The organism is Marinobacter sp. (assembly GCF_033722195.1).
Lineage (GTDB): Bacteria > Pseudomonadota > Gammaproteobacteria > Pseudomonadales > Oleiphilaceae > Marinobacter.
In genome coordinates this window covers 1-57,671 of the sequence record NZ_JAWVZL010000002.1, presented here as the reverse complement: position 1 = coordinate 57,671, position 57,671 = coordinate 1, and the positions used below count along the sequence as shown (strand labels likewise).

Here is a 57,671-nt window from a genome sequence, read left to right as displayed (position 1 = left end):
GGGCGGTCTGTTGGGCACCCGGGAACGTTGGCAGCGCCGGCTGGACGCCGTTCACCGTCTCACCGAGATAACAGTGGCCGGCTCTCATCACTGTCACCTGGATGGCGATACGCGCCCGGTGGCCGACGCGGTAGGGGAGTTTCTCAGTGACAAAGGCTAGGCATCAGCTGACCCGCTATGGGCGGAGCTTTCTTGGGGCCCTTTTTCTGCTGGTTATTGGCACCACGGTAGCCATGGCCGCTCCCATTGAGCCCTATGAGCGTGCTTCTCTCGAGTTGGAGCGGCCGATCCAGTCCTCATCCCACCGCATTCTGCTCAGTCCGGTGCGGGAAGTGAATGATGAAATCCGCTCCGAATCCATCATCCGCCCCGCGGTAGAGGGTGTCGGGCAACTGCTGCAGGTGAACCGTGACGCCAGCCGGTCCGCCGCCCGCAAGTATTACCTGGACCAGCTGGACGAGCGCAATGCGGTCATCCTGTTCCGCTGCACCGGCCGGGACTGTGGCCGCAGTAATGTCTGGGCCAACCAGATCTTCAACGAGGCCCGGCTCTACGGCCGTGACATCAATCAGGATTACCTGGCGGCGGCCTACAAGGACACTGACGGCGTTTTGCATCTGGTGCTGGTGTATACCGTCACCCGCGGCAATCAGCGGGAGTACGTCTGGGTGGAGCAGCTCACCACCGGACCGGATGCAGTGGTGCCCGGCTTCAGCACGGGTTCGGCCCGGATTCGTGGCCCGGTTATCGTGTCCTGGAGTGGCGGCGTGACTTTCCAGTTCGATTACGATGCGGCTGCCCGCCGGCAGCTGCAGGAATGGTCAGCGGAACCCGGCAGCCAGGTGCTGCTGAACAGTTACACGGTGCTGGGCGACGACCAGAGCCTGGCCGATGCCATGGACAGGGCCCGCCAGGCGGCCGACTCCCTGGCCACACTTTTGGGCAAGAGCGGGGTCAGCCGGGAGCAGATCGTACCGGTGATCATCGGCCCGGCGGTGCGATTTGAAGATCCCTCCCGCCAGGGCAACCGGATTGAGGTGAAGGTCGTCAGCCAGCCCTGATCCGCCTTAGAGCCTTACCATCGCAAGGAGCCATCGCATGAGCAAAGACCCGGACAAGAACCGCGAGGGCAGCGGCACGGACGCTCCCAAGGGCGAAAGCAAGACCGAAAACAAGACCGAGAGCAAGACCGAAAGCCAGGGCGAGAACGATAACGAGAGCCAGGCGGCGGACAGCGAGACAGCCGAGGGTACGCCCCTGGAAACCCGCTCCGGCGCTGGCAAGCCTGTGACCACCCGCGCGCCCGAGACCGCCTCGTCACTTCGGAAGACCCCCAAGGACCACAAGACCACCGTCGCTCTGACCCTGGGCAGTGGTGGCGCCCGGGGTTATGCCCACATCGGCGCCATCGAGGTGCTGGTGGAGCGGGGTTACGAGATCACCGCCATTTCCGGATGCTCCATGGGTGCTCTCATTGGCGGTGTGTTTGCCGCCGGCAAGATGAAGGATTACAAGGACTGGGTCACCGGCCTCGGCCAGTTCGACGTGCTCAAACTGCTGGATGTGTCCCTGTCCTCTCCCGGTGCCATCCGCGGTGAGAAGATCTTCTCCGTGGTGCGGGACATGCTCGGGGACACCCGTATCGAGGACCTGCCCCTGTCCTACACAGCCGTGGCGACGGACCTGCTGGCCCACAAGGAAATCTGGTTCCAGGAGGGCCCGCTGCACCAGGCCATCCGGGCCTCGGTGGCCATTCCCGGCGTGGTCACGCCGGTCGTGCTCAACGGCCGGGTGCTGGTGGACGGGGCGCTGCTGAACCCTCTGCCGATCATCCCCACCATTTCCTCCCATGCGGATCTTATCGTGGCGGTCAACCTCAGTGGCGAAGACGAGCGCCGCAGCCGCCTGCCGGACGCTGCCTTTGAAGAGGAGCCGGACTCCGATCTGGAGGAATGGGTGGAAAAGATGCGCGACAAGGCCTCCCGCTGGTTCGACTGGGATATGGTCAGGTCGTTCGTCAGCCGCCGCGACAGCGAGGCTGGAGATACCGACAGCGTCGCGCCCCAGGACAAGATTGCCGCTGCCGCCCGCAAGCAACAGGTCGACAAGGAGGCTGCCAGGGAAGATCAGGAGGAGGGCAGCGACGAGCCGGAAACCATCGCCTGGGACCGGTTGGGCATCGGCAAGTTCGACATCATGAACCTGACCATCGAGACCATGCAGAGTGCCCTGGTGCAGTACAAGATTGCCGGGTATCCGCCGGATCTGTTGGTGAATCTGCCCAAGAACGCCTGCCGCACCTACGACTATCACAAGGCGCCGGAGCTGATTCAGCTCGGGCGGGACCGGATGTCCGCGGCCCTGGACCGCTACGAGCGCGACGAAAGCAGCTCCGGCCCCCTGGCCACCTGAATACCACCGCCGGTATCACGCATTCGCCGCTACGGCTGCAGAATCGCCCCGGTTCGGCGTATAATCCTGCACCCGGACCCGGGCGGCCGCCTGCCACAGGCTTCTGACGGGTCACGAATCCATTTGCAACACCAGAGGAAGCGGCGACGTGAGCCAGCCCATAGACGATCTGTTGAGCATTCGGGACCTGCTGCGATACGCCACCTCGCGGTTCGCCAGCTCCGAGCTCTTTTACGGTCACGGCACCGACAACGTCTGGGACGAGGCGGTACAACTGGTGATGCGCAGCCTGCATCTCCCACTGGAGAACAATACTCTGTTCCTGGATGCCCGGCTCACCCGGGGTGAGCGCAAGATGATCCTGGAGCGGATCGATCGTCGTATCAATGACCGGATTCCAGTGGCTTACCTGCTGGGCGAGGCCTGGTTCATGGGGCTGCCGTTCATGGTGGACGAGCGCGTGCTGGTGCCGCGCTCGCCCTTTGCCGAGATACTCGAGGCCGGCGTCCAGCCCTGGCTCAGCGACCAGCCGGTCAACCGGATTCTGGATCTGTGTACCGGCAGTGGCTGTATCGGTATTGCCGCCGCGACCGTGTTCGAGGATGCCGAGGTGGATCTGGCCGACATCTCCACCGATGCCCTGGCAGTGGCGCAGGCCAACATCGCCATGCACGAGCTGGGTAACCGGGTGAGGGCGGTGGCTTCCGATGTCTTCAACGCCATCGAAGGCCGCTACGACCTCATCCTCAGCAATCCGCCCTATGTGGATGCCGCCGATCTGGCGGCCATGCCGGAAGAGTTCCGCCATGAGCCGGTACTGGGCCTGGCGGCCGGCGACGACGGCCTGGATATCGCCCACCGGATACTGGCCGGTGCCGCCGACCACCTGAACCCGGGTGGCCTGCTGATTGTCGAAGTGGGTAACAGCTGGCCCGCGCTGGAGGCGGCCTACCCGGATCTGCCTTTTATCTGGCTGGAATTTGAACAGGGCGGCGACGGTGTTTTCCTGTTGAGTGCCGAGGACCTGACCCGGTGGCAGGCTTCGAAGAACTGATTATTCACCTTAAATAACCAAAGTAAGATATTGATATGTCTGGAAACAGCTTCGGTAAGCTCTTCACGGTAACCACCTTCGGCGAGAGCCATGGCGCAGCTCTGGGCTGCATCATTGACGGTTGCCCGCCAGGGCTTGAGCTGTCCGAGGCCGATCTGCAGGGGGATCTGGATCGCCGCAAGCCGGGTACCTCCCGCCATACCACCCAGCGCCGGGAAGCGGATGAGGTGCGCATCCTCTCGGGGGTCTTCGAGGGCAAGACCACCGGCACCCCCATCGGCCTGCTGATCGAGAATACCGACCAGCGCTCCAAGGACTACTCCAAGATCGCAGACCAGTTCCGCCCGGCCCACGCCGATTACACCTACATGCACAAGTACGGTTTCCGGGACTATCGCGGCGGCGGCCGTTCCTCGGCCCGGGAGACCGCCATGCGGGTAGCCGCTGGCGCCGTGGCCCGCAAGTTCCTGCGGGAGCGGCTGGGTGTGGAGATTCGCGGGTACCTGGCGCAGCTGGGGCCGGTGGTGGTGGACAAACTGGACTGGTCCCAGGTGCATCAGAACCCCTTCTTCTGCCCGGACGCCGACAAGGTGAGGGAGCTGGAGGACTACATGGACGCCCTGCGCAAGGAGGGCAATTCGGTGGGTGCCCGCATCAATGTGGTGGCGGAGAACGTGCCGCCGGGGCTGGGGGAGCCGGTGTTCGACCGCCTCGACGCCGACCTGGCCCACGCCCTGATGAGCATCAATGCGGTCAAGGGTGTGGAGATAGGCGCGGGCTTTGACTGCGTCGCCCAGAAGGGCACCGAGCACCGGGATGAGCTGACCCCGGAAGGGTTCCTGTCCAATCACGCCGGGGGCGTGCTGGGAGGTATCTCCACCGGTCAGGCGATCCTGGCCAGCATCGCGCTGAAGCCCACCTCCAGCCTGCGGCTGCCGGGCCGGAGCATCAACTCCAAAGGTGAACCGGTGGAGGTGATCACCACCGGCCGCCATGACCCCTGTGTGGGTATCCGGGCCACCCCCATCGCGGAGGCCATGATGGCGCTGGTGCTGATGGATCATTACCTGCGGCACCGGGGCCAGAATGCCGACGTGACTGTGACCACGCCCGACATCGAGAAACGCTCCCGCTAACCGGACCTGCAGGTAACCGCTATCTACTGGCGACTGTCCAACCTCTATTTCTGGTTCTTTGCCCTGCTGGGGGCCTTGCTGCCCTACTGGTCGCTGTACCTGGAGAACCGGGGCTTCAGTTACCTGCAGATCGCCACCCTGATGGCCACCATCCAGCTCACCAAGGTGGTGGCTCCCAATCTCTGGGGCTGGCTGGGGGACCGAACCGGTCGGCGGGTGAGGCTGGTTCGTTTCGGGGCTGTCGCCGGCGCCGTGTGTTTTCTCGGGGTTTTCCTCGACACCGGTTTCTACGGCCTGCTGCTGGTCATGCTGGCGTTCACCTTCTTCTGGAACGCAGTGCTGCCCCTCTACGAGGTCATCACCCTGCAGGGCCTGGGACGGGACCGGACCCGTTACGGCAAGGTCCGCCTCTGGGGCTCGGTGGGCTTTATCGTGTCGGTGGCGGTCATCGGCTGGCTGCTGGATACGCTGCCCATCCACCTGCTGCCCTGGCTGCTGCTGCCGCTGTTTGCCGGCATTGTGGCCTCGTCCATGCTGGTGCCGGCGGAGCGTGCGCCCAAGCGCCAACCCCATATCCGCGGCAGTCTGCAGGCCATCCTGAAGGACCCGGCGGTGCTGTCCTTCTTCGCCATGAACATCCTGCTGCAGGTCTCCCACGGCGCCTACTACACCTTTTTCAGTATTCACCTGGAGAAACTGGGCTACGACAAGCTGGCCATCGGCCTGTTGTGGTCCCTGGGGGTACTGGCGGAGATCCTGCTGTTCCTGGTGATGCACCATGTGTTCCGGCGTTTCAGCATCCGCCAGATTGCCCTCACCGCGGTACTCCTGACGCTGGTGCGCTGGGTGATGATTGCCGAGGTGTCCCATGTCCTGCTGCTGCTGATCATCGCCCAGTGCCTGCACGCCGCCTCTTACGGCGCCCTTCACGCCATCTCCGTGCACTACATCCAGGGCTATTTCGGCGAGCGCCACCACGGCCAGGGTCAGGCGCTCTACAGCGGCCTGACGTTCGGCGCGGGCGGTGCCATCGGGGCCTGGATGTCGGGGTTCATCGTGGATGCATCCGGCACCTCGCCGGCCTTCTGGGCCTCGGCCGGCGCCATGGCCGTGGCTTTCGTGGTGGCCTGGCTGTGGCTGCGACCGCCGCCCCAGCCGGAGGATTAGGGTCTCTCTGTCACGGCCTTTCGTTGACGATGGCCAGCAGCGCCCGTGCCGGCGGCGACAGGGCTCTACCGCGCAATCCCACGGCCCCCAGCACCCGGCTGACCCGTGCGGGTACGGTCAGTTCCGTCAGGGACTGATCCAGCATGCTTCGGGGCAGCACACTCCAGCCCAGCCCGACGCTGGTCATCATCTTGATGGTTTCCAGGTAGTTGGTGGGCATTTCCGGGCGCAGGGCCAGGTCCGCCTCCAGGAACAGCCGGCTGATGGCGCGGTAGGTGGCGGTGCCAGGGTCGGGCAGCAGGGCGCTGAAGCCCGCAAGGTCCGCCAGGGTGGGATGCTCCAGTCGCGCCAGCGGATGATCCCGGCCGGCCACGAAGGCCATGGGGTCATCCCAGCGGGCATGAACCTCGAAACTGTGGTCCATGGCGTCGTTGAGGGTGACGAAGGCCAGCTCGGCGCTGCGTTTGCGCATGCGGTCGAAGGCGCTCTCGGAATCCATGAACTGCAGCCCCAGGTGGATGTCCGGGTAGTCGCGGTTGAGCCGGCGCAGCCAGGCCGGCAGGTGATGGAGGCCGATGTGGTGGCTGGCAATGAGCGACAGCTGGCCCTGGACCTCATCATTGGCCGGCGACAGCGCCAGACGGGCGTTGTGGAACTCGTCCAGGATCCGGCGGGCGTGTGGAAGCAGCCGCTGACCGGCGTCGGTCAGGGCCAGTTTGCGCTGGGAGCGGTCGATGATGGGTGCGTTGAACTGCTGCTCCAGGGTGGCAATGCGCTTGCTGATGGCCGGCTGGGTCAGGTTGAGGGCGTCAGCGGCGGCGGAGAAGGAGCCTTCGTCCACCACGGCGATAAAAGCGGCCAGGGTCTGGGTTTCCATGACGGCACCTGCATGAATGGATAATTGCCAGCATTCTAGTATGGAATGGTATTTATAATAAACATGAATTGAGGTTATGGGTCGGGCCGCGTTACCATAGACTAATGAATTCTTCCTTCGACTCATCGCCGGGGACAGGAACGCTTGAGCGTAAGGGAGCCCTGCGAGAGTGCCTGAGGTAATAACCGAGAGAGTACCTGAGAGAGCGCCACTGGAGGCTGTCATGGCTGGTAAGACCCTGTACGACAAACTGTGGGATGACCATCTGGTCAAGCAACGGGACGACGGTTCCGCCCTGATCTACATCGACCGGCACCTGCTGCACGAGGTCACCTCACCGCAGGCGTTCGAGGGGCTGCGTCTGGCCAACCGTAAACCCTGGCGGCTGGATGCCAACCTGGCCACGCCAGACCATAACGTGCCGACTACCGACCGGGCGCGGGGCATCGAGGGCATCGTGGATCCGGTGTCCCGGATCCAGGTCGAGACCCTTGACAAGAACTGCGACGAGTTCGGCATCCTGGAGTTCAAGATCAAGGACCAGCGCCAGGGCATCGTTCACGTCATCGGGCCGGAGCAGGGCGCCACCCTGCCGGGCATGACCATTGTCTGCGGTGACTCCCATACCTCCACCCACGGCGCCTTTGGAACCCTGGCCCACGGCATCGGCACCTCGGAAGTCGAGCACGTGCTGGCGACCCAGTGCCTGGTGCAAAAGAAAATGAAGAATATGCTGGTGAAGGTGAACGGCACCCTGGCTCCCAGCGTCACCGGCAAGGACGTGGTGCTGGCCATCATCGGCAAGATCGGCACCGCCGGCGGCACCGGCTGCGCCATCGAATTCGGTGGTGAGGCCATCCGCAAGCTGTCCATGGAAGCCCGCATGACCATTTGCAACATGGCCATCGAGGCCGGTGCTCGAGTGGGCATGGTGGCGGTGGACGACACCACCATCGACTACGTCCGCGGCCGCCCGTTTGCCCCTAAGGGCGAGCAATGGGACCAGGCGGTGGCCTACTGGCGTACCCTGCACAGTGACGACGACGCGGTTTTCGACAAGGTGGTGGAACTGGACGCGGCGGAGATCAAGCCGCAGGTGACCTGGGGCACCTCGCCGGAAATGGTGGTGGGTGTGGATGGCAAGGTGCCGGACCCGGAGCAGGAAGCCGACCCCATCAAGCGCGAAGGCATCGTGCGGGCCCTGAAATACATGGGCCTGGCGCCCAATACACCGATTTCCCAGATCCGCCTGGACCGGGTGTTCATCGGCTCCTGTACCAATTCCCGCATCGAGGACCTGCGCCAGGCGGCAGCGGTGGTGAAGGGCAAGAAGGTCTCCCCGACTCTCAAGCAGGCGATGGTGGTCCCGGGCTCCGGTCTTGTGAAGGCCCAGGCCGAGCAGGAGGGCCTGGACAAGATTTTCCTGGAGGCGGGCCTGGAATGGCGCGACCCGGGCTGCTCCATGTGCCTGGCCATGAACGCCGACAAGCTGGGGCAGGGTGAGCACTGCGCCTCCACCTCCAACCGCAACTTCGAGGGTCGGCAGGGCTTTGGTGGCCGTACCCACCTGGTCAGCCCCGCCATGGCCGCGGCCGCCGCCATCGCCGGCCACTTCACCGACATCAGCGAACTGAGCCACTGAGCGGCTTGAGGAGAGCATCATGAGAGCATTGCAGACTCACACCGGGGTGGTGGCACCTCTTGACCGGTCCAATGTGGACACGGACATGATCATCCCCAAGCAGTTTCTGAAATCCATCAAGCGAACCGGGTTTGGCCCCAATCTGTTCGACGAGTTGCGCTACCTGGACGAGGGCAAGCCGGACCAGGACTGCAGCCAGCGTCCGGAGAACCCGGACTTCGTGCTCAACCAGGCCCGCTACCGCAACGCCAGCGTGCTGCTGGCCCGCCGCAACTTCGGCTGTGGTTCTTCCCGGGAGCACGCCCCCTGGGCGCTTGAGGATTTCGGTTTCCGGGTGATCGTAGCCCCCAGTTTTGCCGATATCTTCTACAACAACTGCTTCAAGAATGGCCTGTTACCCGTTGTTCTGCCTGAAGATGTGGTGGATCGCCTGTTTCAGGAATGCGAGGGTGAGGAGGGTTACAAGCTGGCGGTGGACCTGGAAGCCAAAACCGTGACCACGCCCTCCGGCGAGTCCTTCAGTTTCGAGGTGGACGATTTCCGCCGCCACTGTCTGCTGAACGGTCTCGATGATATCGGCGTCACCCTGGAAGACGCCGACGCCATCCAGGACTACGAGGCCAAGCGCCGCCAGGCCGCGCCCTGGCTGTTTAACGCACCCAGCCCATAGCTTTAGGTGCACAAGCAGCTGGGCAGGTCTTTCCAAAACACGCTGTAAATACGTCCATGTACGCTCGGCCTACGCCATCCCTGGCTCCGGACGGTTTTGGAAAGACCTGCCCAGCTGCTTTCTGGATACCCTTACAATGAATCAAGCATTTGATAGGAAAATACGATGAGTCGATCAGTATTGCTGTTGCCGGGCGATGGAATTGGCCCGGAAATCGTCACCGAGGCCGAAAAGGTCCTATGCAAGGTCAATGAGGATTTCAAACTGGATCTGAGCTTCGAGCACGGTCTGGTGGGTGGTGCCGCCATCGACACCACCGGCGTACCACTGCCGGAGGAGACCATGGAGCTGGCCCAGAAAGCCGACGCCATCCTGCTGGGTGCGGTGGGCGGTCCGAAATGGGACGGTCTGGAAATGGCGCTGCGCCCGGAAAAGGGCCTGCTGGGCCTGCGCTCCGGCCTGCAGCTGTTCGCCAACCTGCGCCCCGCGATTCTCTATCCGCAACTGGCCTCGGCTTCTTCGCTCAAGCCCGAGGTGGTGTCCGGCCTGGATATCCTCATCGTCCGTGAGCTGACCGGCGGCATCTACTTCGGTCAGCCTCGCGGTGTCCGGACCCTGGACAGTGGTGAGCGCCAGGGCTTCAACACCTATGTCTACAGCGAGTCGGAGATCCGCCGAATCGGCCGTGTGGCCTTCGAGGCCGCCCAGCAGCGCAATGGCAAACTCTGTTCCGTGGACAAGGCCAACGTGCTGGAAGTGACAGTGCTGTGGCGGGAAATCATGAGCGACCTGGCCAAGGAGTACCCGGACGTCCAGCTCAGCCACATGTACGTGGACAATGCCGCCATGCAGCTGGTGCGGGCGCCGAAACAGTTCGACGTCATTGTGACCGGCAACATGTTTGGTGATATTCTATCCGACGAAGCGGCGATGCTGACCGGCTCCATTGGCATGCTGCCTTCCGCGTCCATGAACGCGGAAAAGCAGGGAATGTATGAGCCCTGCCATGGCTCCGCACCGGATATAGCGGGCCAGGGCATCGCCAATCCGCTGGCGACCATCCTGTCGGTCGCCATGATGCTGCGCTACAGCCTGAACGCGGAAGCCGCCGCCCAGGCCATCGAAGCGGCAGTCAGCAAGGTGCTGGACCAGGGCCTGCGTACCGCCGACATCCTGTCGGCCGATGGCCGCAAGGTTGGCACCGAGGAGATGGGTAACGCGGTGCTGGCGGCGCTCTGAGCCGTAGCGCGACACGCAAGGCAATCCGCTTTTTTCGACCCGACGGTGGCACGATGCCGCCACCGCGGGATCACTCATCCTGTCCGGAACCGGCGACATAGGTTCAGGGCGGGCATAAAACGAGGTTCAAAGGTCGCACATGAAGCGAGTTGGACTAATTGGATGGCGCGGCATGGTGGGCTCGGTCCTCATGCAGCGCATGCAGGAAGAGAACGATTTCGCCGACATCAATCCGGTGTTTTTCTCCACGTCACAGGCCGGCCAGGCCGCACCGGACGTAGGCAAGGCGGACGTACCTCCATTGAAGGACGCCTTCGACCTGGAAGCACTCCAGGAAATGGACGTGATCGTCACCTGTCAGGGCGGCGACTACACCGGTGAGGTCTACGGCAAACTGCGGGAAGCCGGCTGGCAGGGTTACTGGATTGACGCCGCATCCACGCTGCGTATGGCGGATCACTCGGTGATCGTGCTGGATCCGGTCAACCGCAAGGTTATCGACAAGGCCCTGGATGAAGGCATCAAGGACTACATCGGTGGCAATTGCACCGTCAGCCTGATGATGCTGGCCCTCGGTGGCCTGCTGGAGCAGGACCTGATCGAGTGGGTGTCGCCGATGACCTACCAGGCGGCGTCCGGTTCCGGCGCGCAGAATATGCGCGAACTGCTCAGCCAGATGGGAACCCTCAACAACAAGGTGGCCGATTTGCTGGCGGACCCGTCGTCCGCGATCCTGCAGATCGATCGCCAGGTGACCGAGACCATGCGCTCGCCGGAGTTCCCCACCGAACATTTCGGCGTGCCCCTGGCGGGCAGCCTGATACCGTTCATCGACAAGCAGCTGGACAGTGGCCAGAGCAAGGAAGAGTGGAAAGCCGGGGTTGAGACCAACAAGATCCTGGGTCGCACCGGCAATCCCATTCCCATCGATGGTATCTGCGTCCGAATCGGCGCGATGCGCAGCCACAGCCAGGCGCTGACCATCAAGCTGCGCAAGGATCTGTCGGTCAAGGAAATCGAGGGCATCCTGGCCAAGGGTAACGATTGGGTCAAAGTGGTTCCCAATGAACGCCAGGCCAGCATGGACGAGCTCACCCCCACCAAGGTGACCGGCACCCTGAGTGTGCCCATCGGCCGTATCCGTAAGCTGGCCATGGGTCCGGAGTACATCTCCGCGTTCACCGTGGGCGACCAGCTGCTGTGGGGCGCCGCCGAGCCGCTGCGCCGGATGCTGCGCATCCTGCAGGAGCGCTAGGAACTGCCAACTGCGTCCGGTTTTTACCAGGCGGTCAGGGGCGGAGGCTGTTTTCAGCCTCCGCCCCTGTTATTTTACCGGGTCGATTTGTTCACCTTCCCGTCAGCCTTGGACTAGACTCTGCCAAGGGTGGCCAGTAACGACAGACAGTTCCGGCGGCTTTGTGAACCACTGGTACAACGAGTGATTCTGATTGATTGATAAAACTGCATTTATCAACAATACTTGCGGGATTGTAATGCGGTGGTTCGGGTCGGTAACACGACCCTACATATAAAAACTAGAAAATCGTTTCGATGAAATGAACAATGACAAGTCATCCAACCTCGTCCGATTCTGTTTGAAAAAGCAGTAACGAATAACGGAGACTGGTAAGGAAAAAGCATGAAGGTACGCAAGCTTGCGGTTGCCCTGGCTCTTGCGGGAGGGCTTGGCTCTGGTGTCGCTCAGGCGTTGGGGTTGGGTGAAGTTGAAATTCAGTCGTTTCTGAACGAGCCGCTGGACGCAGACATTGCGTTGCGGCAGACAGACGGCGTCGATCCCGAAAACATCATCGTCGAACTCGCTTCGCCGCAAAGTTATGAAAGACTCGGTATTCCCCGGGCCTTTTTCCTTACCAATCTCCGGTTCAATGTGGAGCGCGCGCCCAACGGCCAGCTGGTGGTGAATGTCACCTCCCGCGAGCCGGTGCGCGAACCCTACCTGAACTTCCTGGTTGAGCTGACCTGGCCCAGCGGCCGGCTGCTGAGGGAGTACTCGGTACTGCTGGATCCGCCGGTATACGCCGAGCGCTCGGGCCTGGCAGAGCAGGTTCAGGCCCCGTCCGCCCCGGCCGCACGCACCGAACCCGCCCGGACCCAGCAGCCCACGCGGACACAGCAGCCCACCCGGCAGACAGTAACCACCGGCCGTGCCGCCAACACCTTTGGTCCGACGGGGCCGTCCGACACGCTCTGGGGTATTGCGTCCTCAGTCAAGCCCAGTGCGGATGTCAGCACCCAGCAGGTGATGCTGGCCATCCAGGACCTCAACCCCGACGCCTTCCTGGACAACAACATCAACCGCCTCAAGCGCGGTGAAGTCCTGCGTATTCCGTCCCTGGACCAGATTCAGCAGCGCAGCCAGGCCGAAGCCAACCGTCAGGTCAGGGCCCAGAACCAGGCCATCCAGGACCAGCGCCGGGTGGTGGACGCTACCGAAGCCAGGCCAGGCGAGGGCGCTGCTGGCGCGGCAGCACCGGCACCCGCCGGCGATGAGCTGCGCCTGATTGCCGCCGACGACGCTCAGCCCCTCGGTACCGACGACGGCGCTTCTGCCGGTGGTACCGGTACCGGCGCCGGCACGGCCGATGCCGGCCAGGCCGTAGCGCTGGAAGAGCTCGATCGCGCCCGGCGCGAGAATGAGGAGTTGTCGTCCCGTCTCCAGGATATGCAGGAGCAGGTGGAGACCCTGCAGCGCCTGATTGAACTGAAGAACAGCCAACTGGCCGAAATGCAGCAGGCCGGAGTGGACCAGGAGCCCCAGGTTACCGCCGAGGATGCCCCGCCGGCACCGGAAGCTGCGGACGCGGCTGAGGATGTTCCGGTCGCTGTAGACGCCGATGCCACCGCCACCCAGGAACCCGCCGCAGAGCCCGAGCCGGCGATGGATGGCGAGCAGGCCGAGATGGCGCCCGGAGAAGAGGCACCGGTACAACCCGATCAGCCCGAAGCCGACGCGCCGGCCGGGACCGGCGAGGGGGCAGAAGCGCCCGAGGCAGATGCACCGGCGATGACTGACGCACGGGCGGAGCCGGAAGCAGCTGCTGCGCCAGTGGCAGAAGAGAAGCCCGCGGAGGCTCCGGCCCCGGCAGAATCCGAGCCCAAGGCCAAGGGTTTTCCGGGTGACCTGATCGATCAGATCAAGTCCAACCCCCTGTATCAGGTGGGTCTCGGTGGCGGTCTGATCGTGCTGTTGCTGTTGTTGCTCTTGCTGGCCCGTCGCAACGCCAATCGGGAGAAAGCTTTCTACGAGCAGCTCAACAGTGAGACCGAAGGTGAGACCGATCATTTTGATCTGACCCTGGACGAGGAAGACACCGGCAAGACCCCCGAGGGCGCTGACCCGCTGGCGGATGCCGACGTCTACATTGCCTACGGTCGTCTTGATCAGGCCGCCCAGGCCCTGGAAAACGCCATTTCCCGGGAGCCGAGCCGCACCGACCTGCGCCTGAAGCTGCTGGGCGTCTATGCCGACAGCCAGGACCGGGACGCCTTCGAAAAGCAGTTGGGAGAGCTTGAAGCCCTGGAAGATGCCGACGCCACCGCCGAAGCGGAAGCCCTGCGTGCGCGCCTGGAAGAAGCCGAGGCCATGCCCAGCATCGACGACCTGGAATCCCAGCTTCGTTCGGGCAGTCCTGAAGCGGAAAGCGAGCGGGAGTCCGCGAAGTCCGAGGATCGGTTCGAGGGCGAAGACGCCTTCCTGAGTGAGGGTTTCGCCGGCTTCGAGGAGTCCGAAGCCAGCAAGGACGAGCCGAAGGGCGAGGAAAAGCGGGACGAAGGGTCCGACGAGTTCGACGACCTGCAGCTGGACGAAGAGTCTCTGCTTGAGGGCGAAGACACCGAAGAGCGCAAGGACGACCAGGCCATCAACTATGACCTGTCGGTTCTCGATGCCAAGGACGAATCCGAGGTGGAGGAAGCCGAGGAGGTGTCCGACGAAGACCTCGAGAGTCTGAGCCGGGAACTGGAGAAGGACTCCGGGGAAGACGACTACAGCATCGACTTCGAGACCGACACCACCCTGGACGAAGCCGACGAACTGGCCGAGACCGATGAGGCGCCTGAGGAGAAGGCGGTCACCGAGAAGGAACTGGACCTGGAGGACGAATTCGCGTCGCTGGAACTGGACGAGGCCGGCATCGACAATGTCGAGACGGGTGACGAGGTCGACCGCAAGGAAACCCCTCTGGACGAGGAGGAGGCCCTGGTGACCTCCGACGACGGCAGCCTGGATGAGTCCTTCCTCGATGAGCTGGATGCCGAGCTTGAGAAAGTGGCCGGCGAGGATGAGGCCGAGGGCGAGACCCTGGCCGACAATACCCTGGAAGACCTGGAGCTGGATGTTTCCGACGAGGATCTGGCACTGATGGAAGAAGTGGCGGATCGCGAATCCGGCAAGCCCGGCGAGGAGGAAGAGCCTTCCCTCGACGAGGAGCTGGACCTGGAAGACACGCTCGAGGAAAGCGAGGAGCCAGCCAAGGATAAGGAGCCCGAGGCCGATGAGGCACCGGTGATCGAGCCCGAGAAGTCCGAGGAACCGGAAGCGGAAGCGCCCAAGGCCGGCAAGCCTGAAAGCCGCGACATCGATGAGTCCGACCTGGGTGACGAAGACGACTTCGATTTCCTGTCCGGTACCGATGAAGCCGCTACCAAGCTGGACCTGGCCCGCGCTTACATCGAGATGGGTGACGCGGACGGTGCCCGGGACATCCTGGAAGAAGTAGCCCTGGAAGGCGACGAGGCCCAGAAGAACGAAGCCCGGGACATGCTTAAAAATCTGTCCTGATCGGGTATAATTGCCAACCCTGTAAGAGCAGCGCCGGTGGTCCGAGCAGGACACCGGCGCTTTTCTTTGTCTGGCACTACTGACCGGTAATTTCCGTGTTCGCAACCCCGCAGGAACTGACCACCGACAACGCCATCGGCAATGGCCGTGTCGCGCTGATCTTCGAGTATGACGGCGCCGCCTTTCACGGCTGGCAGCTGCAGAAGTCCGGTGTGCCCTCGGTGGAAGCCATGCTGGCACGGGCCGTGGCACGGGTGGCTGACCATCCGGTGGAACTGGTGTGCGCTGGCCGCACCGATGCCGGGGTTCACGCCAGCTACCAGGTAGTGCACTTCGACACGCCCTCGGTGCGCAACCTGCGCTCCTGGGTGATGGGGATCAATACCGCCATGTCCGGTGCTGTGTCGGTGCATTGGGCCGGCAACGTGGACGACAGCTTCCACGCCCGTTTCAGCGCCAGCTATCGCCGCTACCGCTACATCCTCTACAACCACCCTGTGCGGCCGGCCATTCTCCGCAACCAGGTGTCCTGGACCTACCGACCGCTGGATGCGCAGCGCATGCACCGGGCCGCCCAGGTGCTCTGTGGTGAGCAGGATTTCTCATCCTTTCGCGCCGCTGGCTGCCAGTCCCGCACCCCGAACCGCAACCTGCACCGGATAACGGTATCTCGCCACGGTGATTACGTGGTCATCGATGTCCAGGCCAATGCGTTCCTGCACCACATGGTGCGGAATATGGCCGGAGCCCTGATGGCGGTGGGTAGTGGCGAGCGACCCGAAGCCTGGATTCGTGACATACTGGAGGCCCGTGACCGGACTCTGGCGGGTGTGACCGCGCCACCCTTTGGTCTGTATCTGGTGGATGTGGGCTACCCGGAAGGCTATGGACTGCCGCCGAGCCGGCCTGGCCCCGCATTTACCCGGGCCTGGTTTGAGCCGGCGATTGCCGGCGCGGCTGACAGCAAAGTGAGCAAAAACCCATGACCACTCGTACCAAGATCTGTGGCATTACCACCGAAGCGCACGGCCAGGCCGCGGCTGCCGCAGGCGCTGACGCCATCGGCCTGGTGTTCTACGAGGCCAGCCCGCGGGCGGTGGATCTGCAACAGGCCGCCCGGATTGCCCGCGCCATACCGTCCTTTGTGAGTGTGGTGGGGCTGTTCGTGAACCCCACCGAAGCTCGTGTGCGGCAGGTCCAGGCCGCGGTTCCGCTGGATCTTCTGCAGTTTCACGGCGATGAGACGCCGGAATTCTGCCAGAGCTTCCATCAGCGCTGGATCAAGGCGGTGCGGGTGCAGCGCCAGGCCGACATTGAAGCGGCTTTCCGGGCTTACCATAATGCGTCTGGGTTGCTGGTGGATGCCTACGATCCCCAGCTTTACGGTGGCACCGGCCAGGGCTTCGACTGGTCGCTGATCCCCGCAACCCGCCCGCTGCCGCTTATATTGGCCGGTGGCCTGAACTCTGCTAACGTAGCGCGCGCAATCGAGCAGGTGAGGCCCTGGGCGGTGGATGTCAGCGGCGGGGTCGAGCAGACCGGACCCGACGCCAGAAAAGGCATCAAAGACGTGTCCCGAATGAACGAATTCCTGAGAGAGGTTCACCGTGTCGATTAAACTGACTGACGATATGCTTGCCATGCTTCCGGACACTCGCGGCCATTTTGGTGCCTACGGCGGTCGCTTTGTCTCGGAAACCCAGATGGACTCCCTGATGACCCTTGAGCGCGAGTACCTGCGTCTCAAGAAGGACCCGGAGTTCCAGGCCCAGTTCGACAAGGACCTGGCGGATTACGTCGGCCGCCCGAGCCCGCTCTATTTTGCCGAGCGCCTCACCAGGAAAGCCGGTGGCGCCCAGATCTGGCTGAAGCGGGAGGATCTGAACCACACCGGCGCCCACAAGGTGAACAACACCATTGGCCAGGCGCTGCTGGCCAGCTTCCTGGGCAAGAAACGCATCATCGCCGAGACCGGCGCCGGGCAGCACGGCGTGGCGACCGCCACCGTCTGCGCCCGCCTGGGCCTGGAATGCCATATCTTCATGGGCGCGGAGGATGTCCAGCGCCAGTCCCTGAACGTCTACCGCATGAAGCTGCTGGGAGCCCAGGTGCATTCCGTCACCAGCGGCACCCGCACCCTGAAAGACGCCATGAACGACGCCATGCGGGACTGGGTCACCAACGTTGACGACACCTTCTACATTATCGGCACCGTCGCCGGTCCGCACCCCTATCCATTGCTGGTGAGGGACTTCCAGTCGGTCATTGGCCGCGAGACCCGGGAACAATCCCTGCGCCAGGCCGGCAAGCTGCCGGATGCCCTGGTAGCCTGCGTCGGTGGTGGCTCCAACGCCATCGGCATGTTCTATCCATTCCTCACCGATGAAAGTGTGGAACTCTACGGTGTCGAGGCCGGTGGTCTTGGCATTGATACCGGCAAGCATGCCGCACCCCTGTCCGCCGGGCGCCCGGGCGTGCTGCACGGCAACCGCACCTACCTGATGGAAGACGAGAACGGCCAGATCGCCGGTACCCACTCCGTCAGCGCCGGTCTGGACTACCCGGGCGTTGGCCCCGAACACAGCTGGTTGAAGGACATAGGCCGCGCCAAGTACGTTTCGGTCACGGATGACGAGGCGATGGAAGGCTTCCACCAACTGACCCGTGTCGAGGGCATCATGCCGGCGCTGGAGACCGCCCATGCGGTGTCCTACGCCATCAAGCTGGCCGGCGAGATGGACAAGGACAAGATGATAGTCATCAACGTCTCCGGCCGCGGCGACAAGGACATCAACACCGTCGCCAAGATGGACGGTATCGACCTTTAAATTTGCACAGAGGAGAGGGCATGAGTCGCATTGAGGGTGTGCTGCAGGCATTGAAGGAGCAGGGGCGCAAGGCGCTTATCCCGTACATTACCGCCGGCGATCCCGCGCCGGATCAGACTGTAGAACTGATGCACACGCTCGTCGACGCCGGCGCCGATATTATCGAGCTTGGGGTTCCCTTCTCCGATCCCATGGCGGACGGCCCGGTGATCCAGCTGGCCTGTGAACGGGCCCTGGTGCACGGCACCTCCCTGCGCCAGGTGCTTGGCATGGTGAAGACCTTTCGGGAAAGCGACAGCCGTACCCCGGTGGTGCTGATGGGATACCTCAACCCGATGGAGTGTATGGGCTACGAGGCCTTCGCCGATGCCGCCAAAGATGCCGGCGTGGACGGCGTACTGACCGTGGACCTGCCACCGGAAGAGGCCGACGAAGTTGCACCCCTGTTCACCGCCCGGGGCCTGGACGCCATCTTCCTGCTGTCGCCCACCACCACCGATGACCGGATCCGGTCAATCAGTGAGCACTCTTCCGGCTATGTGTACTATGTTTCCTTCAAGGGGATCACCGGAGCCCAGGGCATCAACGTGGAAGAAGTGGCCAGTCGGGTCGAGCATATCCACAAGCTGACGGCCCTGCCGGTGGCGGTGGGTTTCGGCATCCGCGACGCCAGCACCGCCGCCGCTGTGGGCAAGGTATCCGATGGTGTAATTGTTGGCAGTGTGCTGGTGGATACAATAGCCAACAATCAGACCGATTCCGGGCAGCTCAAGCGTGCCCTGACGGATCTGCTGCACCCGATGCGTGAGGCGCTGGACGGTCTGACCTCCTGATGGGGACCTCCAGCGGCCCGGAACAGCAAGCCTTCAAGGACAGGATGACACCATGAGCAACTGGCTGGACAAGATCATGCCGAGCAAAATCCGCTCGGAATCCAAGCAGCGTACCGGTGTGCCGGAGGGGCTCTGGAAAAAATGCCCCAAGTGCGGCGCGTTTCTCTACAAGCCCGAGCTGGACAAGAACCTGGATGTCTGTCCCAAGTGCCAGCATCACCTGCGGGTAACCGCCCGTCGCCGGCTTGATATCTTCCTCGATGCCGACGGCCGGGAAGAGATCGGTGCCGACCTGGAACCCTGGGACCGTCTCAAGTTCAAGGACACCAAGCGCTACAAGGACCGGTTGGTGGCAAACCAGAAGGCCACCGGTGAGAAGGATGCCCTCGTGGCCATGCGCGGCCGCACCCTGGGCGTCCCCCTGGTAGCCTGTGCCTTCGAGTTCAACTTCCTCGGCGGTTCCATGGGCCAGGTGGTGGGCGAAAAGTTCGTCCAGGCGGCCAATGTGGCCTTGGAGGAGCGTATCCCTTTGGTCTGTTTCTCCGCCAGTGGTGGTGCCCGCATGCAGGAAGCGATCCTGTCGCTGATGCAGATGGCCAAGACCGCCGCCGTCCTCGAGCGGCTCAAGCAGGAGGGTATACCCTATATTTCCGTGCTGACCGATCCGGTCTTTGGCGGCGTGTCCGCCAGTCTGGCCATGCTGGGGGATCTCAATATCGCCGAGCCCTATGCCCTGATCGGCTTTGCCGGCCCTCGGGTTATCGAGCAGACCGTACGTGAAAAGCTGCCGGAAGGCTTCCAGCGCAGTGAATTCCTGCTGGAGCACGGGGCAGTGGACATGATCCTGCATCGCCACAAGATGCGGGAGCGCATCGCTGCGCTGCTGGCCAAGTTCACCGGCATGGACAAGCCAGAGCAGGAGGCGCCGATCGAGTTCGAGGTCTCCGAGAAGCCGGAAAACGATGTCGCAGCCCAGTAAGTCCCGGGCGGCTCCGGCCCGGCCCGGAACCGCCGCTTCCCTCGAGCAGTGGCTGACCTACCTTGAAGCCCTGCACCCCTCTGAAATCGACCTGGGTCTTGACCGGGTCCTGCTGGTGTTACGTAAGCTCATGCCGGGCCGGCCTAGGGCCCGGATCATCACCGTGGCCGGAACCAACGGCAAGGGCAGTACCGTGGCCTGCCTGGAAGCCCTGCTGATGGCCTCCGGCCGGCGGGTAGGTGCCTACACCTCACCGCACCTGAGCCGCTACAACGAGCGTGTCCGCATCAATGGCCAGGAAGTGTCTGATCAGACCCTGGTGGAGGCCTTCGAGCATATAGAGGCTGCTCGCGGCAACACGTCACTGACCTATTTTGAGTTCGGTACGCTGGCGGCGTTTCTGGTGATGGCCGCTAAGGGCCTGGAAGACTGGGTCCTGGAAGTGGGGATGGGCGGTCGCCTCGATGCCGTCAATACCCTGGATCCGGACCTGGCCATCATCACGTCGGTGGACATAGACCATGTCGCCTGGCTGGGTGGCGACCGGGAGAGCATCGGCTTCGAGAAGGCGGGCATCCTGCGGCCCTCGGTGGCGGCTATATACGCCGATGAGGACCCGCCCCGGTCGGTGCTGCAACAGGCCCAGGCCCAGAATGTCCGACTCTGGCGCTTTGGAGAGGACTACCAGCTCCAGGACCAGGGCAGGGCAGTGGCCATCGCGGAGCTCCAGCGCGTGGTGCCGCTGCCGACCCTGCCGTTGCCGCTCACCAGCGTGGCAGCCGCGGTCCGTGGTGCGCTCTGGCTGGAACCGGCGCTGAGCGACGAGACCATCCATCGGGCCCTGGAGCGGGTCCGCGTGCCGGGTCGCTTCGAGCGTTTCGGCGACGCCCCTGCCATCTACCTGGATGTGGGACACAACCCCCACGCCGCCCGCTGGCTTGCCGGCAAGCTGACCAGCCTCAAGGAGCGCCGGGTGCATGGTGTCTATGGCTGCCTGGCGGACAAGGATGCCAGCGCGGTCATTCACGCCCTTACCGGCGTGGTGGACCACTGGTACCTGGCGGGTCTGGCGGTGCCCAGGGGGCTCACGGTGACCGAACTGGACCAGCGCCTGGCACCGGTGCTGCAATCCTGCCCTCCCAGTTGTCACAGCACCGTCACCGAAGCCCTGGAGGAGGCCCTGGCGCGGGCTGCCGAGGATGACCTGGTGGTGGTTTTCGGGTCCTTCTATACGGTGGCGGAAGCCCGTGAGTATCTGCTGGCATCGGACCGTTCTTAAATATCGGTCATGGTTCCCACGGGGTTTTGAGTTATGGTGTCGCCCCGGTTAGTATCCGGTTTGGCGCCGTCAACGCTTGCGCCACAAGACAGTCAGACGGGGGAGTGAAAAATACGTGGATGGACTCAAACAAAGGGTAATCGGAGCGCTGGTGCTGATTTCCCTGGCGGTTATCTTTGTGCCCATGTTGTTCGACGAGCCCCACACCGAGCGCTCATCCCGCATGATCGACATTCCCGAGGAGCCGCCTTTCCCGGAGGTCCAGGCACCCCCCAAGGTCGATGCCGAGGCACCCAGCTATCGTCTTGAGGAGCCCTCGGCGCCGGCTTCCGAACCCACGGCCAGCCCCGACCGGGCACAGCCCGCGCCGGAACAGCTCGCCGGTGAAGCCGAACCCGCGGCGCCGGAGTCTGAACCACAGCCTCAGGCCCAGTCTCAGACCCAGACCCCGGCCCAAACTCAAACTCAAACTCAAACCCAGGCCTCTCAGGAGCCTGCCGCGCCTGCTGCCGAGCCCGCGCCCGAAACCGAGGAGTTCAGCCGCTCCCTGGAGGGCGCCTGGGTCGTGCAGCTGGGCAGCTTCGGCAATGCCGACAACGCCCGCAGGCTGCGGGACAAGGTGCGCGAGAAGGGTTACGACTCCCACCTGCAGCGGGTAGAGCAGGGCGGCACCACCTTCACCCGGGTCTTTGTGGGCCCCTATGTGGACAAGGCAGCGGCGGAGAAAGCCAAGCGTGAACTGGACGCGGGCTTTGGTCTCAACGGCCTGGTGACCGCCGGCGAATAACCTTGCCCTGCTTCGGTTTTTGCGGTTTGGTGCGGTGGAGATTCCTGATAGAATTCGCGCTTCATTTTGGTGGCCGGGTTGCACATGAACGCGTTGATCTGGATTGATTGGGTCATCATCGCATTGATCGCCGTTTCGACGCTGATCAGCCTCAAGCGCGGGTTCGTCAAGGAAGCCCTGTCGCTGGTGTCCTGGGTCGGCGCCTTCATCATCGCCCGCACCTTTCACCCCCAGATGCAGTCGCTGCTGGAGACTACTGTGGAAACTCCCATGGTTCGTCTGGTTGCGGCTTTTGCTATTCTGTTTTTCGGAACGCTGATCATCGGGGCCATCATCAACAACATGATCGGCCACCTGGTCCGGGCAACCGGACTGACCGCCACCGACCGGGTACTCGGTATGGGGTTCGGGCTCCTGCGGGGGCTGGTGGTGGTGATTGTGGCCATCGCTTTTACCCGCTATACCCCCCTGTCGGAGGATACCTGGTGGCGAACCTCCATCATGATTGACCGCCTTGCGGTGGTGGAGGACTGGTCCAGACGTACGCTTGGTGATGAGTTTGGCCGCTACCTGGGGCCGGCTGCCGAGACCAACGGGACCGAACTCGCGGTGCCCGAGGCTGTCACCCGTTAATTTCCTGTTCTAATGCTTTGGAGAAGTCAGCACACATGTGTGGAATAGCCGGAATTGTCAGTACCACCAACGTAAACCAGACGTTGTATGACGCCCTGACCGTCCTGCAGCACCGTGGCCAGGATGCGGCGGGTATCGTGACATTCCAGGACGACCGGTTCTTTCTCCGCAAGGACAACGGGCTGGTACGGGACGTATTCCGCACTCGTCACATGCGCAGGCTGGTGGGCAACGTCGGTATCGGCCATGTCCGCTATCCCACCGCCGGCAGCTCCAGCTCCGCCGAGGCCCAGCCGTTCTACGTCAACAGCCCCTACGGCATCACCCTGGCCCACAACGGCAACCTGACCAACGCCGATGAACTCAGCCGTGACCTGTTCCGCACCGACCTGCGCCACATCAACACCAATTCCGATTCCGAGGTGCTGCTGAACGTCTTCGCCCACGAACTCCAGAAGCTGGGCAAGCTCGACCCCACCAAGGAAGAGATCTTTTCCGCGGTCAGTGCTGTCCACGAGCGCTGCCGTGGTGCCTATGCCGTCATTGCCATGATCACCGGCTACGGCATTGTCGGCTTCCGTGACCCCAACGGCATCCGCCCGGCCTGTTACGGTGTGCGGGAGACCTCGGAGGGCAAGGAATACATGATTGCCTCCGAGAGCGTGGCACTGAGCGCCGCAGGTTTTACCCTGGTGCGAGACATCGAGCCGGGCGAGGCGGTTTACATCGAAACCGACGGCACTCTGTATACCCGCCAGTGCGCCAGGGAACACCGCCTGATTCCGTGTATTTTCGAGCACGTGTATTTCGCCCGGCCGGACTCCATCATAGACAAGGTGTCGGTCTACAAGGCCCGGCTGCGGATGGGTGAGACCCTGGCGGACAAGGTCCTGCGGGAGAATCCGGATCACGACATCGATGTGGTGATGCCCATTCCGGATACCAGCCGCACCTCCGCCATGCAGATGGCCCATCGCCTGGGTGTGAAGTTCCGCGAGGGATTCATCAAGAACCGGTACATCGGTCGCACCTTCATCATGCCGGGCCAGAAGCTGCGCAAGAAATCCGTGCGCCAGAAGCTGAACCCCATCGACCTGGAGTTCAAGGGCAAGAACGTGATGCTGGTGGACGATTCCATCGTTCGCGGCACCACCTGCAAGGAAATCGTACAGATGGCCCGGGACGCCGGCGCCCGCAAGGTGTATTTCGCCTCGGCCGCGCCGCCGGTGCGCTACCCGAATGTCTATGGCATCGACATGCCGGCGGCCAGCGAACTGATCGCCCATGGCCGCAGCATCGAGGAAATCCGTGAACTCATCGGCGCCGACTGGCTGCTGTACCAGGATCTGGAAGACCTGATCGCCTGCGTCAACGACGTCAATCCGGAGATCGAGCGCTGGGAGTGCTCGGTGTTCGATGGCGACTATGTCACCGGGGACATCGACCAGGCCTACCTGGAGCGTCTGGAGCAGCAGCGTAGCGATGAAAGCCAGGCTCGCGCTAACATCGGTGATTCCGACAACGGCATCATTGATCTGTACAACGACGAAGACTGAGGCGAAGCGGTATGACCCTGCGACGTGAAGAACATGTGTCCATCCCCGAGTCGGACCTTGAGGGCGTCTCCGTGGACACACTGGCTGTCCGAGCAGGGCAGATACGTACCGAGCAGCTGGAGCACGGCGACGCCATTTTCCCCACCTCCAGCTTTGTCTATGGCAGCGCCGCCCAGGCGGCGGCCCGGTTCGGCGGTGACGAGCCCGGCAACATCTACTCCCGCTTCACCAACCCCACGGTGCAGGCCTTCGAGCGCCGGATTGCGGCCATGGAGGGCGGTGAACGGGCGGTCGCTACGGCTTCCGGCATGGCGGCCATCCTGGCCACCTGCATGGCGCTGCTGAAGGCCGGTGACCACGTGGTCTGCTCCCGGGGCGTATTCGGCACCACCAATGTGCTGTTCCAGAAATACCTGGCCAAGTTCGGCCTGGAGACCACCTTTGTCAGTCTCACCGACATGGCCGAGTGGCAGAGCGCCATGCGCCCGGAAACCCGACTGCTGTTCATCGAGACGCCGTCCAACCCGCTGTGTGAGGTGGCGGACATGTCGGCCCTGGCGGATCTGGCCCACTCAAACGATGCCCTGTTCGTGGTGGACAACTGTTTCTGCACACCGGTACTTCAGCGCCCCTTCGAATTCGGTGCCGATATCGTTATCCACTCCGCCACCAAGTACCTGGATGGCCAGGGCCGCTGCCTCGGCGGCGTGGTGGTGGGCTCCGACAAGCCGATGGAGGAGGTCTACGGCTTCCTGCGGTCAGCGGGCCCGAGCCTGAGTCCGTTCAATGCCTGGGTCTTTCTCAAGGGCCTGGAAACCTTACCAATCCGTATGCGCGCCCACTGCGAGAATGCGCTAGAGTTGGCCCGGTGGCTGGTACAGCAGGCCGGGGTGACCAGGGTCTTCTACGCCGGCCTGGGGGACCATCCCCAGCATGCCCTGGCGGCTCGCCAGCAGAGTGGATTCGGTGGCGTGCTGTCGTTTACCGTGGCCGGTGGCAAAGACGCCGCCTGGGCGTTCATTGATGCCACCCGCATGATTTCCATCACCGCCAACCTCGGGGATGTCAAAACCACCATCACCCATCCCGGCAGCACCACCCATGGCCGGCTGTCACCGGAGGACAAGCAGCGGGCAGGCATCACCGACGACCTGATCCGGATATCGGTGGGCATCGAGTCGCTGGACGATCTGAAGACGGATCTCAAGCGTGGCCTGGCGGCTCTGCCCGGCTGAGTTCGGGTCCCAGGCGTGGCAGCAAACAGTAACGGAACAGTCTGAGCATCCATGGCCGAGTCCAAGAAAGCGGTTTCCACACCGGAAATGACTGAAAAGCAGGAGCGTTTCCGCCGCCTGATGGCGGAGGGCGCTCGTGAGGGCGCGATTATTGCCCTGATCGCCCTGGCTATCTATCTCACCATGGCGCTCGTGACCTTCAGCCCCGCCGATCCGGGCTGGGCCAGCATCGGCCACGAAACCCACGTGAGCAACTACGCCGGTCGCACCGGAGCCTGGATCGCCAGCCTGTTGCGGGACTTCTTCGGGCACGTGGCCTATCTGTTCCCGGTCATGGTGGCGGCTTACGCCGTGATGCTGATCCGGTTGCGGCATCAGCCCCTGGACCTGCACTGGCCCCTGTTCATGGTGCGCTTCTGCGGCTTCCTGCTGATCCTGCTGTCCGCCACCAGCCTGCTGTCGCTGTACTCGGTGTTCGGCCTCGAGGCCACCTCCGGCGGCGTCCTGGGGCTGGCGGTGTCGGACGCCATGGTGCGCTTCTTCAATCTTCCGGCCACCACGCTGCTGCTGGTGGCCATCTTCCTGTTCGCCCTGACCGTTACCCTCGGGTTGTCCTGGTTGCGGCTGATGGACCGGGTCGGCGCACTGACCCTGCGCTTTGGCAACGCCCTGCGGGATCTCTTCCAGGGCAATGACAAGATCGATGAGGGCGAGAGCGCGGGCAGGGCGGCCGGCAAACGCAAGGAGGCCGAATCCCCCGCAAAAGCCGCGTCGGCCGAGCCGCCCATTGTCAACGACCGGGCCAGCGATGACGAACCCCACCGGCCCTGGTGGAAGCGCCTGCTGGGCCTGGGTCGCAAGGGCACGGGTGTGGACGCCGCGCCGCGGCGTGAGCCCGGTCTGGATGGCCTGCTGGGCCAGCTAAGTGATCCCGCCCGGCTGGAGAGTTTCTCGTCCCGGGAAACCGCCGGCGAGGACCCGGTGGAGTCCATGACCGCGGACGACTCCCCGACACGGCCGGTCGCCGAGCGAAGCGGTCCGCGCACGACGCCCGCAACCGTCGCCAAGGCCCTGAAGATTTCCCCGTTCAAGCGCGAAGAGCCGAACAAGCCCAAGGGCGAGAAGCAGCCGTCCCTGTTCGACGACGTGGAAAGCCCGATACCGCCAATCTCGCTGCTTGACCCGCCGGACCAGCGCAACAAGGACAAGGGCTACTCCGAGGAATCCCTGGAGCACATGTCCCGCCTGCTGGAAGAGAAGCTGGCGGATTTCGGGGTGTCGGTGGAAGTAGTGGAGGTCAATCCGGGACCGGTGATTACCCGTTTCGAGATCAAGCCGGCGCCGGGGGTGAAGGTCAGTCGCATCTCCAATCTGGCCAAGGACCTGGCCCGGTCCCTGGCGGTGCTCAGCGTGCGGGTGGTGGAAGTCATCCCGGGCAAGTCGGTGGTGGGGATCGAGATTCCCAATGAAGAGCGGGAAATGGTGCGCCTGAGTGAGGTTCTTGGTTCCAAGGTATTCACCGAGTCGTCATCGGCCCTGACCATGGCCCTGGGCAACGACATCGGCGGCAACCCGATGGTGGCCAACCTGGCCAAGATGCCCCACCTGCTGGTGGCCGGTACCACCGGCTCGGGTAAGTCGGTGGGCGTCAACGCCATGCTGCTGAGCATGCTGCTCAAGTCCACCCCCGAGGAAGTGCGGTTCATCATGGTGGATCCGAAGATGCTGGAACTGAGCATCTACGACGGCATTCCCCACCTGCTGGCGCCGGTGGTCACCGACATGAAGGAGGCCGCCAACGCCCTGCGCTGGTGTGTCGCCGAGATGGAGCGCCGTTACCGTTTGATGGCCAACCTGGGCGTGCGCAACATCGCCGGCTACAACCGCAAGGTCAAGGATGCCGCCGAGGCGGGCGAGCCTTTGCTGGACCCGTTCTGGAAACCGGACGAATATCTGGACAACGACGAGCAGTTCCGCCCGGAGCTGGATACCCTGCCGTTCATCGTGGTGGTCATCGACGAGTTTGCCGACATGATGATGATCGTCGGCAAGAAGGTGGAGGAGCTGATCGCCCGGATCGCCCAGAAGGCCCGGGCCGCCGGTATCCACCTGATCCTGGCCACCCAGCGGCCGTCAGTGGACGTGATTACCGGTCTGATCAAGGCCAACATCCCCACCCGGATGTCCTTCCAGGTGTCCTCGAAGATCGATTCCCGCACCGTCCTGGACCAGGGCGGCGCCGAACAGCTGCTGGGCCACGGTGACATGCTCTACCTGCCGCCGGGCTCCGGCCTGCCGGTCCGGGTGCATGGTGCCTTTGTGGACGACGACGAGGTCCACCGTGTGGTCAGTGCCTGGAAGGAGCGCGGCGAGCCGGTGTACGTGGACGACGTTCTAAACGGCGCCGAGGGTGAGAACCTGCCGGGCGTGCCCACCCTGTCGGAGGGCGGGAGCGGCGATGAAACCGACTCCCTGTTCGACGAGGCGGTGGCGTTCGTCACCGAAGGCCGCCGGGTGTCGATATCCTCGGTGCAGCGAAAATTCAAGATTGGCTATAACCGTGCCGCCAACCTGGTGGAGGCCATGGAGGCCTCCGGGGTGGTGAGTCCGGCCGGCCACAACGGAGCCCGGGAAGTGCTGGCACCGCCACCCCCCCGGGACTAGTGTCCCGCCCGGACGCAAACAATCAGGAGACATTGGATGGGTTTCATGCGAATCATGCAAAACGGAGTCTTGGCACTGGCCCTGATGCTGATGGCCGGCCTGGCCGTCGCCCAGGACGATTCGGCGGCCGCCCGACTGGCGGACGAGCTCAGCAGCTACCGTACCTTCCAGGCCGACTTCGTGCAGACCGTCATGGACGCCCAGGGCGACAAGCTGCAGGAAAGCCGGGGCAGCCTGAAGGCCAAGCGCCCCGGGCTGTTCTACTGGCACAGCGAGCAGCCCATGGCCCAGTACATCGTCGCCGATGGCGAGGTGGTCAAGGTCTACGACCCGGACCTCGAGCAGGTGACCATCCAGGCCATGGACCAGAAGGTGTCCAGTACCCCGGCCCTACTGCTGAGCGGGCAGGTGGACAACCTGGCCCAGACCTACGAGGTCAGCTACCGCACCTTTGGTGACAAGACCGTGGAATACACCCTGGTTCCGCGGGACCCCGACTCCCTGTTCACGTCGCTGACCCTGACCTTCTACCAGGGCGAGCTGCAGGAAATGCGATTGTCGGACTCGCTGGAGCAGCGCAGTCTGCTGAGCTTTGATGACGTGGTGATCAACGCCGAGATTCCGGATAGCGCTTTTGAGCTGGATTACCCGGACAACGTGGACGTGATCCAGGGCAACGGCTGATGCAGGGGGGCCTGTTCAGCGATCAGCCGGGCTTTGCACCGCTGGCTGCCCGCATGCGACCCCGGAACCTGGATGAGTACGTCGGCCAGGCCCACCGGGTGGGGCCTGGCAAACCTCTGCGCCGCGCCGTGGAGCAGGGCCAGCTCCACTCCATGATCCTGTGGGGGCCGCCGGGCGTGGGTAAGACCACCTTCGCCCGGCTGCTGGCCAACCTCAGTGAGCTCAGCTTCGAGACACTGTCCGCGGTCATGAGCGGAGTCAAGGACATCCGCGAGGTGGTGGAGCGGGCCAGGTTGCGCAAACAGGGTGAGGGCCGCGGCACCCTGCTGTTTGTGGATGAGGTTCATCGCTTCAATAAAAGCCAGCAGGACGCTTTCCTCCCGCATATCGAAGAAGGCACCTTCATTTTTGTCGGCGCCACCACCGAAAATCCCTCCTTTGAACTCAACAGCGCCCTGCTGTCCCGGACCCGGGTCTATGTGCTGAAGAACCTGGAGGATGACGACCTGAGGGTGCTGCTGCGCCGGGCACTGACGCAGCCCGAAGGCCTGGCGGGGGAAGTGGCGGTGGATGACGAGGTGCTGGCCACCATGGCCCGCGCCGCCGGGGGTGACGCCCGCCGCGCCCTCAATATACTGGAAGTCGGGGCCGACCTGGCGGAGCCCGACGACCAGGGCCGGCCCCGGATCAGCCCGCAGCAACTGGAGCAGGTGCTGCAGACCAGCCTGCGCCGCTTCGACAAGAGCGGTGATGTCTTCTACGACCAGATCTCGGCGCTGCACAAATCGGTGCGGGGTTCCGACGCCGACGCCTCGCTGTACTGGATGTGCCGGATGCTGGATGGCGGCTGCGACCCGCTCTACGTGGCCCGCCGTCTGGTGCGGATCGCCAGCGAGGACATCGGCAATGCCGACCCCCGGGCACTGCGGCTGTGCCTGGATGCCTGGGAGACCCAGGAGCGGCTGGGGTCGCCGGAAGGGGAGCTGGCCCTGGCCCAGGCCGTCACCTACCTGGCGCTGGCGCCGAAGAGCAACGCCGTCTACAAGGCCTACAACGAGTGTGTTGCCAGTATAGCCCGTGAGCCCAGTTACGAAGTCCCGGTGCACCTGCGCAATGCCCCTACCAAGCTGCTCAAGAGCCTCGGCCATGGCGACGAGTACCGCTACGCCCACGATGAGCCCGACGCCTTTGCCGCCGGCGAGGCCTACCTGCCGGAAGCCATCCAGGGCCGGCGTTACTACCGGCCCGCGCCCCGGGGTCTGGAGATCAAGCTGGCGGAGAAGCGTGACCGCCTTGATGCCCTCAACCGGGCCAGCGAGCGCCAGCGCTACCCCTCCGGCGACACCGACTAGCGCCGCCCCGGGCCAATGGTGGCCTGGAGGAACTCGACAGGTATAATGCGGGAATTGCCACGACGCCTGTCGAATCACTCACTCATGCCACAGGACAACCATGCTCGACCCAAAACGTGTTCGCAATCAGACGGAAGAGATCGCACGCCGCTTGGCGGTCAAACACTACCGCTTTGATCAGACCGCCTTCGAGGCGCTGGAGGAGCGTCGCCGCTCACTCCAGGTCCGCACCGAGACTCTCCAGAGTGAGCAGAACAAGCGTTCCAAGTCGATTGGCAAGGCCAAGGCAGCCGGCGAGGACATCCAGCCGCTGCTGGACGAGGTGGAGCAGCTCAAGTCCGAGCGCTCACGGGCCGAGGAGGAGCTGCGGGAGCTGCAGCAGGAACTGAGCGATTTCCTGGCCGGCCTGCCCAACCTGCCGGATGAAACCGTGCCCGAGGGTGAGAGCGAGGACGACAACGTCGAGGTGCGCCAGTGGGGCACGCCGCCGTCCTTCGACTTCGAGCCCCTGGATCACGTTGCGCTGGGTGAGCGCATCGGTGGCCTGGATTTCGAGACCGCCGGCCGTCTGGCCCGGGCCCGTTTTGCGGTGATGCAGGGACCCATTGCCCGCCTGCACCGGGCCCTGGCCCAGTTCATGCTGAACCTGCACACCGGCGAGCACGGCTACACCGAGACCTACCTGCCGTACCTGGTGAACGCCGAGACCCTGTTCGGGACCGGCCAGCTGCCCAAGTTCGAGGAAGACCTATTCAAGGTGGAAGGGGACAACCCGCTGTACCTGATTCCCACCGCCGAGGTGCCCGCCACCAACCTGGTGAGCGATACCATCGTGGAGGCCGACCAGCTGCCCATGAAGCTGGTGTGCCACACCCCCTGTTTCCGCAGTGAGGCCGGCTCCTACGGCCGGGATACCCGCGGCATGATCCGGCAGCACCAGTTCGACAAGGTGGAGCTGATCCACATCGTCCGCCCGGACGCCTCCGAGGCCGCCCTGGCGGAACTCACCGGCCACGCCGAAAAGGTGCTCCAGCTGTTGGAGCTGCCCTACCGGGTAGTGGAGCTGTGTGGTGGGGATATCGGTTTTGCTGCCGCCCGCACTTTCGACCTGGAGGTCTGGCTGCCGGGGCAGGGCAAGTACCGTGAAATCTCTTCATGCAGCAACACCCGTGACTTCCAGGCCCGCCGCATGCATGCCCGCTGGCGCAATCCGGAAACCGGCAAGCCGGAGCCCCTCCACACCCTGAACGGCTCCGGTCTGGCGGTGGGGCGTGCGCTGGTGGCGGTACTGGAGAACTATCAGCAGGCCGACGGCAGCGTGCGTGTGCCCGAGGTTCTCAAGCCCTACATGGGAGGTCTGGATACCTTGCGATGAGTACCGGCAGGCAGGATGCAAACCAGGAGGGTCAGCGCCGGCGTCCGGCGCTGCCAACCCGTTATCGCAGCAATACCATCACCGACAACCCCAACAGCTCCGAAGGCGAGGTGTTCCTGGTGGGGGCCGGCCCCGGTGACCCGGAGCTCCTGACCCTCAAGGCCTACCGGATCATCACCAGCGCCGACGTGGTGCTGTTCGACCGGCTGGTGTCGCCGGAAATCCTGGCCCTGATTCCCGAGTCCGCCGAGCGCATTCATGTGGGCAAGCGCCGCTCCGACCACACCCTGCCACAGGACCAGATCAACCAGCGCCTGGTGGAGCTGGCCCGTGCCGGGCACCGGGTGTTGCGGCTGAAGGGCGGCGACCCGTTCATTTTCGGCCGCGGTGGCGAGGAGATTGAAACCCTGGCCGAGGCCGGTGTGCGCTTTCAGGTGGTGCCCGGTATTACCGCGGCTTCAGGCTGCGCCGCCTACGCCGGTATCCCGCTGACCCATCGCGATCACGCCCAGTCGGTACGCTTTGTCACCGGCCACCTGAAGAACGACACCTGTGACCTGCCGTGGAACGATTTTGTCCAGAACAACCAGACCCTGGTGTTCTACATGGGCCTGGTGGGCCTGCCCATTATCAGTCGCGAGCTGATCAGCCATGGTATGGACCCGGCCATGCCGGTGGCGCTGGTCTCAAAAGGCACCACGCCGGAGCAGCGGGTGGTGGTGGGCACCCTGGACACCATCGTGGAGAAGGTTCGTGAGAGCCAGGTACCGGCGCCAACCCTGATCATCATCGGCCATGTGGTGACGTTGCGCTCCCGGCTGGACTGGCTGGGCTCGGATTTCGCCGCGCCCACGGCCGGTTAGCTCTTCGGCCCATAAAAAAACGCCCCGGTCATCGGGGCGTTTTGCATTTCAGGCCGGCGCGTTTACTGCACGCGCTTGGGCAGCACGTCCTTGAGTTTGTCCCGCAGTTCCCGCAGGGCTTTCTCGGTGGTGGGCCAGTCAATGCAGGCGTCGGTGATGGACACGCCGTACTTCAGGTCGTCCAGGTTTTCGGTCAGTGGCTGGTTGCCCCAGTTCAGGTGGCTTTCCACCATCAGGCCCTGGATCGAACGATTACCCTCGAGGATCTGATGGGCAATGTCCTGGATCACCAGCGGCTGGATGCCCGGGTCCTTGCTGGAATTGGCGTGGCTGCAGTCCACCATGATGCAGGGCCGCAACTTGGCCTTGGTCAGTGCCTGCTCGCACAGGGCCACGTTGACGGAGTCGTAGTTGGGCTTGCCGCCGCCCCCGCGCAGCACCACATGGCCATAGGCGTTGCCCTTGGTGCGCACGATGGACACTTGGCCCTTCTGGTCGATACCCAGGAAGCTGTGGGGATGGGAGACGGATTTCATGGCGTTGATGGCCACATCCAGACTGCCGTCGGTGCCGTTCTTGAAACCGATGGCCATGGACAGGCCGCTGCTCATTTCCCGGTGAGTCTGGGACTCGGTGGTACGGGCGCCGATGGCGGACCAGGAAATGGTGTCTTGCAGATACTGGGGGGAGATGGGGTCCAGCGCCTCGGTGGCGGTGGGCAGCCCCAGTTCAGCGATATCCAGCAACAGCCGGCGGCCAATGTGCAGTCCCTGTTCGATGTCGAAGGAGTCGTTCAGGTGAGGGTCATTGATCAGGCCTTTCCAGCCGATGGTGGTCCGGGGCTTCTCGAAATACACCCGCATCACGATACACAGGGTGTCGCTGAGCTCGTCCGCCAGGGCCTTGAGCTTGCCCGCGTATTCGTGGGCCGCCTTGACGTCGTGAATGGAGCAGGGGCCCACCACCACGAACAGGCGGTGGTCCTTGCCGTCCATGATGTCGTAGATTTCCTGGCGGCCACGGCTGACCGTCTGGGCGGCCTTGTCGGACAGCGGCATTTCGCCCTTGAGCGCTTCCGGTGTGATGAGCGGCTCCTGGCTGGCCACATTGATGTTCTCGAGTTTGGTGCCGGACATGTTCTTGTGATCCTCGACTCTTGGCTCCCGGGGCTGCGAGGCAGGTGCCAGGCGGGCCCGACGGGCTAAGGAATGCGGGTTGCAGAGGCCGTTATACTGCGTCATTTACTGAGCCTTTGCAACGAAACCACAAACTGATACGTAGCCAGTGTGGACGCGGCTTACAGGGCATGCTGCAATGCCCGAAGCGGTGACTTCGCTGCCCCGGATCCACCGTCACAACCAATCAGGATTCTTACCACCGAATGGCCTCCCCATCGCCGTCCCAAAACCTGAAGCGTTTCGCCACCGACGAACCGGTCAGCGGTGTCAGTCCGCAGATTGCCGAGATCATCCAGGGCCTGCGGGTGCCCGATCTGCCATACCCCATCGGCAAGGTGGAGACGGCGGAGGTACCCGACTGGCGGCCTCTTCTGGAAGCCTGCTGGAACGAGCAGCGGGACGAGCCTGTAACCCACTTGTTGCGCTCGGTGTCGCTGACCTGGACGGTGAGCCAGGTCAATGCCGCTTACCTGGCGGACCGCATCATGGACGTGTTCCTGCGCACCTCCGGCCTGCATCCAGTGCTGGTGCAGCGGGTGGCGCGGCTGCGCTTCCTGCTGGCCTGGCGCATGGCGGCGAGTGGCTCCGAGTCCTTCGAGGACAGCATCCGGGCCTGGCTGGACAGCCTTGGGGACTGGCGCGGCTGGAGCGATTCCGGCGGCCGCTCGGCGCGGGCCCTGCTGGATCAGCTCGACACCATGGGCCGCGCCGTCAGTGAGAGTTTTGCGGGGAACAGTCTGGAGCCGTTTGAACGCTTCGCGGCAGACTGGCACCGGGAGGCGGAGCAGCGCCGCCAGCGTTCCGACAAGCTGCACCAGCGGCTGCTGGAAACCGAGCGTGGCGCCGCCCGCCAGCGCAAGGCCGAACACACGGCCCGGGCGTTGGTGGGCAGGGCGCTCAAGGGTCGCCAGTTACCGGAAGCCATCCTTATCTTCATCCTGGATACCTGGATGCCCCTATTGCGCCAGGCGGCCTGGAACAGCGGCACCGACAGCGACGACTGGCGCCATGCGGGCAAGCTGCTGGAGTGGCTGGTGTGGGTGGGTGACCCGGCCCTGTCCGACAGGGATCGGGATCGCCTCTATCATGTCGGTGAGCAGCTTGGCGACAAGCTCAATGACGTCTGGACCCGCATCCACCAGAAACCATTGCCGGAATCGGCTCTGGACTCTGTCACGGCGGAGTTGATGGCACGCCTTCGGGGCGAGGCGCCTAGCCTGGTGGCGGCCATTTCTCCGTCCCGGCCATTCTCCTACGACAGCCAGTGGCTCGGTCAGCCGGAAGTGGACAGTGATCGCCTGGCCGGGCTCACCGGCCACTGGTTTGTGGAAGGCGAGGGTGCCGGTGAGCAGCGGCGCTTTTTCCTGGGCCTACTGGCCGAGACCGGCGAAGTGCTCTGGACCAACGGCTTTGGCGTCAAACTGGCGGTCACGCCCTGGTCGGACCTGACTGCCGGCCTGGACAGCGGCGCCTACCGCCGCCTGCCGGAGCTCAACAGTTTTGGCGGTGTGCTGGGTGAAACCGTGTCGGCGCTGTCGCGGGTGCTCACCAGTCAGCGCCAGCAGCGTGAAAAGGCCGCTGCCGTGGCCAGAGCCAGGGCCGAAGAGCTGCGCCGGGCAAAGGAGCAGGCCGAGCTGCAGCGCCAGCAGGAAGAGGCCGTCAGGAAGGCGGAGCAGGCGCGCCAGCAGGCCGAAGCCGAGGCCCGGCGCCAGCAGGACGAGGCCGACGCCCAGCGCCGACTCGAGGCCGCGCGGCGGGCCGAGGCCGAGGCCCTGGTGAACGCCATCAAACTGGGCGGCTGGATTGTGCGGGAGGACGTCACCGACAGCACCAGCGACGTCCGGGCGGCGCAGCGACTGAAGCTGGCGGTGCGTCTGAACGCGACCCGCAAGCTGGTCTTCGTCGACCGCCTGGGCCTCAACCGGGTGGAGTTCCAGGTGTCCGAGCTGGTGGACCGGGTGCTGGCGGGTGAGATCCGGGTGTTGAACCAGTCCGCCGAATTCGATGACACCCTGACCCGGGTGGTGGGGCGCCTCCGGGTGGGCAAGAATCAATGAATAACAATAACAGGTGAACAACGGGACGCATCTATGAGTCAGCAGGATTACAGTTTTGGTGCCGAGGATCCTTTGGGCGTTGATCATGACCAGCGCACGGAATTCCGGCTGACCGGACGGGCCACGCTTCTTCTCGAGTTGGAGTCCCCGGAGCCGGGCGAGCCGCCGGCACCCGGCGCCCGTCTGGTATGCCACACCCACGACCTGTCGGTGAGTGGCGCCCGGGTATTCACCGACCAAGTCTTGCCCGTGGGCGCCCTGCTACCGGTTACCATTACCCTGGCCGGCGCCGGCGGCAGCCACGAGCTGATGGTGGATGTGATCTGGTGTGAGCCAAGGGAAGGGCGCTGGGCCTCGGGCCTGAAGGTGATCCCCTCCGACGACAGCAGCTACATCGACTGGGTGGACGCCATGGCCCGCGCCATGGTCCAGGACTGAACGAAAAGGCCCCGTCATGCGGGGCCCTTGAATCACTGACGTTGGCGGATGTCCTACTCTTCCAGGGCCGCCATGGCGGTGATGTTGAAGCCGCCGTCCACGTAGAGAATCTCGCCGGTCACGCCGCTGGCCATATCCGAACACAGGAAGGTGGCACTCTTGCCCACGTCCTCGATGGTGATGTTGCGGCCCAGCGGTGCGCGTTTCTCGTTCCCCGCCAGCATCTTGCGGAAGCTCTTGATACCGGAGGCCGCCAGGGTGCGGATCGGACCCGCCGAAATGCCGTTGACCCGCACGCCCATGCCACCCAGGCTGACCGCCATGTAGCGCACATTCGCCTCCAGGGAGGCCTTGGCCAGGCCCATGACGTTGTAGTTGGGCAGCACCTTCTCGGCACCCAGGTAGCTCAGGGTCAGCAGCGCACCGTTTTCCCGCAGCATGGGCTTGGCGGCCTTGGCCAGCGCCACGAAACTGTAGGAACTGATGTCGTGGGCAATCTTGAAGCCCTCACGGGTGGTGACGTCCACGTAGTTGCCGTTGAGTTCGTGACCGGGGGCAAAACCCACGGCGTGCACGATGATGTCGATGCCGTCCCAGTGCTTGCTTAGTTCGGTAAAGACATTTTCAATTTCTTCGTCGCTGGCCACGTCACAGGGGAAGGTGAGTTCGCTGCCCCAGTCCTTGGCAAAGCCTTCCACACGGCCTTTCAGCTTCTCGTTCTGGTAGGTGAAGGCCAGCTCCGCGCCCTCCTGGTGGAAAGCCTCGGCGATGCCGGCGGCGATGGAGAGCTTGCTGGCAACGCCAACAATCAGTGCGCGTTTACCGCTGAGTAATCCCATGTCTCGTTCTCCCTTGTGCTGGATTTGGCGCCATTATCCCCGAACCGGTCCGGCCCGGGTAACGCTCAATTGGTCGTAGCCCGGGCCCGCTCAGGCCCCCGGTGCCCCTTGTTCGTCCTGGTAATACAGGGCGGCACTGAGCAGCGTTCGGGTGTAGTCGGCCCGGGGCCGCTCAAACACCTCCCGGGCGTCGCCATACTCCACCACCTGGCCGTCCTTGAGCACCAACAGCTTGTGACTGAGCGCGCGAACCACCGCCAGGTCGTGGCTGATGAAGATATAGCTTAGCTGATATCGCTGCTGGAGCTGGGCCAGCAGCTCGATGACCTGTTTCTGTACCGTGCGGTCCAGCGCCGAGGTGGGCTCGTCCAGCAGGATCAGCTCCGGCTGCAGCACCAGGGCGCGGGCAATGGCGATGCGCTGGCGCTGGCCGCCGGAAAACTCGTGGGGGTAGCGGTGCCGGGTGTCCGGGTCGAGCTGGACGTCCTTCAGGGCCTGGATGACCTTGGCGTCGTGGCTCTCGGGGCTGCCGGGCTCATGGATCTCCAGGCCTTCCCGGATGATTTCGGCGACGGACATGCGGGGACTGAGACTGCCGAAAGGGTCCTGGAAAACGATCTGGATGCGGCGCCGGAAAGGCCGGAACTGGCGCTGGTTCAGGCCTGCCAGCTGGGCGCCCTGGAAATCGATGCGGCCCTCGCTGGCGGTGAGCTTGAGCAGCGCATGGCCAATGGTGGTCTTGCCGCTGCCGCTCTCCCCCACGATGCCCAGGGTTTCGCCCCGTCCGACCTGGAAGGCCACATCGCGAACCGCGTGGAATGCCCGCCGGGTTCGGCCCAGCACGGATTTCTTGAGGACAAACCGGACGTTCAGGTCGGCAACTGCCAGCAGCGCCTCGGGCGTGCCGGCCGGCGCCGGCGGCTGGGCGGGCGGCTCCGCGTCAAGCAGCTTGCGGGTGTACGCGTGGCGGGGCTGACTGAACAGGCTGGCGGTGTCGGCCTGTTCCACGATCACGCCCCGTTCCATCACCGCGACCCGATCCGCATAGCGCCGGACAATGGTCAGATCGTGGGTAATCAGGATGATGGCCATGCCCAGCTTGCGCTGCAGAGAGCCCAGCAGCTCCAGCACCTGTTTCTGGACGGTGACATCCAGCGCGGTGGTGGGCTCGTCGGCAATCAGGATGTCGGGCTCGTTGGCCAGCGCCATGGCAATCATGACCCGCTGTTTCTGGCCACCTGACAACTGGTGCGGATAGCTGTTCAGACGTTGTTCCGGCGCGCCAATGCCCACAAGCTCCAGTAGCTCCAGGCACCGCCGGCGGGCCTGCGGACCGCGCATGCCACGGTGCAGGGCGAGGGTTTCGCTGATCTGCTTTTCCACGGTGTGAAGCGGATTCAGCGAGGTCATGGGCTCCTGGAAGATCATGCCGATGCTGCGGCCCCGGATCTGCCGCAGGCGCTTGTCCGGGACTGTCAGCAGATCTTCGCCCTGATAACGGATACTGCCGCTGGGGTAGGACACCAGTCGTTCATTCAGCAGCCGCAGCACCGACAGCGCCGTGACCGACTTGCCGGAGCCGCTTTCCCCCACCAGGGCCAGGGTCTCGCCCTTGTCGAGGCTCAGGGACACATCCCGCACCACCGGCTCGTTGGCGCCGAAGGCGATGGTGAGGTTGTCGATGCTCAGCAGCTTGCTCATGTCAGGCCTTCCTCGGGTCGAAGGCATCACGGACCGCTTCGCCCACGAACACCAGCAGTGTCAGCATCACCGCCAGGCTGACGAAAGCAGAGATGCCCAGCCAGGGCGCGTGCAGGTTGGTCTTGCCCTGGGCGATCAGCTCGCCCAGGGAGGGCGAGCCGGAGGGCAGGCCGAAGCCCAGGAAGTCCAGTGAGGTGAGGCCGGTGATGGCGCCGGTCAGGATAAAGGGCACAAAGGTCAGGGTGGCCACCATGGCGTTGGGCAGGATGTGGCGGAACATGATCTTGCGGTTGCCGAGCCCCAGCGCGCGGGCGGCCTTGACGTATTCGAAGTTGCGGGCCCGCAGGAATTCCGCCCGCACCACGTCCACCAGGCCCATCCAGCTGAACAGCAGCATGATGCCCAGCAGCAGCCAGAAGGTGGGTTGCACGATGCTGGACAGGATGATCAGCAGGTAAAGCGCCGGCAGCCCGGACCAGATCTCGATGAAGCGCTGGCCGAACAGGTCCACCTTGCCGCCGTAGAAACCCTGGATGGCGCCGACGATCACCCCCACCAGGCAGCTGAGGATGGTCAGGGTAAGACCGAACAGCACCGAGATCCGGAAGCCGTAGATCACTCGTGCCAGCACGTCGCGGCCCTGGTCGTCGGTGCCCAGCCAGTTGACGGTGGAGGGCGGCGCCGGTGACGGCTTGTCGAGATCGTAATTGATGGTGTCGTAGCTGAACGGGATCGGCGGCCACAAGATCCAGCCGTTGGCCTCGATCTCCTCCCGGATAAAGGGGTCACGGTAGTCTGCCTCGGTGGGCAGGAAGCCGCCGAAGGTTTCCTCCGGGATGCTCTGGACCACCGGGAAATAGAGCTGATCCTGATACTGCACCACCAGGGGTTTGTCGTTGGCCAGCAGTTCGGCGATCAGCGACAGGCCAAACAGCGCCAGGAACAGCCAGAGCGACCAGTATCCCCGGCGGTTGGCGCGGAAATTGGCCAGGCGACGCTGCTGGATGGGGGAGAGTGCCGGCATGCGCATATCAGCTCTCCCGGCTCTCGAAGTCGATACGGGGATCCACCAGCACGTAGGTGATGTCGCTGATCAGCTTCAGCACCAGGCCCATCAGGGTGAAAATATAGAGGGTGCCGAAGATCACGGGGTAATCCCGGTTCAGCGCCGCCTCGAAGCCCAGCAGGCCGAGGCCATCCAGGGAGAAGATCACCTCGATCAGCAATGAACCGGTGAAGAACAGCGCCACCAGAACGCCCGGCAGGCTGGCGATAACAATCAGCATGGCGTTGCGGAAGACGTGGCCATAGAGCACCTGGCGCTCCTCAAGGCCCTTGGCGCGGGCAGTAACCACGTACTGCTTGCCGATCTCGTCGAGGAAGGAGTTCTTGGTGAGCAGGGTGAGGGTGGCGAAGCCGCCGATCACATTCGCGGTAACCGGTAGCGCCAGATGCCAGAAGTAGTCGGCGATCTGCTGGTACCAGGGCATGTCCTCCCAGCCCGGCGAGGTCAGCCCCCGGAGCGGGAAAATGTCGAAGTAACTGCCGCCGGCGAACAGCACGATCAGCAGGATGGCAAACAGGAAGCCGGGTATGGCGTAGCCCACCACGATCAGCGAACTGGTCCAGACGTCGAAACGGCTGCCGTCGGTCACGGCCTTGCGGATGCCCAGGGGTATGGAGATCAGGTAGATGATCAGGGTGGACCAGAGCCCCAGGGAAATGGACACCGGCATCTTGTCCAGGATCAGCTCCACCACGGTGCGGTCGCGGTAGAAGGACTCTCCGAAATCGAAGGTGGCGTAGTCCCCCAGCATCTTCAGGAAGCGTTCGTGGGCCGGCTTGTCGAAACCGTACATCACTTCCAGTTCCTTCAGCAGCTCCGGCGGTATGCCGCGCTCGCCGCGACTCTCGCCGGTGGCGACCTCGTCACCGCCACCACCGCCGGTGGCACGGCTCAGGGCGCCGCCGCCATGACCTTCCATTTCGGCGATCAGCTGCTCGATGGGGCCGCCGGGCGCCGCCTGCACAATGACGAAGTTGAGCAGCATGATACCGATCAAGGTGGGAATGATCAGCAGCAGGCGTCGAAGGATGTAGCCACCCATGGATCAGACGGTCTCCCTGGCTTGCGATACGGAAAAGCTGCGGGAAGGCGTCAGGGCCGGGCCCACCAGTTGCTCAGGTCGGTACCGTTCTTGGGCACCACCTCGGGTCTTGCCAGCTTGTTCCAGTAGGCGATGCGATCCACGTTGAGGAACCATTGGGGCACCACGTAGTGGCCATGGAGCAGGACCCGGTCCAGGGCCCGTACCCGGTGCACCAGCTCCTGCCGGCTGGTGGCCTGGATCAGCAGGCTGATGAGCTCGTCCACCACCGGGTCGTTGACGCCCATGTAGTTGCGGGAGCCATTGACGTTGACGTTGTCGGAGTGCCAGTAGTCCCGCTGCTCGTTGCCGGGGGAGTCGGACTGGGGGATCACCTGGGTGATCATGTCGAAGTCGAAACTCCGTACCCGCTGGATGTACTGGTTGGTGTCGATCAGCCGCACGTTCACCTTGATGCCCAGCTTCTCCAGGTTGGCGGCAAAGGGCAGCACGATGCGCTCGAAATTCTTCTGCGCCAGCAGGATCTCGAAGGTCAGCGGCTCGCCGGTGGCGGTGTTGACCATGATGCCATCCTTGATGGCGTAGCCTGCCTGGCGCAGCAGCCCAAGGCCGGTGCGCAGGTTGTCCCGCAGGCTGGTGTCGCCGGTGGTGGAGGGCACGGTGTAGGGTTCAGTGAATACCTCTGCGGGTAACCGGTCGCGGAAGGCCTCCAGCACCCGCAGTTCACCGCCTTCCGGCAGGCCGCTTGAGGCCAGTTCACTGTTCTCGAAATAGCTGTCGGTGCGCCGGTACTGGCCGTAGAAGAGATTGCGATTGGCCCAGTCGAAATCAAACGCATAGGCGATGGCGCGCCGTACCAGGGGGTCCTTGAATTGTGACCGGCGTGTGTTGAAAACGAATGCCTGCATACCTACCGGCCGGTCGTGCTCCAGTTCCTCGGTCGTGGCGCGGCCGTCATGGAACTGCTCGCCGGTATAAGCGGTGGCCCAGTTCTTGGCGGAAGATTCCAGGCGGAAATCGTAGTTGCCGGCCTTGAACGCCTCCAGCGCCACGGTGTCATCGGTGTAGTACTCGTAGCGAATGGCGTCAAAGTTGTAACGGCCTTTGTTGACCGCCAGGTCCCGCGCCCAGTAGTCCTCAACCCGCTGGTAGGTCACCGAACGGCCGGCCTCGAAATCACCAATACGGTAGGGGCCACTCCCCACCGGCGGGGTCAGACCGCTTTCGGTGAATTCCCGGTCCTGCCAGTAATGTTTTGGCAGGATCGGAAGCTGGCCCAGGATCAGCGGCAGTTCCCGGTTGTCGGTCTCGCCGAAGTCGAACCGCACCCGTTGCGGGTCGATCACCGTAACCTTGGATACCTCGGCGTAATAGTTGCGGAACAGCGGGTGGCCCTCGGTGGTGAGGATCTTGAAGCTGAAGGCCACATCCTCGGCGGTGATGGGCTTGCCGTCCTGGAACCGGGCCTCGTCCCGCAGCTTGAAGATCACGTAGCTGCGGTCTTCCGGTGTTTCAATGGACTCGGCGATCAGACCATAGGCGCTGAAGGGCTCGTCGTCGGAGGACACCATCAGGGTGTCGTACACGTAGGTGCTGACATCCGCGGCCGCGACGCCCCGGATCACGAACGGGTTGAAGGAGTCAAAACCATTGGCCACCACCGCCAGACGCAGGGTGCCACCCTTTGGGGCCTCGGGATTGACGTAGGCGAAGTGCTCGAAATCTGCGGGATAGGCCGGGTCACCGTACATGGCGATGCCGTGTCGGGGTTCCGTTTCGTCCTGGGCCATCACGGCGGGTGCCGAGACCAGCGAAACAGACAGAATGGCGCCGGCCACGGCAGAGGTAAGGGTTCGGAAATCGGGCATTGAAGTCATGGGTCTCGCTTGTCTCTGATTATTGTTTCAGCCGCTCCCAAAACTCACCGCCCCGTGACGCCGGGTCCCTCAGGGGCTGGTGCGAATATCCACGTAGAGTACCAGACTTTGTCCTGGCTGCAGATAACGGGCGGTGTTGAGGTCGTTCCAGCTTGCGATGTCGCTTACCGCGACGGAAAAACGGTTGGCGATGGCCGCCAGGGAGTCGCCCCGGCGCACGCGATAGCCCAATTTTCGCACCATCTTTTTGTCCCGGAGGCTGGTGGCAGCCTTGGCGTAGGTGGGCGCCTTCGACCAGACCACCAGCTCCTTGCCGGGAATCAGCGGGTCCCCCGGCGCCATGCCGTTCCAGGATGCCAGCTCCCTGACGCTGACCTTATGCTCCCGGGCAATGTCCCAGAAGGTATCGCCGGCGCGAACGGTATGTTCCACCCGGCTGCCGTCGCTGCCACGGCCGCCGCTGGCCTGTTTACGGGCCAGCCGCTGGGAGGCGCTGAGGGCATACTCGGTATTGCCGTTGCGGGCGGTGGGTATCAGCAGTTGATCGCCCACCCGGATCAGGTTGCCGCGGATGTTGTTGACCTCCTGCAGCACCGAGGGCGTGGTATTGAACTTGCGGGCGATGCGGATGAGGCTGTCGCCTGCGACCACTTTGTAGTTCTGCCAGGCCACCCGGGAATCCGGATCAATGGCGGCCAGGCCCTGCCGGAACTGCTCGGCATTGGCCACCGGCACCAGCAACCGGTGCGGCCCCGCCGGTGAGGTGGCCCAGCGGTTAAAAGAGGGGTTCAGCAGGTAGATCTCGTCGATGTCCACGCCGGCCAGATCAGCCGCCTGGGCCAGATCAATCTGTGAGCCGATGTCCACCACCTCGAAATAGGGCTGATCCGGGAACTCCGGCAGGGTGATGCCGTAGGCCTCGGGGTTCTCGAAAATCTTCGCCAGGGCAATCAGCTTGGGAACATAGGCCCGGGTTTCCCGGGGCAGGTCCAGCGCCCAGTAATCGGTCGGCTCGCCACGGTTGGCGTTACGCCGGATGGCCTTGGAAACCGTGCCGCCACCGCTGTTGTAGGCGGCCAGGGCCAGAGTGAAGTCGCCGTCAAAACGGTCACTCAGGCGCTCCAGGTAATCCAGGGCAGCATCGGTGGAGGCCAGGATGTCGCGGCGCTCGTCATGCCACCAGCTCTGGCTGAGGCCAAAATACTTGCCGGTGGACGGAATGAACTGCCACATGCCGGCGGCCCGGCCATGGGAATAGGCAAAAGGATCGAAGGCGCTTTCCACGATGGGCAGCAGGGCCAGTTCTCCGGGCAGGCCACGGCGCTCCACTTCATTGACGATGTGGTACAGGTAGCGGCTGCCCCGTTCCACCACGCGGTTGATGTACTTGGGGTGACGGCTGTACCAGCTCAGCTGCTGCTGGACCCGGCGGTTATCGACGCTGCGGTCCATGGCGTAGAGCCCCCGCAGGCGGTCCCAGAGTTCCGGTTCGGTTCCCACGGCCGGGTCCTGGTCGGTACCACTGGCGTTCAGGCGCTCCCTGGCCTTGCGGGCCTGGAACTTCAGGGTGGGGTCGATGGCGGTATCCAGCTGGGCGTCAGCGGCGCCGTCGGCTTCGTCTGCCGCAACCGCTCGCTTGAGACGGTCGTCTCCGGCAGCCACGGTGACCCGTTCGGAGGCAAGCAGCTCTTCTTCGGTGGGCTTTTCAGTGGCGGCTTTGGCGGTGTCGTCGGCGGAATCGAACATGCCGAGGGAGGAACAGCCACTGAGAAGCGCAGCGAAGGAGAGGGCGGTGATACTTCGTACCGTCATAACGAGATCCGGGTGAGGGGGCGGACGTCCGATTGACTCCCAGACCCCGGTGGTATTGGAACGTGTCGCGACACGCTGCAAGCGGCTCGGAACACCTCAGGATTCTAGGTGAAGCGATTTCAGAGGGTCAAGATACTTGAGGTTACGGCACCGACACCTTCTGTATCATCGCCAGTGCCCTGTCCGAGGGAGCCTAGAAATGGTCCTTGCCATGTCGGACCGCGGCAAACACGCCGTTATCATCGCTGGCATCCAGGTTATGCCGGCGGGCATAAATACGGGCCTGCTCCACGACCGCCGGATCGTCCCAGCGCAGGAACGGATTGAGGGACTTCTCCTGGCCGATGCTGGAGGGCACGGTGGGCCTGTCCTGGTCGCGAAGCTCCCGGCAGCGGCTCTCGAAGCGGGCAAGGCCGTCATCGTCCGGTAGCCAGTGGCGGGCAAACTTCAGGTTGGCCAGGGTGTACTCGTGGGCACAGTAGACCGCGGTGGTTTCCGGCAGCGAGCGCAGACTGGCCAGGGATTCGCGCATCTGGGATGCACTCCCCTCGAACAGTCGGCCGCAGCCACAGACAAAAAGGGTGTCCCCGCAGAACAGCACTTCCGCGTCGTCGACCTGGCTGTCGCTGTAGAAGGCAATATGATCCAGGGTGTGACCCGGCACCGCCATCACCGAAAACTCCATATCCTGCCACACCACCGTGTCGCCGGGGTGCACCTGGCTGGTGACATCGGTAAAGGGAGAATCCGCGGGCCCCACCACCCGTTCGGGCTGGTGGCTTTTCCGCAGGCTTGCGACGCCGCCGGTATGATCCGGGTGATGGTGGGTGATCAGGATGGTATCCAGGGTGAGGCCTTCGCGCTCCAGGTGGTCTGCCACAGGCTGGGCCTGGCCCGGGTCCACGATCAGCGCCTTGCCGGTGTCCGGATCGGCAAGACACCAGATGTAGTTGTCGGTGAAGGCCGGAATCGGCGTAATGGTGCGCATGGAAAACCCCGCGTGTGCCGGAACGAATGTGCCTGTTATCATAGTGGATTAAAGCCCGACCGCCCAATGGGCGGGGGTAAACGGTGCCGGGGCTGTCACGGCTTCCGGCTTTACCCATGGGAGTGCCCGGTCAGGAAATGGTGATGAGCCGTCCCGGAAGTGTGGATTACCCGCAGCGCCACGCGGACTTCGAACACTGGTTCCAGACGCCACTGGGTCGCGCCCTGCTGGCGGACCAGCGCTGCTGTGTCGACCATTTGGTGGCGCCCCTTACCGGTGCCCGGCAACTGCATGTGGGGGTCAGTCACCGGCTGCCGCTGGCCAGTGGCAGCGACTTCAGCCAGCGCATCACCAGTACACCGCACTGGCAGAGCGATCTGCCCGATGGCGTCGTGGTGTGCGACGCCGACGAGCTGCCGTTCCCAAGCGAGTCCATGGACCTGGTGATCATGCACCACAGCACGGATTTCTCGGCCTTTCCCCATCAGGTGGTGCGGGAGGCGTCCCGGGTCCTGCGGGGTGGCGGCCAGCTGCTGATCCTCGGATTCAATCCCATCAGTCTCTGGGGCCTGCGCAAGTTCCTTTTCCGTCATCGCAGTGGTCCATGGGGCGGCCGCTTCATGATGCGCTCGCGGATGGAGGACTGGCTCAGTCTGCTGGATTTTCAGGTGGAGTCCTCCCGCAGTCACTTTTTGCGGCCGCCGCTGCAACGGGCGGCGGACCTCAGGCTGGGGCTGGGGCAGCGATTGGCAGGCACCCGGTTTCTGCCAATTGGCGCCTATTACTGTATCCTTGCCAGCAAACGCGTCTGCGCCCCCATCCGCAAGCAGCGGGGCTGGCGGCGCCCCAATGTGGTGGCCTTGCCCGCCGGCCCCATTGGCGCATCCCGGGGCTATCAGCAGGGGTGCCCCCGGACTCCAGAACAGGAAACAAGATGACCGGAAATGTCGTGCTCTACACCGATGGCGCCTGCAAGGGCAATCCTGGCCCTGGCGGATGGGGTGTCGTGCTGCGCTATGGCGATGCCCTGAAAAAACTGCACGGCGGCGAGCGCAACACCACCAATAACCGGATGGAACTGGTGGCTGCCATCGAGGGTCTCAGGGCCCTCAAGCGCCGCTGCGTGGTGGATCTCTACACCGATTCCCAGTATGTCCGCAAAGGCATAACCGAGTGGATGTCGAACTGGAAGAAAAACGGCTGGAAGACCTCCGCCCGTAAGCCGGTCAAGAACGACGACCTCTGGCGGGCCCTGGACGAGCAGGTGCAGCGCCACGAGATCCGCTGGCACTGGGTGCGGGGCCACAGTGGCGTGCCCGACAACGAGCTGGCGGACCAGCTGGCCAACCAGGGCGTGGAAGAACTGGCGGGCGCACACTGAGCGCGGCCCCACGAAAGAGCAGGAACCGAACAATGCGACAGATCATACTGGACACCGAAACCACCGGCATAGACCCCTCCCAGGGGCATCGGATTATCGAAATCGGCTGCGTCGAGGTCATGGAGCGCCAGCTCACCGGGCGCCACTACCATGTCTACATCAACCCCGAGCGGGAAGTGGAGGCGGAAGCCATTTCGGTGCACGGCATCACCAATGAGTTCCTGAAGGACAAGCCCCTGTTCCGGGACGTGGCGGATGAGTTCTTCGAATTCATCAAGGGCGCGGAGCTCGTCATCCACAACGCTGCCTTTGATGTGGGCTTCATGGACGCCGAGTTCGCCCGCCTCAAGCCGGTGCGGGTCACCGCCGAACACTGCGGTATTGTCGATACCCTGGCCATTGCCCGCAAGAAGCACCCTGGCCAGAAGAACAACCTGGACGCCCTGTGCAAGCGCTACGGTGTGGATAACAGCAACCGTGAGCTCCACGGAGCCTTGCTGGACGCCGAGATCCTCGCGGACGTGTACCTGCTGATGACTGGCGGCCAGACCGCGCTGTCGTTGGACGCCGGCAGTGGCGATGGCGAGGACGGTGTCGCCAGTATCCGCCGCCTGCCGGCAGACCGGCGCCCGCTTCGTGTGGTGCGCGCGACGGACCAGGAAGTCCAGGCCCATCAGGCCTTGCTAGAGGTGGTAGCGGCTGCCGGCGGCCAGGCGCTGTGGCGTTCTCTCGATGGTCATGCCGACGGCTCCGGGGCCCACGCGCAACGCACCGAAGGCTGACCCTTTCCCGCCGCTGAGAAGCAGTTCCCGCTGTACGTTTCGTTACAGTTGCGGTTTCTTGAGCAACTTGAGTTTTGTGTTATAAGTAATGGTTAGTTCGCCAATTTTCAGGACAGGGCGGGGCTCGCCGGGTGCGCCCCGCCGGCCCGGCAGGGGTCCCGAGCCATTGGCAACCCGAGCGGTGGATTGCCCCAGGTGGTGCCGGTGAAACGCGGGCAGAGTCGTCACCTGTAAGCGAGCAAAGGGAAGCGGTACTCTCCGCACAGTCAACGGGAAGCGTCATTCTATGGTTCAATCGTCTATCGCGACGAAGTCACAGTCGTTTGACCTGGTCAAGGCCGAGATCGAGCAGACCATCCGCCATGCCGAAGCCAGCCTTGAGCGTTTCCAGGAGAACCGCGAAAGCGGGGAGGACCTCCAGAACTGCGTCGATTTCCTGAACCAGCTGCGGGGTATCTTTATCCTGGTGGAACTGCGGGGCGGCACCCTGCTTTGCCAGGAAGCCGTGACCATGGCCAACGATGTGCCGGTCGGCGCCAACGACGATAAGAACATCCTGCTCACCACCCTGAACGGTGCCCTGTTCATCCTCCGGCGCTATGTGGAGTACTACCACCAGCAGCGCGCCGACCATCCCGAATTGTTGCTGCCCATCATCAATGACCTGAGGGAGGCCCGGAAGGAAAAGCCCTATCCCGAGTCGGTGTTCTTCGACATCGACAGCAAGCGTCGGCCAGATGCCTGCGCGCTGCTTACTTTGCCGGCGGTGGAGGGCAACGAGGCCGACTACGAAGTTTACGCCCGGCGCATGCGGCTGATGTACCAGGTGGCGCTGTTGGGGGTGCTGCGGGAACGCAACGACCTCGTCAACAAGAAGCTGCTGGCCCGCGCCGCACGCGGCTTTGCCCGGCTCTGCGACGGCGCCCCGATGGGACAGATGTGGTGCCTGCTGGCCATAACCGCGGAAACCCTGCTGGACCGCTCCATGGTGTTCGGCAAGGCCCGCAAGCGGATGCTGATGCGGATCGAGAAGTACACCCGGGAAATCGTCTACGTGGGCAAGGTGGCCACCAGCAAGGATGCGCCGGACTCCATCTTCAAGGACCTCATCTACATTCTCTACCGCAGCGGCTCTGCCAACCCGGAGGTGCTGAACATCCTCAGCGCGTATCAGCTGGCGCCGGCGGAATTCCCCGAATCCATGCTGGAGGTGCATCGCAAGCGGCTCTACGGCCCGGGTGCGGACGTGCTGAAGTCACTGTCGGACGCGCTGCAGGATGAGCTCAACCAGCTCAAGGACAAACTGGACATCATCGAGCGCGGTATCGAGCCGGACATCAGCGAGCTGGCCAATATTGCCGAATCCCTGGAGCGCCTGGCCAACACCCTGCTGATGCTGGACCTGGTCCAGCTGGCGGGCCTGGCCCGGGGAGAGGGCGCCAAACTGCGGGGCTGGGAGGCGGAGAAGCGACTGCCCAACGATGCCGAGCTGTTCGAGCTGGCGGACGCGGTACTCAGCATCGAGGATGCCGCCATGCAGATCGTCAGCCGGGGCATTACCTCGGAGACCGACGCTCTGGCCCAGGCCAAGGGCAAGCAGTCGGAAGCCTCACTCTACCTGCGGGAGGCCCTGATCGTTGTGGCGGACGAGGCCCGCGCCGCGCTTACCCTGGCCAAGCGGGCCATCACCGCGTTCATGGAATCCGACTACGACAAGCTTCACCTGGCCAACCTGCCGGCCACCCTACACAGCATCTGGGGCGGCTTTATCCTGATGGATGACCAGCCGGCCGCCGATGTACTGGCCCGGGTCGGGGCGTCCATCCAGGACAAGCTGCTGGATCAGAAGGAACCACCGGCCATGGCGGTGCTGGAGGCGCTGGCGGATGCGCTGACCTCACTGGAATACTACATCGAGAGCATCGGTACCCGTGACGAGCGTAACCTGGATCTGCTGAAGCTGGCGGAGTCGTCGCTGGACGACGTCGGCCTCTGACATTTTCACCCGGATACAAAAAAGCCTCTGGCCTTTCGGGTCAGAGGCTTTTTTATTCGGCCCGGGAAATCAGTCCAGGGTGAACAGCTCGCCCAGCTTGGTGGCCAGCATCATGTCGCCTTCAGCGCGCAGCTGACCGGCCATGAATGCCTGCATGCCGTCGGTCTCGCCGGACACGATGCCTTCCAGGGTTTCGGAATTCATGATCAGGGTAACGGAGGGATCGTCGTGGTCGCCCTCAACCAGCTTGCAGCTGCCGTCGTTGATGATCAGGTGGTAGTTCTGGTCGTCTTCGATGTTGAACTGGAACACCAGGTCCAGGCCTTTCGCCGCGTCCGCGTTGAAGTTCTTTTCCAGCTTTTCAAATACCTGAGCTACAGACATTATGTGTACCTTTTTAATGTGTGTCTTGGGCTTGGTTGGCCGTGTACCGGTCTGCCGGGCGCTGGGCGCCGGCTAAGCCATTCGACTTTAGGGGCAGGGCAAGGCAGTGTCAAGCTCGATCGAACGCTTGTTTTAATTCTGTCCCAATCCGCTTTATCGCCCGTTAGAGACGCTTCCCCACAAGTCCGTCATCCGCCGATCCGGCCCGGTTTGCCGGCACCGTGGCCGACAGCGCTTGTGCCGGCCACTGCCTCGGTTACAATCAGGCCTCCCATAGATTTTCCAACTGGAGACTGGCATTGGAATTTTTAACCGAATTCGGATTGTTCGTTGCCAAGGCCGTGACACTGGTGGTGGCGATACTCGTTGTGGTCAGCGCCCTCATGGCGGCCGCCCACAAGCACAAGGGCGGTGACGAGGGCGACGGCGAGCTCAGGGTGCGCCGCCTCAATGACGGCTACCGCAAGCTGCAGGAGACGGTGCGCGCCCGCATTCTGGGAGCAGAGGCCCGCAAGGCCTGGGAGAAGGCCAGGAAGAAAGAACATAAGGCCGAGCAAAAAGAGGAGAAGAAAAAAGCCAAGCTCCACGCCGAGGACCCCGAGCCCAGCCACCGGCCCCGGGTATTCGTGCTGGATTTCGATGGCGACATCAAGGCCAGCGCCACCGACTCCCTGCGCAAGTGCATCACCGCGGTGCTCGGGGTTGCCGACAGCCAGCGTGACGAAGTGGTGATCCGGCTGGAGAGCGGCGGTGGGCTGGTGCACTCCTACGGCCTGGCCGCGGCCCAACTGGATCGTATCCGCAGCAAGGACCTTGCGCTGACGGTCTGCGTCGACAAGGTGGCCGCCAGCGGCGGCTACATGATGGCCTGTGTGGCCGACAGGATCGTGGCCTCACCCTTTGCCATCCTGGGTTCCATCGGTGTGGTGGCACAGCTGCCCAATTTCCATCGCCTGCTGAAGAAGAACGAGATTGACTTCGAAGTGCTGACAGCGGGGGAGCACAAACGTACCCTGACAGTATTCGGGGAGAACACCGAAAAGGGCCGCAAGAAGTTCCTTGAGGACCTGGAGGACACCCACGGTCTGTTCAAGGACTACGTCTCCGAGCGCCGCCCCGGTCTTGATATGACCGCCGTGGCCAACGGGGATATCTGGTTTGGCCGGCGGGCCCTGGAGGTGAAGCTGATCGACGAGATCAAGACCTCCGATGAGTACCTGATTGATGCCTGTGAGCGGGCGGACGTGGTGGCCATTTCCTATGAGCGCAAACGGTCACTGCCGGAAAAGCTGGGCCTGGCGGCCAGCGGTGCCCTTGAGCATACCGCGTTGCGGTTGCTGAGTATGTTCCGGAACCAGCGCATGCAGTAGCCTGGCGGCGACCGGAAGCCCGGCCCCCGTCCCTTTCACTGACCGAAGGATGATCACCATGACAGAAACAACCGAGTATCAGGCCTGGCGGGTGCACGAGAAAGACGGCAAGTACGTCGGCGCGGAAGAAACCCTCAGTACCGACGACCTGCCGGACAACGACGTTCTGATCCGTGTCAGCCATTCCTCGCTGAACTACAAGGACGCCCTGTCCGCCGCCGGCAATAAGGGTGTAACACGCAGCTTCCCCCATACCCCGGGCATCGATGCCGCCGGTGAGGTGGTGGCAAGCAAATCGGGCAACCCCACCCTGGGGCAGAAAGTCTTGGTGACTGGTTACGATCTGGGCATGAATACCCCCGGTGGTTTCGGCGAGTATATCCGCGTGCCGTCCGGCTGGTGCGTGCCCATGCCCTCGGCCTGGAGCGCCCATACCGCCATGATCTACGGCACCGCAGGTCTGACCGCCGGTCTCTGCGTGGACAAACTGCTGCGCATGGGCCTCAAGCCGGAGCAGGGCAAGGTGGTGGTCACCGGGGCCAGTGGCGCCGTCGGCACCGTGGCGGTGGAGCTGCTGGCCAAGCTGGGCTACGAGGTGGTGGCTATCAGCGGCAAGGACAAACAGCACGGCGAGCTCAAGAAGCTGGGTGCCAGCGAGATTCGGGGGCGCAACGAGCTGGACCACGAAAAGAAGCCCCTGGTTCGGCCGGAATTCGCAGGTGCCGTGGACACCGTCGGCGGCGGCGCCCTGGCGGAGCTGCTCAAGCGCATCCAGCCTGGCGGTTCGGTAGCCTGCTGTGGGCTGGTGGCCGGCACCGAAGTCCAGACCACGGTGCTGCCGTTCATCCTGCGGGGGGTCAACCTGCTGGGTGTGGATTCGGTGGAGATCCCGGCCGCCGAGAAACAGGCGATCTGGGACAAGCTCAGCGGCCCCTGGCGCTGTGCCAAGACCGAGGCCAGTGCGAGGGATATCGGGCGCTCCGGGCTGGACGACGCCCTCAAGGCGTTTCTGGCGGGCGACTCCCACGGCAAGATCGTGCTGGATCACAGCCGCTAGGGTGTTTTCCGGCCACAAAAAATCGGCGGCTCCCGGTGAGAGCGGGTGCCGCCGTTTTTTTTGCCTTGGTCAGCGCTGGCTCAGGAGGCGCGGCGCCGGAACAGGGGCTGGTCGGTGTCGGTGGCGGCCTGGTAGGCCTGGCTGAAGAAGTTCAGGCAGTGAGCCGCCAGCTTGATGTCCTTGTCCGGGCGCAGGGCGTAGCTGTCAAAGCCGCAGCGCTTCATGAACTGGAGCTGGTCCAGCAGCACGTCACCCACGGCCCGCAGTTCGTTGCGGTAGCCGTAGCGCTCCCGCAGCAGACGGGCGGTGCTGTAACCGCGGCCGTCGGTGAACTTGGGGAAATTGACCGCGATGATGGGCAGCTCGTTGACGTGCTCCGCCAGCATGCCGGGCTCGTCATGGCTTTCCAGCCACACGCCGATATCCTGGCGGCCCTTGTAGTGCTCGTAGCCGGCCAGCCAGAGATCGGCCGGAATCAGGGCCGGACCTTCCGGTAACTGCAGGCCTTCACCTTCCTCAGGCCGGGAGATCAGGGTCCACTGGTCCGGCTTGATGTCGCCGTCACGGGTAATGATGTCAGGCATAGACACGCTCCTTGAACGGATCAATTCCGATGCGGCGATAGGTATCGAGGAAAGGCTCTTCCTCCGTGCGGTTCTCCACGTAGACATCCAGGATCTTGGCGATCACGTCCGGCATGTCTTCACGGGCAAAGGACGGCCCCAGGATCTTGCCGATGGATGCGTCCCGCTGTGACGAGCCGCCCAGGCTGATCTGGTAGAATTCCTCGCCCTTCTTGTCCACGCCCAGCACGCCGATGTGACCCACGTGGTGGTGACCACAGGCGTTCATGCAACCGGAGATGTTGAGGTCGATGTCCCCCAGGTCGTAGACGTAATCCAGGTTGTCGAACCTGCGCTGGATGGATTCCGCCACCGGGATGGACTTGGCGTTGGCCAGGGCGCAGTAGTCGCCGCCGGGGCAGCAGATCACATCGGTCAGGGTGTTCAGGTTGGCGGTGGCAAAGCCCAGCGGCTTGAGGGCCTGCCAAAGCTCGAACAGGGCGTCCTGGCGTACATCCGCCAGCACCACGTTCTGCTGGTGGGTGACCCGGGCCTCGCCAAAGCTGTACTTGTCCGCCAGATCCGCGATCTGCTCCAGATGACGGTCGGACACATCGCCCGGCGGCACGCCGGTCTTCTTTACCGTCAGGGTGACGATGGCGTAGCCGGGCTTCTTGTGCTCATCCACATTGCGCTTGACCCAGTTGTCGAAGGCCTTGCTGTCGCTGCGGGCCTGCACCAGCGCCGGCGGGTTGTCTTCGAGCGCTTCGTAGGGCGGCTCGGTGAAATAGCGCTGGATGTTCTCGATGGCCTCCCGGGTCAGACGGGTGGGGGAGTCTTTGAGATGAGCCCACTCGGCTTCCACTTTTTCGGCAAAGCCTTCCGGGGTCAATGCCTTCACCAGGATCTTGATGCGCGCCTTGTACTTGTTGTCCCGGCGGCCATAGCGGTTATAGACCCGCAGGATGGCCTCCAGGTAGGTGAGCAGGTCCAGCTCCGGCAGGAACTCCCGGATGACCGGACCCACCATCGGAGTCCGGCCCAGGCCACCGCCGACGTGCACGCGGAAGCCCAGCTCGCCGGCGTCGTTGCGCACCATCTCCAGGCCGATATCGTGAACCTGGGTGGCGGCCCTGTCGGTATGTTCGGAGGCGTTCACCGCCACCTTGAACTTGCGGGGCAGGAAGGCGAATTCCGGGTGGTAGGTAGACCACTGGCGGATGATTTCGCAATAGGGCCGCGGGTCGACGATTTCATCGGCCTGGGCGCCGGCAAACTGGTCGGTGGTGGTGTTGCGGATGCAGTTACCGCTGGTCTGGTTGGCGTGCATCTCCACTTCCGCCAGTTCCGCGAGGATGTCCGGCACATCCTCGATCGCCGGCCAGTTCAGCTGGACATTCTGACGGGTGGTGAAATGGGCGTAGCCCTTGTCGTAGTCCCGGGTGATGCGGGCCAGACGACGCAACTGCTCGGAGCGCAACATGCCGTAGGGCACACAGATGCGCAGCATCGGCGCCAGGCGCTGGACGTAGAGCCCGTTCTGCAGTCGCAGCGGCAGAAATTCGTCTTCCGCCAGGTCGCCCGCCAGGGCGCGATCGGTCTGGTGGCGGAACTGGGCGACGCGTTCAGCAAGGATTTGCCGATCGTGTTCGTCGTAAACGTACATAGTGCGAATTCCTGATCAGAAGGTCGTTGGGTCGCTGTCACCGGTAAGTTCGCTGGGCCAGTGCGCGCAAGGGTTGCACGTCCGGCGCGATGGTGGCAACGATACCAGTTTGCCCTTATGCGTAAAATGATTCTTTCTAAATATCGTAATTACATTTAGTGCTTAAAAGCGGCTAGAAGTTTGGCGGCAACCTGCCTAGTCTAGTAGCTGCTTCAAAACTGATTTTAAAACAAAAACCGAGGAATCCCCATGAGCAAGAGTAATCTCAGCGACAGCCAGGTTGATGCGTTGGCCGCCATTGCGCTGGTCGGGCTGGTCGTGCTTGCCGGCGTGATCTGGGTCGCCGGTCAGTAAGGTCCTGGTTAGGCCGGCGCTACTGGCCGGCCAGTACCCAGTTTACGATCAGTATCAGGGTCACCACAAAACCGGCGGTGAACAGAATGCCGCCGATGATATAGGGCCAGGGACTGCCGCTCTCGAAATCCTCCCGATGCCGGTGGCTCGACTGCACCCCCAGCGCGCCGGCAAGAATGCTCTGCATGATTTTCAGAAGTCCGGGCCTGCGCCGTTGCCGGGCGCTGCCGTCGGATTTTTCCTGGCGCTGCTGATGCGCCGGGGTATCGTTGGACTGTCTGTTCTCCGCCAAGGCGCGTCTTCCTCTGTCTTGATCTGTGGCGACCGGGCCTTACTCGGCCGGGTCGTAGGCCAGGCTGGGGGCAAGCCAGCGTTCAGCTTCTGCCACCGACTGGCCCTTGCGCCCAGCGTAATCCTGGACCTGGTCTTTGCCAATCTTGCCGACGGCGAAATACTTCGACTGCGGATGGGCGAAATACCAGCCTGACACCGCCGCCGCCGGGTACATGGCGAAATGCTCGGTCAGCTCCAGGCCGGCGTTGTCAGGGGCCTGCAGCAGGTCGAACAGGGTGGCTTTCTCGGTATGATCGGGGCAGGCCGGGTAGCCCGGCGCCGGCCGGATACCCTTGTAGCGCTCCTTGATGAGGTCCTCGTTAGGCAGGGCCTCCTCCGGATCGTAGCCCCAGAGCTCCTTGCGCACCCGCTCGTGCAGGTGCTCGGCGAAGGCCTCCGCCAGACGGTCCGCCAGGGCCTGCACCATGATGGCGTTGTAGTCGTCGTTGGCGTCCTTGAACTCCCTCGCGAACTCGTCGGCGCCGATGCCGGTGGTGACGGCAAAGCCACCGATGTAGTCACAACGGTCCGCGGTCTCCGGCAGCAGGAAGTCCGACAGCGCCATCATCGGCTTGCCGGGCGCCTTTTCATCCTGCTGTCTGAGATGGTGCAGCACGGTAAGCTCGGCACTGCGGGGCTCGTCGGTCCAGACCACCACATCGTCACCGCGACGGTTGGCGGGCCAGAAGCCCACCACGCCCCGGGCGGTCAGGCGCTTCTCGTCGATGATGCGCTTCAGGATCACCTGGGCATCGTTGAACAGGGTGCGGGCGGCATCGCCGCGCTTGGGATCGTCGAAGATGGCGGGATACTTGCCGGACATGTCCCAGGAAATGAAGAAGGGACTCCAGTCGATATAGTCCAGCAGCAGGTTGAGGTCGTAGTCGTCGAACCGCTTCAGGCCGGTAAAGCTGGGGCGGACCGGGTTGAAGTCCTTGAAATCAACATCGGGCGCCCGCTCGCGGGCCTCGCCCAGGGACACCAGCTTGGTGCGCTCGCCGCGGTTCTTGCGGCGCTCACGGATCTCGTCGTATTCGGCACGGGCCGCTTCCACCAGGGCCGGTTTCGCGGTCTTGCTCAGCAACTGGCTGGCGACGTTGACACAGCGTGAGGCGTCGGACACGTACAGCGCCATGTCGTTCTTGTACATGGGCTCGATCTTGACCGCGGTATGGGCCTTGGAGGTGGTGGCGCCGCCAATCATCAGCGGAATGTGGAAATCCAGCCGCTGCATCTCCCGGGCGACGTGTACCATTTCGTCCAGGGACGGGGTGATCAGGCCACTGAGGCCGATGATGTCCACCTTGTGCTTGCGGGCCGCCTCCAGGATCTTGTCGCAGGGCACCATCACCCCCAGGTCGATGACCTCGTAGTTGTTGCACTGCAGCACCACGCCGACGATGTTCTTGCCGATATCGTGGACATCACCTTTCACCGTGGCCATCAGGATCTTGCCCTTGGCCTGCTGCTCACCGGTCTTCTCCGCCTCGATGTAGGGTATCAGGTGGGCCACCGCCTGTTTCATGACCCGGGCGCTCTTGACCACCTGGGGCAGGAACATCTTACCGTCGCCGAACAGGTCGCCCACCACGTTCATGCCGTCCATGAGCGGGCCTTCGATCACCTCGATGGGCCGTTCGGCCCGCTGCCGGCAGGCTTCGGTGTCCTCAATGATATAGGTGGTAATGCCTTTGACCAGAGAGTGCTCCAGGCGCTTCTCCACCGGCCATTCCCGCCAGGCCAGGTCTTCCTCGCGGGTCTTGCCGCCCTTGCCCTTGTAGCGCTCCGCCAGCTCCAGCAGGCGGTCGGTGGCGTCGTCCCGGCGGTTGAGGACCACGTCCTCCACCGCTTCCTTGAGCTCCGGCTCGATCTCGTCGTAGATCACCAGCTGGCCGGGGTTGACGATGCCCATGTTCATGCCGGCCTTGATGGCGTAGTAGAGGAACACCGAGTGGATGGCTTCCCGCACCACGTCGTTGCCCCGGAACGAGAAGGACACGTTGCTGACGCCGCCGGAGATGGAGGCGTGGGGCAGGTTGTCCCGGATCCAGCGGCTGGCGTTGATGAAATCCACCGCGTAGTTGTTGTGTTCCTCGATGCCGGTGGCAATGGCAAAGATATTGGGGTCGAAGATGATGTCCGCCGGATTGAAGCCGATGCCCACCAGCAGGTCGTAGGAACGCTTGCAGATTTCGATCTTGCGGTCGTAGGTGTCGGCCTGGCCCTGTTCGTCGAACGCCATGACCACCACGGCCGCGCCGTAGCGCATGCAGTCCCGGGCACGCTTGAGGAATTCCTCCTCGCCCTCCTTGAGGCTGATGGAGTTGACCACCGCCTTGCCCTGGATGCAGCGCAGACCGGCCTCGATCACCTCCCATTTGGAAGAATCGATCATCAGGGGAACCCGGGAGATATCCGGCTCGGAGGCCACCAGGTTGAGGAAGGTCACCATGACCTCCTTCGAATCCAGCATGCCCTCGTCCATGTTGATGTCGATGATCTGGGCGCCGTTCTCGACCTGGTCCCGGGCCACGCTCAGGGCTTCCTCGTACTGCTCTTCCTTGATCAGACGCAGGAAACGCTTGGAGCCGGTGACGTTGGTGCGTTCACCCACGTTAATGAACAGCGTGTTCTCATCACCGGTGAAGGGCTCCAGGCCGGACAGGCGCAGTGCGGCCTTGGGCTTGGGAATCTTCCGGGGCGGGTATTTGGCAACCGCCT

The 57,671-nt window shown here is 63.6% G+C and carries 47 protein-coding genes and 2 pseudogenes (1 of these 49 running past the window's edge); 35 read left to right on the top strand and 14 right to left on the bottom strand.

Translation table 11 applies throughout. The features are described from left to right. From R3280_RS00760 to R3280_RS00735, 6 genes are all read left to right on the top strand, one after another. A protein-coding gene (locus tag R3280_RS00760; RefSeq protein WP_318996658.1) for an alpha/beta hydrolase crosses the window boundary here: on the top strand, window positions 1–160 show its 3' portion. 752 nt of this gene lie to the left of the window's left edge; 160 of the gene's 912 nt are visible here — the last part of the coding sequence; the start codon falls outside the window, past its left edge; the stop codon is at window positions 158–160. A gap of 73 nt (window positions 161–233) precedes the next feature. After that, window positions 234–1,061 (top strand): DUF4892 domain-containing protein, encoded by an 828-nt coding sequence (locus R3280_RS00755; protein WP_318996657.1) that lies wholly within the window; start codon window positions 234–236, stop codon window positions 1,059–1,061. 37 nt (window positions 1,062–1,098) lie between these two features. Then, complete coding sequence (locus tag R3280_RS00750) at window positions 1,099–2,412, top strand: patatin-like phospholipase family protein (protein ID WP_318996656.1); 1,314 nt, start codon at window positions 1,099–1,101, stop codon at window positions 2,410–2,412. Window positions 2,413–2,560: 148 nt separating this feature from the next. Continuing rightward, entirely contained in the window at window positions 2,561–3,466 is a 906-nt protein-coding gene (prmB, locus tag R3280_RS00745; RefSeq protein WP_318996655.1) for a 50S ribosomal protein L3 N(5)-glutamine methyltransferase, read from the top strand. Between the two features lie 35 nt (window positions 3,467–3,501). Further along, entirely contained in the window at window positions 3,502–4,602 is a 1,101-nt protein-coding gene (gene aroC, locus R3280_RS00740) for a chorismate synthase (protein WP_318996654.1), read from the top strand. 6 nt (window positions 4,603–4,608) lie between these two features. Then, complete coding sequence (locus R3280_RS00735; RefSeq protein WP_318996692.1) at window positions 4,609–5,769, top strand: MFS transporter; 1,161 nt, start codon at window positions 4,609–4,611, stop codon at window positions 5,767–5,769. A gap of 10 nt (window positions 5,770–5,779) precedes the next feature. Here the strand turns inward: R3280_RS00735 and R3280_RS00730 are convergent, their stop codons facing one another. Next, complete coding sequence (locus R3280_RS00730) at window positions 5,780–6,646, bottom strand: LysR family transcriptional regulator (protein ID WP_318996653.1); 867 nt, start codon at window positions 6,644–6,646, stop codon at window positions 5,780–5,782. Between the two features lie 223 nt (window positions 6,647–6,869). On the opposite strand from R3280_RS00730, the gene leuC reads away from it, so the two are divergent. From leuC to cobA, 21 genes and pseudogenes are all read left to right on the top strand, one after another. Then, window positions 6,870–8,288: a 3-isopropylmalate dehydratase large subunit gene (gene leuC / locus R3280_RS00725; protein WP_318996652.1), complete on the top strand. Its 1,419-nt coding sequence runs from the start codon at window positions 6,870–6,872 to the stop codon at window positions 8,286–8,288. Between the two features lie 19 nt (window positions 8,289–8,307). Further along, a complete protein-coding gene (gene leuD, locus R3280_RS00720; RefSeq protein WP_318996651.1) occupies window positions 8,308–8,958 on the top strand; it encodes a 3-isopropylmalate dehydratase small subunit in 651 nt (216 codons plus the stop codon). 165 nt (window positions 8,959–9,123) lie between these two features. Beyond that, window positions 9,124–10,197: a 3-isopropylmalate dehydrogenase gene (leuB, locus tag R3280_RS00715; RefSeq protein WP_318996650.1), complete on the top strand. Its 1,074-nt coding sequence runs from the start codon at window positions 9,124–9,126 to the stop codon at window positions 10,195–10,197. Between the two features lie 139 nt (window positions 10,198–10,336). Next, a complete protein-coding gene (gene asd, locus R3280_RS00710) occupies window positions 10,337–11,452 on the top strand; it encodes an aspartate-semialdehyde dehydrogenase (RefSeq protein WP_318996649.1) in 1,116 nt (371 codons plus the stop codon). Window positions 11,453–11,836: 384 nt separating this feature from the next. Continuing rightward, window positions 11,837–14,998, top strand: a complete 3,162-nt coding sequence (locus R3280_RS00705; RefSeq protein WP_318996648.1) for a FimV/HubP family polar landmark protein — start codon at window positions 11,837–11,839, stop codon at window positions 14,996–14,998. Between the two features lie 95 nt (window positions 14,999–15,093). Further along, window positions 15,094–15,984, top strand: a complete 891-nt coding sequence (gene truA, locus R3280_RS00700; RefSeq protein WP_318996647.1) for a tRNA pseudouridine(38-40) synthase TruA — start codon at window positions 15,094–15,096, stop codon at window positions 15,982–15,984. After that, a complete protein-coding gene (locus R3280_RS00695) occupies window positions 15,981–16,616 on the top strand; it encodes a phosphoribosylanthranilate isomerase (protein WP_318996646.1) in 636 nt (211 codons plus the stop codon). Before truA ends, R3280_RS00695 begins: the two co-directional genes overlap by 4 nt. Before the next feature lies 1 nt (window position 16,617). Beyond that, window positions 16,618–17,826 carry a tryptophan synthase subunit beta gene (gene trpB / locus R3280_RS00690; protein ID WP_413468723.1) on the top strand — a complete coding sequence of 403 codons (1,209 nt, stop codon included), beginning with the start codon at window positions 16,618–16,620 and terminating at the stop codon, window positions 17,824–17,826. Between the two features lie 20 nt (window positions 17,827–17,846). Continuing rightward, window positions 17,847–18,659, top strand: coding sequence for a tryptophan synthase subunit alpha (gene trpA / locus R3280_RS00685; protein WP_318996644.1), 813 nt, complete (start codon window positions 17,847–17,849; stop codon window positions 18,657–18,659). A 52-nt stretch (window positions 18,660–18,711) separates the two neighbouring features. Beyond that, the gene (accD, locus tag R3280_RS00680) at window positions 18,712–19,638 is read left to right on the top strand and encodes an acetyl-CoA carboxylase, carboxyltransferase subunit beta (RefSeq protein WP_318996643.1); all 927 of its coding nucleotides are present in this window, start codon (window positions 18,712–18,714) and stop codon (window positions 19,636–19,638) included. Next, a complete protein-coding gene (gene folC / locus R3280_RS00675) occupies window positions 19,622–20,917 on the top strand; it encodes a bifunctional tetrahydrofolate synthase/dihydrofolate synthase (RefSeq protein WP_318996642.1) in 1,296 nt (431 codons plus the stop codon). The genes accD and folC overlap by 17 nt, the downstream gene beginning before the upstream one ends. 115 nt (window positions 20,918–21,032) lie before the next feature. Continuing rightward, window positions 21,033–21,704: an SPOR domain-containing protein gene (locus R3280_RS00670; RefSeq protein ID WP_318996641.1), complete on the top strand. Its 672-nt coding sequence runs from the start codon at window positions 21,033–21,035 to the stop codon at window positions 21,702–21,704. Between the two features lie 84 nt (window positions 21,705–21,788). Next, complete coding sequence (locus R3280_RS00665; RefSeq protein ID WP_318996640.1) at window positions 21,789–22,337, top strand: CvpA family protein; 549 nt, start codon at window positions 21,789–21,791, stop codon at window positions 22,335–22,337. A 35-nt stretch (window positions 22,338–22,372) separates the two neighbouring features. Further along, window positions 22,373–23,893, top strand: coding sequence for an amidophosphoribosyltransferase (gene purF, locus R3280_RS00660; protein ID WP_318996639.1), 1,521 nt, complete (start codon window positions 22,373–22,375; stop codon window positions 23,891–23,893). Window positions 23,894–23,904: 11 nt separating this feature from the next. Further along, a complete protein-coding gene (locus tag R3280_RS00655; protein ID WP_318996638.1) occupies window positions 23,905–25,128 on the top strand; it encodes an O-succinylhomoserine sulfhydrylase in 1,224 nt (407 codons plus the stop codon). 51 nt (window positions 25,129–25,179) lie between these two features. After that, window positions 25,180–25,822 (top strand): annotated as a pseudogene (locus R3280_RS16890) (DNA translocase FtsK 4TM domain-containing protein); the annotation flags it as partial. A 425-nt stretch (window positions 25,823–26,247) separates the two neighbouring features. Further along, window positions 26,248–27,792, top strand: a pseudogene (locus R3280_RS16885) (DNA translocase FtsK); the annotation flags it as partial. 45 nt (window positions 27,793–27,837) lie between these two features. Continuing rightward, window positions 27,838–28,476, top strand: a complete 639-nt coding sequence (gene lolA, locus R3280_RS00645; RefSeq protein ID WP_318996636.1) for an outer membrane lipoprotein chaperone LolA — start codon at window positions 27,838–27,840, stop codon at window positions 28,474–28,476. Further along, window positions 28,476–29,828: a replication-associated recombination protein A gene (locus R3280_RS00640; RefSeq protein WP_318996635.1), complete on the top strand. Its 1,353-nt coding sequence runs from the start codon at window positions 28,476–28,478 to the stop codon at window positions 29,826–29,828. The genes lolA and R3280_RS00640 overlap by 1 nt, the downstream gene beginning before the upstream one ends. Window positions 29,829–29,928: 100 nt before the next feature. Then, entirely contained in the window at window positions 29,929–31,203 is a 1,275-nt protein-coding gene (gene serS, locus R3280_RS00635) for a serine--tRNA ligase (protein WP_318996634.1), read from the top strand. Continuing rightward, complete coding sequence (gene cobA / locus R3280_RS00630) at window positions 31,200–32,066, top strand: uroporphyrinogen-III C-methyltransferase (protein ID WP_318996633.1); 867 nt, start codon at window positions 31,200–31,202, stop codon at window positions 32,064–32,066. Before serS ends, cobA begins: the two co-directional genes overlap by 4 nt. 62 nt (window positions 32,067–32,128) lie before the next feature. On the opposite strand, the gene R3280_RS00625 is transcribed toward cobA, so the two are convergent. Beyond that, complete coding sequence (locus tag R3280_RS00625; RefSeq protein WP_318996632.1) at window positions 32,129–33,202, bottom strand: 3-deoxy-7-phosphoheptulonate synthase; 1,074 nt, start codon at window positions 33,200–33,202, stop codon at window positions 32,129–32,131. Between the two features lie 245 nt (window positions 33,203–33,447). On the opposite strand from R3280_RS00625, the gene R3280_RS00620 reads away from it, so the two are divergent. Both R3280_RS00620 and R3280_RS00615 read left to right on the top strand, forming a co-directional pair. Further along, window positions 33,448–35,301: a DUF1631 family protein gene (locus R3280_RS00620; RefSeq protein WP_318996631.1), complete on the top strand. Its 1,854-nt coding sequence runs from the start codon at window positions 33,448–33,450 to the stop codon at window positions 35,299–35,301. A 33-nt stretch (window positions 35,302–35,334) separates the two neighbouring features. After that, a complete protein-coding gene (locus R3280_RS00615; protein ID WP_318996630.1) occupies window positions 35,335–35,739 on the top strand; it encodes a PilZ domain-containing protein in 405 nt (134 codons plus the stop codon). Between the two features lie 53 nt (window positions 35,740–35,792). Here the strand turns inward: R3280_RS00615 and R3280_RS00610 are convergent, their stop codons facing one another. The 7 genes from R3280_RS00610 to gloB all read right to left on the bottom strand — a co-directional run bounded on the left by R3280_RS00610 (window position 35,793) and on the right by gloB (window position 45,064). After that, window positions 35,793–36,578, bottom strand: coding sequence for an enoyl-ACP reductase (locus R3280_RS00610; protein ID WP_318996629.1), 786 nt, complete (start codon window positions 36,576–36,578; stop codon window positions 35,793–35,795). Window positions 36,579–36,668: 90 nt separating this feature from the next. Next, window positions 36,669–38,279, bottom strand: a complete 1,611-nt coding sequence (locus tag R3280_RS00605) for an ABC transporter ATP-binding protein (RefSeq protein WP_318996628.1) — start codon at window positions 38,277–38,279, stop codon at window positions 36,669–36,671. Window position 38,280: 1 nt separating this feature from the next. Next, window positions 38,281–39,303 (bottom strand): ABC transporter permease, encoded by a 1,023-nt coding sequence (locus R3280_RS00600; protein ID WP_318996691.1) that lies wholly within the window; start codon window positions 39,301–39,303, stop codon window positions 38,281–38,283. Between the two features lie 7 nt (window positions 39,304–39,310). Further along, a complete protein-coding gene (locus R3280_RS00595; RefSeq protein ID WP_318996627.1) occupies window positions 39,311–40,387 on the bottom strand; it encodes a microcin C ABC transporter permease YejB in 1,077 nt (358 codons plus the stop codon). Between the two features lie 50 nt (window positions 40,388–40,437). Then, window positions 40,438–42,264, bottom strand: a complete 1,827-nt coding sequence (locus R3280_RS00590) for an extracellular solute-binding protein (protein ID WP_413468722.1) — start codon at window positions 42,262–42,264, stop codon at window positions 40,438–40,440. A gap of 69 nt (window positions 42,265–42,333) precedes the next feature. Further along, window positions 42,334–44,076: a LysM peptidoglycan-binding domain-containing protein gene (locus R3280_RS00585; protein ID WP_318996626.1), complete on the bottom strand. Its 1,743-nt coding sequence runs from the start codon at window positions 44,074–44,076 to the stop codon at window positions 42,334–42,336. A 193-nt stretch (window positions 44,077–44,269) separates the two neighbouring features. Continuing rightward, the gene (gene gloB / locus R3280_RS00580) at window positions 44,270–45,064 is read right to left on the bottom strand and encodes a hydroxyacylglutathione hydrolase (RefSeq protein ID WP_318996625.1); all 795 of its coding nucleotides are present in this window, start codon (window positions 45,062–45,064) and stop codon (window positions 44,270–44,272) included. 143 nt (window positions 45,065–45,207) lie between these two features. Here gloB and R3280_RS00575 point away from each other — a divergent pair, with 143 nt between their 5' ends. The 4 genes from R3280_RS00575 (at window position 45,208) to R3280_RS00560 (ending at window position 49,223) form a co-directional block, all read left to right on the top strand. Then, window positions 45,208–46,002, top strand: a complete 795-nt coding sequence (locus tag R3280_RS00575) for a class I SAM-dependent methyltransferase (RefSeq protein ID WP_318996624.1) — start codon at window positions 45,208–45,210, stop codon at window positions 46,000–46,002. After that, on the top strand, window positions 45,999–46,445 hold the full coding sequence (gene rnhA, locus R3280_RS00570) for a ribonuclease HI (protein ID WP_318996623.1): 447 nt from the start codon (window positions 45,999–46,001) through the stop codon (window positions 46,443–46,445). Before R3280_RS00575 ends, rnhA begins: the two co-directional genes overlap by 4 nt. Window positions 46,446–46,477: 32 nt before the next feature. Further along, window positions 46,478–47,227 carry a DNA polymerase III subunit epsilon gene (gene dnaQ, locus R3280_RS00565; RefSeq protein ID WP_318996622.1) on the top strand — a complete coding sequence of 250 codons (750 nt, stop codon included), beginning with the start codon at window positions 46,478–46,480 and terminating at the stop codon, window positions 47,225–47,227. Between the two features lie 286 nt (window positions 47,228–47,513). Beyond that, a complete protein-coding gene (locus R3280_RS00560; RefSeq protein WP_318996621.1) occupies window positions 47,514–49,223 on the top strand; it encodes a chemotaxis protein in 1,710 nt (569 codons plus the stop codon). 69 nt (window positions 49,224–49,292) lie between these two features. On the opposite strand, the gene R3280_RS00555 is transcribed toward R3280_RS00560, so the two are convergent. Continuing rightward, window positions 49,293–49,607, bottom strand: a complete 315-nt coding sequence (locus R3280_RS00555; protein ID WP_318996620.1) for an SCP2 sterol-binding domain-containing protein — start codon at window positions 49,605–49,607, stop codon at window positions 49,293–49,295. A gap of 299 nt (window positions 49,608–49,906) precedes the next feature. On the opposite strand from R3280_RS00555, the gene sohB reads away from it, so the two are divergent. Both sohB and R3280_RS00545 read left to right on the top strand, forming a co-directional pair. Continuing rightward, window positions 49,907–50,977 (top strand): protease SohB, encoded by a 1,071-nt coding sequence (gene sohB / locus R3280_RS00550; RefSeq protein WP_318996619.1) that lies wholly within the window; start codon window positions 49,907–49,909, stop codon window positions 50,975–50,977. A gap of 58 nt (window positions 50,978–51,035) precedes the next feature. Further along, a complete protein-coding gene (locus R3280_RS00545) occupies window positions 51,036–52,034 on the top strand; it encodes a YhdH/YhfP family quinone oxidoreductase (protein ID WP_318996618.1) in 999 nt (332 codons plus the stop codon). Window positions 52,035–52,114: 80 nt separating this feature from the next. Here the strand turns inward: R3280_RS00545 and R3280_RS00540 are convergent, their stop codons facing one another. The 4 genes from R3280_RS00540 to metH form a co-directional block, all read right to left on the bottom strand. After that, window positions 52,115–52,618, bottom strand: a complete 504-nt coding sequence (locus R3280_RS00540; RefSeq protein ID WP_318996617.1) for a DUF934 domain-containing protein — start codon at window positions 52,616–52,618, stop codon at window positions 52,115–52,117. Next, a complete protein-coding gene (locus tag R3280_RS00535; protein WP_318996616.1) occupies window positions 52,611–54,263 on the bottom strand; it encodes a nitrite/sulfite reductase in 1,653 nt (550 codons plus the stop codon). Before R3280_RS00535 ends, R3280_RS00540 begins: the two co-directional genes overlap by 8 nt. A gap of 373 nt (window positions 54,264–54,636) precedes the next feature. Further along, entirely contained in the window at window positions 54,637–54,909 is a 273-nt protein-coding gene (locus tag R3280_RS00530) for a DUF2970 domain-containing protein (protein ID WP_318996615.1), read from the bottom strand. 39 nt (window positions 54,910–54,948) lie between these two features. After that, the coding region (gene metH, locus R3280_RS00525; protein ID WP_318996614.1) for a methionine synthase at window positions 54,949–57,671 on the bottom strand (2,723 nt) is incomplete at its 5' end.

Coding starts and splice junctions, on each gene's coding strand:
- R3280_RS00575 (WP_318996624.1), top strand. CDS start 45,208: ATGAGCCGTCCCGGAAGTGTGGATTACCCGCAGCGCCACGCGGACTTC.
- leuD (WP_318996651.1), top strand. CDS start 8,308: ATGAGAGCATTGCAGACTCACACCGGGGTGGTGGCACCTCTTGACCGG.
- R3280_RS00755 (WP_318996657.1), top strand. CDS start 234: ATGGCCGCTCCCATTGAGCCCTATGAGCGTGCTTCTCTCGAGTTGGAG.
- R3280_RS00605 (WP_318996628.1), bottom strand. CDS start 38,279: ATGAGCAAGCTGCTGAGCATCGACAACCTCACCATCGCCTTCGGCGCC.
- R3280_RS00730 (WP_318996653.1), bottom strand. CDS start 6,646: ATGGAAACCCAGACCCTGGCCGCTTTTATCGCCGTGGTGGACGAAGGC.
- R3280_RS00665 (WP_318996640.1), top strand. CDS start 21,789: ATGAACGCGTTGATCTGGATTGATTGGGTCATCATCGCATTGATCGCC.
- R3280_RS00560 (WP_318996621.1), top strand. CDS start 47,514: ATGGTTCAATCGTCTATCGCGACGAAGTCACAGTCGTTTGACCTGGTC.
- leuB (WP_318996650.1), top strand. CDS start 9,124: ATGAGTCGATCAGTATTGCTGTTGCCGGGCGATGGAATTGGCCCGGAA.
- folC (WP_318996642.1), top strand. CDS start 19,622: ATGTCGCAGCCCAGTAAGTCCCGGGCGGCTCCGGCCCGGCCCGGAACC.
- R3280_RS00705 (WP_318996648.1), top strand. CDS start 11,837: ATGAAGGTACGCAAGCTTGCGGTTGCCCTGGCTCTTGCGGGAGGGCTT.
- serS (WP_318996634.1), top strand. CDS start 29,929: ATGCTCGACCCAAAACGTGTTCGCAATCAGACGGAAGAGATCGCACGC.
- R3280_RS00655 (WP_318996638.1), top strand. CDS start 23,905: ATGACCCTGCGACGTGAAGAACATGTGTCCATCCCCGAGTCGGACCTT.
- trpA (WP_318996644.1), top strand. CDS start 17,847: ATGAGTCGCATTGAGGGTGTGCTGCAGGCATTGAAGGAGCAGGGGCGC.
- R3280_RS00625 (WP_318996632.1), bottom strand. CDS start 33,202: ATGTCCGGCACCAAACTCGAGAACATCAATGTGGCCAGCCAGGAGCCG.
- asd (WP_318996649.1), top strand. CDS start 10,337: ATGAAGCGAGTTGGACTAATTGGATGGCGCGGCATGGTGGGCTCGGTC.
- R3280_RS00750 (WP_318996656.1), top strand. CDS start 1,099: ATGAGCAAAGACCCGGACAAGAACCGCGAGGGCAGCGGCACGGACGCT.
- aroC (WP_318996654.1), top strand. CDS start 3,502: ATGTCTGGAAACAGCTTCGGTAAGCTCTTCACGGTAACCACCTTCGGC.
- R3280_RS00695 (WP_318996646.1), top strand. CDS start 15,981: ATGACCACTCGTACCAAGATCTGTGGCATTACCACCGAAGCGCACGGC.
- accD (WP_318996643.1), top strand. CDS start 18,712: ATGAGCAACTGGCTGGACAAGATCATGCCGAGCAAAATCCGCTCGGAA.
- R3280_RS00540 (WP_318996617.1), bottom strand. CDS start 52,618: ATGCCTGACATCATTACCCGTGACGGCGACATCAAGCCGGACCAGTGG.
- R3280_RS00610 (WP_318996629.1), bottom strand. CDS start 36,578: ATGGGATTACTCAGCGGTAAACGCGCACTGATTGTTGGCGTTGCCAGC.
- R3280_RS00595 (WP_318996627.1), bottom strand. CDS start 40,387: ATGGGTGGCTACATCCTTCGACGCCTGCTGCTGATCATTCCCACCTTG.
- R3280_RS00620 (WP_318996631.1), top strand. CDS start 33,448: ATGGCCTCCCCATCGCCGTCCCAAAACCTGAAGCGTTTCGCCACCGAC.
- lolA (WP_318996636.1), top strand. CDS start 27,838: ATGCGAATCATGCAAAACGGAGTCTTGGCACTGGCCCTGATGCTGATG.
- R3280_RS00545 (WP_318996618.1), top strand. CDS start 51,036: ATGACAGAAACAACCGAGTATCAGGCCTGGCGGGTGCACGAGAAAGAC.
- dnaQ (WP_318996622.1), top strand. CDS start 46,478: ATGCGACAGATCATACTGGACACCGAAACCACCGGCATAGACCCCTCC.
- rnhA (WP_318996623.1), top strand. CDS start 45,999: ATGACCGGAAATGTCGTGCTCTACACCGATGGCGCCTGCAAGGGCAAT.
- R3280_RS00535 (WP_318996616.1), bottom strand. CDS start 54,263: ATGTACGTTTACGACGAACACGATCGGCAAATCCTTGCTGAACGCGTC.
- R3280_RS00585 (WP_318996626.1), bottom strand. CDS start 44,076: ATGACGGTACGAAGTATCACCGCCCTCTCCTTCGCTGCGCTTCTCAGT.
- R3280_RS00590 (WP_413468722.1), bottom strand. CDS start 42,264: ATGACTTCAATGCCCGATTTCCGAACCCTTACCTCTGCCGTGGCCGGC.
- cobA (WP_318996633.1), top strand. CDS start 31,200: ATGAGTACCGGCAGGCAGGATGCAAACCAGGAGGGTCAGCGCCGGCGT.
- R3280_RS00640 (WP_318996635.1), top strand. CDS start 28,476: ATGCAGGGGGGCCTGTTCAGCGATCAGCCGGGCTTTGCACCGCTGGCT.
- gloB (WP_318996625.1), bottom strand. CDS start 45,064: ATGCGCACCATTACGCCGATTCCGGCCTTCACCGACAACTACATCTGG.
- R3280_RS00615 (WP_318996630.1), top strand. CDS start 35,335: ATGAGTCAGCAGGATTACAGTTTTGGTGCCGAGGATCCTTTGGGCGTT.
- purF (WP_318996639.1), top strand. CDS start 22,373: ATGTGTGGAATAGCCGGAATTGTCAGTACCACCAACGTAAACCAGACG.
- leuC (WP_318996652.1), top strand. CDS start 6,870: ATGGCTGGTAAGACCCTGTACGACAAACTGTGGGATGACCATCTGGTC.
- R3280_RS00555 (WP_318996620.1), bottom strand. CDS start 49,607: ATGTCTGTAGCTCAGGTATTTGAAAAGCTGGAAAAGAACTTCAACGCG.
- R3280_RS00600 (WP_318996691.1), bottom strand. CDS start 39,303: ATGCCGGCACTCTCCCCCATCCAGCAGCGTCGCCTGGCCAATTTCCGC.